General features: G+C 59.5%; 28 protein-coding genes and 1 tRNA gene (2 of these 29 running past the window's edge). 13 read left to right on the plus strand and 16 right to left on the minus strand.

What is annotated here, in order from left to right; genetic code table 11:
• The 5 genes from J3R75_RS07220 to trpB form a co-directional block, all read left to right on the plus strand.
• Positions 1 to 81 carry the final stretch of a beta-ketoacyl synthase chain length factor gene (locus J3R75_RS07220; RefSeq protein WP_307260810.1) on the plus strand. Its footprint begins 654 nt before the window's first position, so the window shows 81 of its 735 coding nt (coding positions 655–735); its start codon lies off the left edge, out of view; the stop codon is at positions 79 to 81.
• Positions 82 to 682: 601 nt separating this feature from the next.
• Positions 683 to 1,273 carry a hypothetical protein gene (locus tag J3R75_RS07225; protein ID WP_307260811.1) on the plus strand — a complete coding sequence of 197 codons (591 nt, stop codon included), beginning with the start codon at positions 683 to 685 and terminating at the stop codon, positions 1,271 to 1,273.
• A gap of 36 nt (positions 1,274 to 1,309) precedes the next feature.
• Positions 1,310 to 2,053: a 3-oxoacyl-ACP reductase FabG gene (fabG, locus tag J3R75_RS07230; RefSeq protein ID WP_307260812.1), complete on the plus strand. Its 744-nt coding sequence runs from the start codon at positions 1,310 to 1,312 to the stop codon at positions 2,051 to 2,053.
• 17 nt (positions 2,054 to 2,070) lie between these two features.
• Positions 2,071 to 3,573, plus strand: a complete 1,503-nt coding sequence (locus tag J3R75_RS07235; protein WP_307260813.1) for a phytoene desaturase family protein — start codon at positions 2,071 to 2,073, stop codon at positions 3,571 to 3,573.
• A 171-nt stretch (positions 3,574 to 3,744) separates the two neighbouring features.
• Positions 3,745 to 4,956: a tryptophan synthase subunit beta gene (gene trpB, locus J3R75_RS07240; RefSeq protein WP_307260814.1), complete on the plus strand. Its 1,212-nt coding sequence runs from the start codon at positions 3,745 to 3,747 to the stop codon at positions 4,954 to 4,956.
• Between the two features lie 580 nt (positions 4,957 to 5,536).
• Here the strand turns inward: trpB and J3R75_RS07245 are convergent.
• Entirely contained in the window at positions 5,537 to 6,565 is a 1,029-nt protein-coding gene (locus tag J3R75_RS07245) for an IS110 family RNA-guided transposase (RefSeq protein WP_307260815.1), read from the minus strand.
• A gap of 784 nt (positions 6,566 to 7,349) precedes the next feature.
• Here J3R75_RS07245 and J3R75_RS07250 point away from each other — a divergent pair.
• Positions 7,350 to 7,499, plus strand: a complete 150-nt coding sequence (locus J3R75_RS07250; RefSeq protein WP_307260816.1) for a hypothetical protein — start codon at positions 7,350 to 7,352, stop codon at positions 7,497 to 7,499.
• Between the two features lie 2 nt (positions 7,500 to 7,501).
• Entirely contained in the window at positions 7,502 to 8,779 is a 1,278-nt protein-coding gene (gene ltrA, locus J3R75_RS07255; RefSeq protein WP_307260817.1) for a group II intron reverse transcriptase/maturase, read from the plus strand.
• Between the two features lie 171 nt (positions 8,780 to 8,950).
• On the opposite strand, the gene J3R75_RS07260 is transcribed toward ltrA, so the two are convergent.
• Positions 8,951 to 9,226 carry a hypothetical protein gene (locus tag J3R75_RS07260; protein ID WP_307260818.1) on the minus strand — a complete coding sequence of 92 codons (276 nt, stop codon included), beginning with the start codon at positions 9,224 to 9,226 and terminating at the stop codon, positions 8,951 to 8,953.
• Positions 9,227 to 9,631: 405 nt separating this feature from the next.
• Here J3R75_RS07260 and J3R75_RS07265 point away from each other — a divergent pair, with 405 nt between their 5' ends.
• Positions 9,632 to 13,456, plus strand: coding sequence for a LamG-like jellyroll fold domain-containing protein (locus J3R75_RS07265; protein WP_307260819.1), 3,825 nt, complete (start codon positions 9,632 to 9,634; stop codon positions 13,454 to 13,456).
• Positions 13,457 to 13,540: 84 nt separating this feature from the next.
• On the opposite strand, the gene J3R75_RS07270 is transcribed toward J3R75_RS07265, so the two are convergent.
• From J3R75_RS07270 to J3R75_RS07290, 5 genes are all read right to left on the minus strand, one after another.
• Positions 13,541 to 13,786 carry a hypothetical protein gene (locus J3R75_RS07270; protein ID WP_307260820.1) on the minus strand — a complete coding sequence of 82 codons (246 nt, stop codon included), beginning with the start codon at positions 13,784 to 13,786 and terminating at the stop codon, positions 13,541 to 13,543.
• A 121-nt stretch (positions 13,787 to 13,907) separates the two neighbouring features.
• Positions 13,908 to 14,627: a class I SAM-dependent methyltransferase gene (locus J3R75_RS07275; protein WP_307260821.1), complete on the minus strand. Its 720-nt coding sequence runs from the start codon at positions 14,625 to 14,627 to the stop codon at positions 13,908 to 13,910.
• Between the two features lie 217 nt (positions 14,628 to 14,844).
• Positions 14,845 to 15,612: a TSUP family transporter gene (locus J3R75_RS07280; RefSeq protein ID WP_307260822.1), complete on the minus strand. Its 768-nt coding sequence runs from the start codon at positions 15,610 to 15,612 to the stop codon at positions 14,845 to 14,847.
• 182 nt (positions 15,613 to 15,794) lie between these two features.
• Positions 15,795 to 16,196 (minus strand): secondary thiamine-phosphate synthase enzyme YjbQ, encoded by a 402-nt coding sequence (locus J3R75_RS07285; protein WP_307260823.1) that lies wholly within the window; start codon positions 16,194 to 16,196, stop codon positions 15,795 to 15,797.
• A 57-nt stretch (positions 16,197 to 16,253) separates the two neighbouring features.
• Positions 16,254 to 16,670: a nuclear transport factor 2 family protein gene (locus J3R75_RS07290; protein ID WP_307260824.1), complete on the minus strand. Its 417-nt coding sequence runs from the start codon at positions 16,668 to 16,670 to the stop codon at positions 16,254 to 16,256.
• 765 nt (positions 16,671 to 17,435) lie between these two features.
• Here J3R75_RS07290 and J3R75_RS07295 point away from each other — a divergent pair.
• From J3R75_RS07295 to J3R75_RS07315, 5 genes are all read left to right on the plus strand, one after another.
• Positions 17,436 to 17,527 (plus strand) — tRNA-Ser (locus J3R75_RS07295).
• 124 nt (positions 17,528 to 17,651) lie between these two features.
• Positions 17,652 to 18,719 carry a cellulase family glycosylhydrolase gene (locus J3R75_RS07300; RefSeq protein WP_307260825.1) on the plus strand — a complete coding sequence of 356 codons (1,068 nt, stop codon included), beginning with the start codon at positions 17,652 to 17,654 and terminating at the stop codon, positions 18,717 to 18,719.
• 640 nt (positions 18,720 to 19,359) lie between these two features.
• Positions 19,360 to 20,724 (plus strand): trypsin-like peptidase domain-containing protein, encoded by a 1,365-nt coding sequence (locus J3R75_RS07305; RefSeq protein WP_307260826.1) that lies wholly within the window; start codon positions 19,360 to 19,362, stop codon positions 20,722 to 20,724.
• Between the two features lie 122 nt (positions 20,725 to 20,846).
• Positions 20,847 to 21,119, plus strand: a complete 273-nt coding sequence (locus J3R75_RS07310; RefSeq protein WP_307260827.1) for an FtsB family cell division protein — start codon at positions 20,847 to 20,849, stop codon at positions 21,117 to 21,119.
• A 4-nt stretch (positions 21,120 to 21,123) separates the two neighbouring features.
• Positions 21,124 to 21,714: a FumA C-terminus/TtdB family hydratase beta subunit gene (locus J3R75_RS07315; RefSeq protein ID WP_307260828.1), complete on the plus strand. Its 591-nt coding sequence runs from the start codon at positions 21,124 to 21,126 to the stop codon at positions 21,712 to 21,714.
• A 46-nt stretch (positions 21,715 to 21,760) separates the two neighbouring features.
• Here J3R75_RS07315 and rfbD read toward each other — a convergent pair whose 3' ends face one another.
• The 9 genes from rfbD to J3R75_RS07360 all read right to left on the minus strand — a co-directional run.
• Positions 21,761 to 22,588, minus strand: a complete 828-nt coding sequence (gene rfbD / locus J3R75_RS07320; RefSeq protein WP_307260829.1) for a dTDP-4-dehydrorhamnose reductase — start codon at positions 22,586 to 22,588, stop codon at positions 21,761 to 21,763.
• Positions 22,579 to 23,127 (minus strand): dTDP-4-dehydrorhamnose 3,5-epimerase, encoded by a 549-nt coding sequence (rfbC, locus tag J3R75_RS07325; RefSeq protein ID WP_307260830.1) that lies wholly within the window; start codon positions 23,125 to 23,127, stop codon positions 22,579 to 22,581. Before rfbC ends, rfbD begins: the two co-directional genes overlap by 10 nt.
• Before the next feature lie 1,482 nt (positions 23,128 to 24,609).
• A complete protein-coding gene (locus tag J3R75_RS07330) occupies positions 24,610 to 27,636 on the minus strand; it encodes a hypothetical protein (RefSeq protein WP_307260831.1) in 3,027 nt (1,008 codons plus the stop codon).
• Positions 27,637 to 27,638: 2 nt separating this feature from the next.
• Positions 27,639 to 42,650, minus strand: a complete 15,012-nt coding sequence (locus tag J3R75_RS07335) for an isopeptide-forming domain-containing fimbrial protein (RefSeq protein WP_307260832.1) — start codon at positions 42,648 to 42,650, stop codon at positions 27,639 to 27,641.
• Positions 42,647 to 43,807 (minus strand): DUF1573 domain-containing protein, encoded by a 1,161-nt coding sequence (locus J3R75_RS07340; RefSeq protein WP_307260833.1) that lies wholly within the window; start codon positions 43,805 to 43,807, stop codon positions 42,647 to 42,649. Before J3R75_RS07340 ends, J3R75_RS07335 begins: the two co-directional genes overlap by 4 nt.
• 29 nt (positions 43,808 to 43,836) lie before the next feature.
• Positions 43,837 to 50,121: an SdrD B-like domain-containing protein gene (locus J3R75_RS07345; protein ID WP_307260834.1), complete on the minus strand. Its 6,285-nt coding sequence runs from the start codon at positions 50,119 to 50,121 to the stop codon at positions 43,837 to 43,839.
• A gap of 316 nt (positions 50,122 to 50,437) precedes the next feature.
• Positions 50,438 to 53,596: a hypothetical protein gene (locus J3R75_RS07350; RefSeq protein WP_307260835.1), complete on the minus strand. Its 3,159-nt coding sequence runs from the start codon at positions 53,594 to 53,596 to the stop codon at positions 50,438 to 50,440.
• A gap of 329 nt (positions 53,597 to 53,925) precedes the next feature.
• Positions 53,926 to 54,453 (minus strand): hypothetical protein, encoded by a 528-nt coding sequence (locus J3R75_RS07355; protein WP_307260836.1) that lies wholly within the window; start codon positions 54,451 to 54,453, stop codon positions 53,926 to 53,928.
• A 1,133-nt stretch (positions 54,454 to 55,586) separates the two neighbouring features.
• Positions 55,587 to 57,671, minus strand: partial view of a heparinase II/III domain-containing protein gene (locus tag J3R75_RS07360; protein ID WP_307260838.1) — the 3' portion only. The gene runs 162 nt beyond the window's last position; 2,085 of the gene's 2,247 nt are visible here — the last part of the coding sequence; its start codon lies off the right edge, out of view; the stop codon is at positions 55,587 to 55,589.

The following is a 57,671-nucleotide window of genomic DNA, read 5'->3' on the forward strand; positions in this document are numbered from 1 at the left end:
GCGGCATGCACCCTCGGCCTGAGCGAGGCGGCCATTCGCCAGCTAGCCGAAAGCGACAACACGGCGGACCTGCGACTGTAATCGGTCAGTGTACACCCCGGCGCTTCGCTGGGACAATTTGCAGGTTACATGCTCCTTGGGTAGGCGGCGGCGTGTGTAGTTCAGGCTTTAGCCTGCTCCCCATTCCCCGGTTATCCGGTCATGTAACATAGGAGCATGGTTAAGCGACTACGGCGCAGAAACATAGAAATTGTATGATGTTGATTATCGGCCCGGAGCAGACAATGCTCGTCGACTGATCGGCCAGGTTCGGCCCTTTGGGCCGAATGCCGCCGGGACGGCGGCGCTCCCAGGAGTCCCCGGCGTCCGCCAAGCAGTCCCCCGGCGTCCAAAGCGTCATTCCCCACGGTCCCGAAAGTCCCCACAGTCCAATCCATGGGATCATGCCTTATGAGTCGTGAGTCCTCGCCCCAGCGCCGCCGCCAAGCAGTCCCCACGGTTCCCGGCGTTTCCTGGGGCCGGCCAGTAACAATGACGGGCCGAATGCCGCCGGGACGGCGGCGCTCCCAGGAGTCTCCGGCGTCCGCCGCTGACTTGTAAAATGCCGATCCGGATGTCTAATAATGACCGTGTTTTTCTTCTTGTTCGCCCATATTCACCACCAGCAACGGGAGGCCCGACCATGAAACACCACATTTTCACCATGCGCTCGCTAATTTGTGCCTGTGTTATGCTTGCTGGTGTCGCGCTCAGCGCGGCAGACGATGCGGCCCCGGCGGCTGGAAATGCCGCCAGCATGACGCCACCCCAGCCCAACAAAGTCAAGGTCGCCAAAGTCAGTTCACAATGGATCAAAGCGGCCGAGGCAAAAGAATACGTGCTTGACCTCGAAAAGGTGCCGCCGCCCTACCGCAACGAGATCAAATTCTACACCGTGAACGCCCTGCATTCAGTAGGCTTGAAAGAGGTTGCCAGCAGTGATCTCGTCATCAAGGTCGAGCTCATCGACAGCCATTTCAATGTCGTCCCGGTCAATCCGCGCAAAGAACGCAAATCGGTCCAGTACGTCATAACGGCCAGCGAAAAGGGCAGCATGATCTGGACGGCGTCCAGCTCCTGCAGCAGCCGGGCAACGGAAATCAGCAACTACTGGTTCCCCGGCCTGGTGGCGTCCATTCTGCCCAACTTCGGCAAAAGCCATGGCGGGCCGCTGTCCATCGGCAAATATCCCATCTACTTGAATGCGGTCAACACCCCGCCTGCCGGCAACTAAGCACCCCGCGGCCGCGCAGCGCAGACCAGGAAAGACATGCCACAGGAATCCGCATCTACCCCGACAGCACTCATCATCGGCGGCTGCAAAGGCATCGGCCGGGCCATCGCCGCCAGGCTGGCCCGGGATGGCTTTGACATCCTTGCCAGCAGTCGCCAGGACAGTCAGGACGTAGTCGCGACTGCGGAGCTCGTCCACCAAGCCGGCCGGCAGTTCACGCTGCTGACTTTCGATGTCGGCAACCGCGAACAATGCCGGGCGGCGCTTGCGCCCCTGCTGGCCGACGCAGCGCTGCCGGAGGTCGTGGTGTATAACGCCGGCATGGCCAGGGACAACCTCTTCGCCTTCATGGACCCGAGCGAGTGGCAGGACGTGATCAGGACCAATCTTGACGGCTTTTACAACACCGTGCAGCCCTTTGTCTTTGGCATGATTGCCCGCCGCCGGGGCCGCATTATCGCTATCAGCTCGGCATCAGGCCAGGCCGGCCAGGCCGGCCAAGTCAACTATTCGGCCGCCAAGGCCGCCCTCATCGGCGCCGTCAAGGCGCTTGCCCGGGAAATAGGACGCAAGGGCATTCTCGTCAATGTCGTTGCCCCCGGCGTGATCAGCACAGCGATGACCGCTGAACTCCCGCTGGAGCGAATTCTGCCGCTGATTCCCCTCAATCGCGTCGGCGCGGTTGATGAGGTCGCCGGCGCGGTAAGTTTCCTCGCGGGGCCCGACAGCAGTTACGTCCACGGCCAGGTCCTTGCGGTCAACGGCGGCCTGGTCATCTAGGAAACAGATTCAGCGTCATGTCACATTCATCATCTGCCGCCCACGAGGCCCTTGTTGTCGGTTCCGGTGCCTCCGGGCTGACCATTGCTCTCCTGCTGGCCAAAACGGGCCGGAAAGTCACCTTGATTGAGCAGCAGGCGAGCATCGGCGGCTATCTGCGCCGATTCACCCGCAAAGGCCTGCGCTTCGACACCGGCTTCCACTTCACCGCTGGCTTTGATGACGTGATGCCCCAAATACTCCAGGTCCTCGACCTCGAACGTGATGTCATCCCGTCGCCCATGCACTCGGCCTTGTACCTTCATGAGAGCGGCCGGCGCCTGGAACCACCGGCCACCGGCCTGAGCGAGCTGGCCGAATACCTCGCAGATATCTTTCCCGACGACGCCCCGGCCATCCGGCGCTACTACCAGCTTGAGCAGCAAATCGTTGCCGAGACCCCGCTCTTCAATCTGCATAACACCGAGCAGATGCTGGCGCCGCAGCTGTCCTCCTATGACGCCATCACCCTGCAAGAATACTTCGCAGAGCAGCACTTCCACTCGTCGGAGCTGCCCGCCGTCCTTGGCATCATGGCGTTCTGCCACGGCACGCCGCCTCAGGAAATACCGCTGGGTCAGCATTGCCGGATCAGCTGCGGCCTTAACCGACACCTATCGCGGGTGGAACACGGCGGCGACGCCTTTCTCAATGGCTTTCACCGGGAACTGAAACGCCATGGCGTCACCATCCGTACCAATACCACCATCGACAAAATGTTGAGCTTCACCGCCGACCAGCGTTGCCGCGAGGTACTCCTCAGCACTGGCGAAACTCTCGCCACGGACACCATCTTCTTCGCCGTCCACCCCGAATGCTATCTGCCGCTCTTCCCCGAGGCCCTGCTCACGCCAAGCACCCGCCGCCGTTTCGGCAAATACCAGGACACCTGCAGCTTCTTCGCCATCTACGGCCGCCTTGATCATGAACAACCACCCAAGCAGGAGCTCCTTCAGTACATCAGCAGCAACGACCTCAACGCGGTCCTTGGCCCCGGCGCCAACGCCTACGGCACCGGCATGGTGACCAGTAGCGAACGCGACGCCCAGGGAAAAAAACACACGACCCTTACTGCCTTCCGCAATATGCACCTGGATGAATTCAAGGCCCGCTGCGGCATCACCAGCCTCCAACAACGCCATTCCCAAAAATACCTCGATACCAAACAGCAAATCACCGCCGAAATTGTCGCCGACATCCTCCGCGTCTACCCACAGTACGCCCAGGCCCTCACCGTCCTCGACAGCGCCACGCCACTGACTTTCCTGCGCTATTCCCCGCCGCGCGGCAGCGCCTACGGCGTCAGAATCAAAATGTCCGAATCGCGCCTGGCCGGCCGGCTCCCCGTGAACAATTGCTTCGCCTTGGGCCATCACGCCATCATGCCGGGCATTCTCGGCTCCATACTCGGAGCCTTCCTGACCTTCCGCCTGGCCGCCGGCGAAGAACAATACAACGCCGTCGTCGCCAACGCCCGCTAGGACGAGAAGAACACCCGACCATCACCCGCTCATCCGCCAGAACCACAGTGACGACGGCACGGACTTTTGCCGCCAACGCGGGTTGTCTTTCCCCCTCCTTGTGCTACTGTACCGAAACATTGACTTGGTTTATTCCTATTGTTTTTGACCTATTACGCGGAGGATCTTGCGATGACGACGTTCAAGAAGGGCAATGTTTTGCCGGATGCGGGTGGTTATTATGGCGAGTACGGCGGTGTTTACGTGCCGGAGTGCTTGATTGGTCCTTTGCAGGAGGTAACGGATGCGTATCAGCGGATCAGTCGGTCGGCTGATTTCATTGCCGAGTTGCGTTATATCCGGAAGCATTTTCAGGGCCGGCCGACGCCGGTGAGTTATTGCAAGCGGCTGTCCGACCAGCTTGGTGGCGCGCGGATTTATTTGAAGCGTGAGGATTTGAATCACAGCGGTGCGCACAAACTCAATCACTGCATGGGCGAGGGCCTGCTGGCGAAGTACATGGGCAAGAAGCGGGTGATTGCCGAGACGGGCGCGGGCCAGCATGGCGTGGCCTTGGCGACGGCGGCGGCGTATTTTGGCCTGGAGTGCGAGATCCACATGGGTGAAGTGGACATCGCCAAGCAGGCGCCCAATGTCGCCCGCATGAAACTGCTGGGCGCCAAGGTAGTCCCCGTGACCTTCGGCCTGCGGACCTTGAAAGAGGCGGTCGACTCCGCCTTTGCCGAGTATCTGAAGGACCCGGTCAACACGATTTACTGCATTGGGTCGGTGGTAGGGCCGCATCCCTTCCCCATGCTGGTGCGGGACTTCCAGGAAGTAGTCGGCATTGAAGCCCGCGAGCAGTTCCTGGACATGACCGGCGGCCTGCCCGAGGCCGTGACGGCCTGCGTCGGCGGCGGCAGCAACGCCATGGGCATTTTCCGCGGCTTCCTGGACGACCCGACCGCGCTGTACGGCGTCGAGCCCCTGGGCAAAGGCCCGAAGACCGGCGACCATGCCGCGAGCATGACCTACGGCACGCCCGGCATCATCCACGGCTTCAAATGCTACTTGCTGCAGGACAAAGACGGCGAGCCCCTGCCAGTCTATTCCTGCGCCAGCGGCCTGGACTATCCCGGCGTCGGCCCCGAACACTGCTACCTGAAAGACCAGGGCAGGGTGCAGTATGTCACCGCACTGGATACCGAGGCGATTGACGCATTCTTCAAACTCTCTCGCCTGGAAGGCATCATCCCAGCACTCGAAAGCGCCCACGCCGTCGCCTACGCCATGAAACTGGCGCAGGAAATGAAGCAAGGCGCCATCCTCGTCAATCTCTCCGGACGCGGTGACAAGGACCTCGACTACGTCATCGAAAACTACGGCTTCGGCACCCCGGAATAACCCGACGCCGGGGCGGCGGCGCGCCCTGAGTAGCAGCGGCTTCCAGCCGCTGCTCGCAAACACCTGGCAGAACGAATAACAACAAGACAGACATCGCAAGACCGGTGCGGCTGCGCGACCAGGATGGGAATCGGTCAGCCATTGATACTGTATGCCAGTAATGCCTCTTTCTGGCGCGGTGGGACGCGACGTGCCTGGCCAATGTGGCGCCCTCCGGGCGCATTCCTATATTATTGTCATACCCCGGGGTGCGGCGCCCTCCGGGCGCCTCTCCCGGGGTTATGCATGGTACGGCCCTGCGGGCCGAACTTGGCCGATCAGGCATTGTATTGCCGCGAAGCGGCAGAAGCGCTGAAAGCGCGAAATATGATAGCCCAGGGCAAGCACGCTGAAAGCGTGCGCCGCCCTGGGTACAACGCCAACTATGGCCGTGTTCCTCGGCCGCTTTGGTCCCAGTCGGCGCAGCTGACTGGGACCAAAGCGGCAATGGAACTCATTGACTGCTGCAGTATTGCGCGCTGCGCCCCATCGTCGATGGTCTTTTAGGTCGCCCCTACAGATACTGTGTTTGCTACAGGCGTCAAGCCGCCGGCGTTTTTATCTTCATCTCGTATTGCGGATCATACTTCGCGCCATTCAACACCATCCTGCGAAGAATGAGAACCATTGACCGCATACAGGCGCACCTGGCTGTGAGTGGCTTCTTGCCTCTTTGAACCAGCCTTTCGTACTTGTTAGTCAACGTAGGAACCTTTTTCACTGAATGTATTGCGCACAAATACAACACCTTGCGAAGCAATGGCGAGCCATGTTTACTCAGCCGCGATTTGTTCACGCTGGTCCCAGATTCCTTCCTGCACGGCGCCAGGCCCGTATAAGCAGACAGTTCATTTCGAGACTTATCCTCCCTAATAGGGCCAATTTCACTGAGAATTATGCAGGCTGACAAGAATGCAATACCTGGAAAACTGCTCATGATGCCCACGTTCGTCTTGAGTTCCTCGTGCTGGGCAACAAGCTTCTTCATGCCCTTCTCAAGCTTGTCGATTTCCTGCGTATAAACGGCGATAACCCGCTCTTCGGCTTTATATACGACACTACCTCGAGTCATGGTTTGCAGCCTCGTTTTGGCGGCAGCCCTGCTACAAACCAGAGCTTCACGGGTTCTAACCAACTCCCTGAGCTGCTGATATTCGTCGGGAAGAACTTGAGTAGGCTTAGGCTTACGTTCGGTGCCCATCCGCGCCAAGCACCTTGCCTCCATTGCATCAGTCCGATTGCCAAGACCATGACTGTCAATGAACGCCTTGGTGATTCGCGGATTGAGAATCGCTGGGGAACTTCCGGGAAAGGCTTCGATAATCCAAGGAAGCATCTCGCAGGAAAATTTGCCTGTAGACTCCATGACAAATCCAAGCGAGTTTCCATCCTGCAGCGCTTCCGGAACCTTACTGGCAATCCACTGGGCCATTTCGGCAATACCTTCCTGCGTGCGCTGGAACTTGCGGCTTGGAAGGATGCGGAAGTCCTCCTGGTGGTTGTCAATTGCCGCCACAAAGGTGGCCTTAGCAACGTCAAGTCCACACCACATTGTTGATGTTGTAACCATGATTGAATCCTCCTTGTTGGCCACGTAGGGTAAGGAAGTGCCCACAAAATCTGACTTATGAATGCGAACTCATGGGTTCTTGATACTGTACGAATTTTGTGGAGCACGGAAACGGGATGCCGCACTTTCTGTAGGACGCCTTTGTCAAAGCAAGGGCTCAACGTGCTGGCATCCCGTGTTTTTTCCCGGTTGGCCACTCGGGAAAAAAGCCGAAATAAAATATTACCCAAAGAGCATGATGCACATTCCTTGCACTCGCTTCGCTCGTGTTCCGAACCTTGCGGTTCGGCTGAAACAACGCGCAATAAAAAAAGCGGCGCGGATCATATAAGGGCTCATTGCGGGTGTGGCCCTTCCCCAGGGCGACGCGCCCTGCGGGCGCTTGCCGTGTGCCCGGCATGGGCGAGAACGATCCCCCACTCCCATAAAATCTGCGGATTAGAGGAGGCTTGGGGACTCATTGAGTGACAACAAGAGTAGCGAAAGGCAAGTAGGCGCCCGCGAGGGCGTCAGGCGAAAGAAGCCCTGGCAACGGCACGACCGCAGGGATACGAACGGACAGTGAGGCATAGCGTGGGCGATGAGCGTGCGGCTAAACGCGAAATCCAACAGTCACCGAAAGACACGCAGTGTAGAGTCCGGCGGCACGGGCCAATTACGTTCTCGCACCTTACCCGGGGAGATCTCCAGCGTGAGAGCGCTGGAGAAGTCAGCAGAGGCCATAGTAGCGTAGAAGCTGTTGAAAGGCAGTGGAGCGAAGGGCCGAAGAACAGGAAACGCAACGATGGACAAACTCGCCAAGGAAGCGAATAAGGAAGACGCAACCACTGAAACGGCTGGGACGACTGGCTGGGACGGCGGGCCGGTGACGGTGAAGCAATGGATGTGTGAAGCCAACACGGGTATCAACCGTAGTTTTCGAGGCGGAGAATGAACATGTCAGACGTGCGTAACGAACCAAACCAAGCAACAGTACCAGGCCCGAGCCTGGAGGAGGTGTTGAACAACGAGAACGTATGGGCGGCGTGGAAGGCGGTCAAAGCCAACGACGGCGCGCCCGGAGTCGATGGGATGGATGTGCAGAAGACTGCCGAACACCTGCGGAAACATGGTCAGGAGATATGGGAAAAGGTCCGACAAGGGACATACATTCCGGGAGCCATCCTGGCTGTGGAAATACCAAAGGCGAACGGCGGTACGCGCAAACTAGGCATTCCCAACGTACAGGATCGACTGATCCAACAGGCACTTCACCAAGTGCTGAGCTTACGGTGGGAACCTCTTTTCAGCAACAGCAGCTACGGCTTCCGGCCCAATCGGAGCGCGCATGACGCGATTCGCCGGGCACAGGAGATCGTCATGTCAGGACGGATTTGGGTGGTGGACATCGACTTGAAGAGCTTCTTCGACGAAGTCAACCACGACATCCTGATGCGAGAGCTGCGCAAAGAGGTTACCGACAAACGAATACTGAAGCTGATCGGCCGATACCTGACTGCCCCGATGGTTGAAAAAGACGGCACTCGAACCAAGCGAACGAAAGGCGTGCCGCAAGGCGGCCCTCTGTCGCCACTGCTGGCGAACATCTATCTGACCCCGTTGGACCAAGAACTGGAGAAGCGGCAGCTGCCGTTTACCCGATACGCGGACGACGTGGCCATCTATGCCGGAAGCCGCCGCGCGGCCGAACGCATTCTGTCAGATATTGTCGAATGGATCGAGACGAAGTTGAAGATCCCTGTCAATCGGGACAAGAGCAAAAGCGGGAAAAGTGATGACACGGCCTACCTAGGAGTTACCATACATTCCGATGGCAAGATGGAAGTGGAGACCAAACGGCTTGAGCGCATGAAGGCCGAGGTCCGCAGGCTGTGGGACGCCAGGCAGAACCTGACGAGCGAACAGCTGCGAGGCCAATGGCGGAAATACGCCACGGGCTGGTGGAACTATTTCCAAATCGCCACGCAAAGACGCAACGTCGCCGATACGGCGGGCTGGATAAGGAGGCACATCAGAAAGTGCTTCTGGATACGCTGGCACTCAGACGCCGGTCGAAGAAAGGCGTTGATTGCACTCGGAATAACGGGAAAGATGCTACAATGGGCAAAAACATCACGAGGAGCCTGGTGCATGGCGAAATCACAGCTGATGCATACGGCGCTGAGCAACAAAACCATGGACAAATACGGTCTCATTGTGCCTTGGAGCGTTTAACCGGTCATAAAAGAACCGGTGCTGTTCAACCGCCGGATGCGGAAAACCGCATGTCCGGTGGTGTGGAAGGGCGCGGGGCGCAATCCCCGTTGCCCCATCCGATCTGGGCTATCTTAGGTCGCACCTTCGGTGCTCAAAACCTCGGCGAATGGTCACGCGAACGGTCACCAATCAACTCCTCGCCAACCATTGCCAGTACACTACGTGAAGAGCACTAATCCTATGAAACCCGCTGCCGCAAAGGACGGCGGAAATCAAGGTCGGATGGTTGGGCGGCGGCGGGCCGTGGGTTTCCTGCAAATTGTCCCCGGTGTTTTCCCCACTGGGGTGATTACTCCTATGAAACACGCTGCCGCAAAGGTCGGCGGAAATCAAGGTCGGATGGCTGGGCGGCGACTGGCCGTGGGTTTCCTGCAAATTGTCCCAGCGAAGCGCCGGGGTGTACACTGACCGATTACGTCTCGCGGTCGTGGAGTGGGCGTCTCGCCCACTCCGACAAGACGGCTTATTAAACCGTCCTCGTCATCCACGCCGACCGTACCCGGCCCGTCTCCCCCGCCGCACGAGCCGTGCGCACAGCGGCTGGAAGCCGCTGCTACTCCGGGCCCGCCATGACTCCGCTGCCGCAAAGGACGGCGGAAATCAAGGTCGGATGGTTGGGCGGCGACTGGCCGTGGGTTTCCTGCAAATTGTCCCCGGTGAATTCCCTGCCGGGGTGGTTACTGACCGATTACGCGCGATCAATGCCGTCCCAGCGCGGGGTGGTAGCACGCCATTGATGTCGGTGTTATGTTGAGGTTCTTCCCCTGTCTTCCTCCCGCCCAACGAAACCGAACACCAATGGAGTGCGCCATGCCCACGAGTTCGCGACGCCTGCTTGCCCTGTCCGCCATGCTATCCGTAGTCGGCTGCCTGCAAGCCCAGCCATTACTGCAATGGCCATTGACGGAGGGTGACGGCAATGTCGCCAACGATCATTCCGGCAACGGCCTCAATGGCGTCATCACCGCCAAATGGCACCCGAGCGCCGAGGGCCCGGTCCTGAATTTTGACGGCACGGCCGCGACCCAGGTGACGATCGATCTGCCGGAAGACAAGCGCCTGGGCACGGGCTCGTGGACGCTGTCGGCGTGGGTCCGGCCCGACAAGCTGGGGATGCCCGAAAGCCGCGAGGGCCAGAACACACGCCGGATGTTCTCCTACGGCCAGTGGCCGCAGGCGATCATTACCTTGAACATCAATGGCAATGGCAGCTTTGGTTGCTATATGGCCTACAATGACGTGCAGGGCAAGCGCGTTTCCGGCGATGCGAGTTCGGCGCCGGGGGCGGTGGCGCTAGGCGTCTGGACGCATGTGGTGATGGTCTGCGATCGCGAGGCGGGCCAGCTGCGGCCCTATGTGAACGGCATCCGCCAGGGGGCAAAGGCGTTGCCGACGACTTTCGCCGGCGACTTCGACGTCTTCGGCAATCTGAGCTTCGGTAACGGCTGGCAGAATTACAGCGGCGACATGGGCGCCATCGGCGTGTATCGCCAGGCGCTCGCGGACAGCGCGGTCATCGGCCTATTCCGGGAACAATCTCCGCGCTTTGGCATGGCCGAGGACACGCTCAACGAACAAGAAAAGGCCGCACTCGCCGCCGCCGCCGAAGCCGCCGCCCGCGCCGAGGCTATGAACGCCTACCAGGAGAAAAGCGATGCCGCCAGCGCAGCCATTGCCGCCGGCGACTATCGTGCCGCTCAGGCGCCCCTGCGTGAGCTGCTCGCTCAGACGCAGACGCCGGCGCATTTCCGCAGCTACGCGCATCTGCGACTGGCGCAGGCAATGGTCCTCGCCGGCGACCGCGATGGCGCCCAGCGCGAATACGCCGCTCTCGCCGAAACGACCGACTATCCCGCCGTGCATCGGCAGGAAGCGCGGGAACTGATTGACGAGCTGGACCGGCAGGCGCGCGGCCTGCCACCGCGTGACCCGGCGGCTAACCGCACGGCGATTCCAAGCATATCGGATTTCGCGGCGGAGGTCGTCGTCGCACCGGATGGCGACGACAGCGGCGACGGCACGCCAACCTCGCCGCTCAAAACGCTCAATCGCGCCAGGGACCTCGTGCGGGCGCTGCGCGGCCGCGGCGAAAAGGGCGCCATTCGGGTGCTCGTGCGCAGCGGCGTCTATCCCGTGACTGAGACTTTCACCCTGACGGCGGAGGATTCCGGCACTGCTGAGGGCCCGGTGGTCTATCAGGCAGAGGAATTGGGCAAGGCCGTGTTCTACGGCGGCGCCAAAGTCAGGGACTTCGAGCCCGTTACCGCGCCGGACATCCTGGCGCGGCTGCCCGAAGAGGCGCGAGGCAAAGTCTGGCAGGCTGATTTGCGGGCGCAGGGCATTAGCAACTACGGTGCGCTGCGTGTCCGCGGCGGCATTGGCCAGCCGCCGGCGCCGCCGACTCTGGAACTCTTTGTCAATGGCCAGCCCATGACTCTCGCCCGCTGGCCCAACGAGGGCTTCGTGCCCATCCGTGAGCTCATCGAGCCCGGTTCGGCCAAAGAGAAAAAGCCGTCGGTCTTTGGCTATAACGACGATCGTCACGCGCGCTGGACCAAGGCCAACGATCCCTGGCTCTTCGGCTACTGGCTGTTCCTCTGGGCGGACGCCACCATCAAGATCGGCAAAATCGACACCGAAGCCAAGACCATCACCACCGCCGAGCCCTACCACTACGGCGGCCGCGGCATGAACAACACCCAGGGCATTATCTACTACGCCTTCAATCTGCTGGAAGAAATCGACCAGCCCGGCGAATGGTACCTCGACCGCGAAGCCGGCATGCTCTATCTCTATCCCGAAGGCGACCCGAACCGCGCCATCGTCGAGATCGGCATGCACGCCGGCCCCATGGCATCGCTCACCGAAGTCAGTCATGTGCGTTTGGAAGGTCTCGCCTTCGACCTCGGCCGCTACCGCGGCATCGTCGCCGAAAACTGCTCGGACTGCCTGGTCGCCGGCTGCACGCTCACCCGCCTGGCCGACACCGGCATCATCGCCACCGGCGGCAAGCGCTTCGGCATCTTCGGCTGCGATCTCAGCGCCTTGGGGCGCCTGGGCGTGATCCTCCAGGGCGGCGACCGCAAAACCCTCACCCCCGCCGGACACTTCCTCGAAAACTGCCGCATCCACTCCTTTGGGCGGGTTGACCGCACCTACACGCAGGCCGTGTCCCTCGGCGGTGTCGGCAATCGGGTGTCGCACTGTCTGATGTACGACTGCCCCACCAGCGTCATCAGCATGGGCGGCAACGACCACGTCTTCGAATACAACGACGTGCACAGCGCCGTCAAGGAATCCGACGACCAGGGCGGCGTGGACATGTGGGGCAACCCGACCTTCCGCGGGAACATCTTCCGCTTCAATCGCTTCCGCAGCGTCGGCAAGCCCGCCGTCGGCCACGCCGTGCACGGCCAGGCCGCCATACGCTTCGATGACGCCATCAGCGGCCAGCTCGTCTACGGCAATATCCTCTACCAGGGCTCGAACGGCAATTTCGGCGCCATACAAATGAATAGCGGCCGGGACAATATCTTCGACAACAATCTCTTCATTGACAACAAACACGCCATCAGCGGCGGCTGGAACCCCGGCAATGCCCACTGGAAAGACACCCAGACGGGCAAAAAAGCCGAAGCCTACACCAGCGACCTGTACCTGGAACGCTACCCCGCCATCGCCACGATGTTCGACGGCAACGGCCGGAATTTCTTCTGGCGAAATGTCTTCTGGCGCTGTGGCACCATCGGCCAGCGCGGCCGCAATCTCGAGCTCGGCGAAAATGCCATGCTGGCGGAAACGGACGAGCCGGGCTTCGTCGATCTGGCGGCAGGCGATTTCCGGCTGCAGGACGACTCGGTCGTCTTCAAGCGCCTGGCATTCCGGCAGCTACCGGTCGCGGAAATTGGCGTCTATGAGCACCCGCTGCGGGCGTCATGGCCAGTAGTGACCACGCCGATGCGCATGCCGGAATGGCACAGCGAACAGGCGGCGGCGGTATCCGGCATCATGCCCCACGCGCGAGCGATTCACCCGGTACGCGCAGCGAAAGTCGCCAGCGCCCCGCAGCTTGATGGCGACATCAACGCCGCCGAATGGCCGGTGGCGCCCCTGCTGATCAAAGAAACGCCCGACCGCAAGGCGCTGCGCGGCAAGCCCGCCGAAGCATGGCTGATGCACGATGGCGACATGCTTTTCGTGGCCCTGCGCGTGCCTGTCACCAGCGAAGCCGCCCTCCTGGCGCATAGAACCGGCCACTGGGGCCAGATCGACGGCATGGAAATCTGCCTGCGCGAACGCCGCACGGCGGCGGCAGACGCCCCGGCCCCCATCCTGGTTCTCCAGGGTTTCCCCAATGGCGCCAAGGCGGGCTTGCCCCATCCCGAGGAATTGGTGAACCCACAGGTCATTGCGCTGAATAGGCTGGCGGCATACCGCGCAGTCTGCCGTGACGGCTTCTGGTCCTGCGAATGGTCCCTGCCCATCGCTGCGCTGGGACAGGCCTATGCGCCCGGCATGGCCATGCAATTCAACATTGGCATCCGCCGCCTGGACGCCGATGGCTGGCTCGCCCTGGCCGGGGCCCTCGGACCCAATTACCAGCTCGACAGCGCCGCCGTCATCACCCTCGAATAATCACTCGGGACGCAGGCGCCACAGCAAGCGGCACCTGCGCCCAAAACCCGTGCGGGTGCTTTTCAACGCCATACCCACAGTGCGTCAGTACTGCACGAAAACGGGCACCTTGCTGTGCTTGAGGGTCGCGCCGCAGCGCGGGCAGACCTTGGGCAGCGTTTCGACTTGCCGGGGTTCAGCTGCTTGAGCGTCTTTCGTTTGTATTTCCAGAACCACGATGTCATCCACCAGCCGTACCATTTCTTTGTAGTCGCATTTGCGGCAGGAAAGATCGTACAGCTTGGGGGCAGGGGGCTTACGCCAACGCAACTTGAATAGATCGTTCATCATGTCGGTTTATCTCCTCCCTTGTTCTTTGCCCGGGCGGCGTAGGCATTGACCCACTGCCGCCACGCTGAATGCACAAATACGGTAACGCCACACCGACCGATTGCTCCAGTGCCAACAGGAATTATTTCTGGCAGCGGACAATCAGTGGCTGTGACGTGGCAATGGCGAAGGGCCCGCCGGCAAAATCACCGAAGCAGACCACGTCACGGAAACCCGCGTCCTGCAGGCATTGGCGCAATTCATCGGCGCGAACGGCGTAAAGCCGGTTGACCGTCCGCTCCTCAATGCCATCGACTTTGAGCACGGCCGTAAAGAGCACGTTCTTGCCGCTGATTTCGTAATAGCGCTCGAAGCGCAGCTTGCGGGCGGAATTTTCAATGGTCGGCAGGCCCGTGAGTTGCTGTTGCAGCACACGGTCGTAATTGATCACCTGAATGACCAAGCGGCCGTCGTGGTCAAGGAGGCTGTAGAAGTCCCGGCAGATCGCCGCCAACTCGTCATGGCCGCCGGCATGCACCAGCGAATTGCCAATGCAAAACAGCCCGTCAAAACTGCCCGGGGCGTAGTATTTCGGCAGTTCCGTCATGCTGCCGACCGTCAAGGCCGGCGTCAAAGCCGCCGCGTGCGCCTTGGCGGCCGCACGCTCAATCATCTGCGCATCAAGGTCGAGCCCGCTAACGGCATAGCCCGCGCGCGCCAGGCCCAGCACGTACTCGCCGCTGCCGCAGCCGACATCCAAGACCCGTCCGCCGGCGCAAAAACTCGCCTGCAAAAAGGCCAGAGTGGCGGGCTTCAGCGGGAAAATGTCGTCGTAGTACTCAACGATGCGGTCGTATGGCATGGCGTCACTCCGGAATCAAGGTGAACTGCTGCTGAAGGCAAAGGGGCAAAAAATCGCGGCGCGGGCTGCTGACGTTAAATGTAGTCCTTGTTCTCCGCTCTGCCGGCGGCGGGGGCCTTGCGATTGTCCTGGCGCTTTGCCGGGAACATCTCCTGCGCGCGACGCATTGGCCAGCTGTTGTCGCCACGGGCAACGAGCGCGGGTCCAGCGCGACTGCTTATTTGCCGCTGCCGAGCAATGCCGGCACAATGGCGCTGATGCCGATGGCGGCGAGGAGTGCGTAGGCGAGCCAGCGCAGGCGCTCCCGCTGCAAGCGATTGCCGATAGGCATGCCGACAAGCGAGCCGAGGTACACCAGCGGCAACAAGGCACAGCCGAGAGCAGCGTGCCACAGGATGGCGGGACCGAAGGAAAGACTCAGAAATAACAGCTGGGCGGGGCTGGCGGCGGCAAAGGCCCCGAAAAGGAATCCGCGCATCTTTTTTGACGGCCAGTCGTGAGCCATGGCCCACAGCACCAGCGGCGGGCCGCCCATGCCGCAAATGCCGGCAAGCAAGCCGCTGCCGACATTGGCAATGGCCCCCCAGTACCAGGCAAGACTGACCGCCGGCCGGGGACGGCACAGCAGCTGCAGTGCCACCAACAGGCAAAGAATCACGCCAATAACTAGGCGGACCTGTGCAATGTGCAAGCCGGCAAGGCGCTTGAGGACAAAGAGACCGATAGCCATGAAAAGCACGCGGATTATGGTCGTGGTGCGCACATGCTGCCATGGCACCGAAGCGCGTAGCTTGAAAGCACCGATCGATGCCTGCAGCATCGAACAGGTCGCGACCATGGTGACGACATTCTGCAGGGGCAGCCCCAACCACAGCAGCAACGGCGTCGCAAACAACGCATAGCCAAAACCGACGGCGCTCTGCGCTACGCCGGCAAAAAAGATGATTAGGCCAACCAAGGCGTAGCGGATGTATTCAATGGGCATGGGCGGGCGCCTCGGGAGATACCAGGAGGATGATAGGACGGATAGGACAAATAGGACAAATAGGACGGATAGGACGGATAGGACGGATAAGACCCATACGTCCCATACGTCCTATACGTCCCATTGGTCCCATTCGTCTACAAAAGAAGGCAGAAAATCAGGCAAGGTCGGCCGTTCCGTCGTCAATAGTCCGCGTCCTGCCAGCAGACCTGCACGTGGCGAGTGCGCGGGCCGTCGAATTCGCAAAAATAGACCCCCTGCCAGGTGCCGAGGGCGAGGCGGCCTTCGCGCACGGGCAGGGTCAGCGACATTCCTACCAAGGTCGCCTTAAGATGCGCGTCGCTGTTGCCTTCGTTGTGTCGGTAGTAGCTTTCCTCGTGGGGGATCATGGCAGCCAGCTTGGCCATGATGTCGATTTTGACATTGGGATCGGCATTTTCATTGACGGTGAGGCCGGCAGTGGTATGGGGGCAAAATACATGGCAAACGCCGCTGCGGACCGTGGCCGGTATGTGCGCATTGACTTGCCGAGTGATGTCAACAACAGCGTTTCGATCATAGGTTTCGATAGTGAATTCGGCCATGCAGTCCTCCTTTGCTAATGGGGGGCTTTGACGTCCTGCAGAGGGAAAAAGTGGTTATCAGGGAAAAGCGTAGGTCTGGGCAGGGCGGGGCACACAGGCAACGGCGGCGCAGATCTTCCACTGCTTCTCTTCACAGGCAAGCGTGAACGCGTAGCGGAATTGCACGGTGACATCCTTGTCCGCATGGCGGTAGGTCAGTGGCAGGGCAATAATGACCGACGCCAAATCGGCGCTGGTCGCCACCCACTGCTGCTGATAGAGACCCCAGCGCAGACCAGACATACACTTAAAATCGGCCTCGAAGAGTTTTTTCGCGGCTTCGTGAGTGCAGATCACCTCGTCTTCGTTGGTGCCCATCAGCATCAGCGGCCGTTGCGTGCTCAGCGCGGCCATGCAGGTGACGATATCCGCCTGAGTGTAGGCGACCAAAAAGGCCCCAACGGCAGTCATTACGGCCTGTTCGTTGCTGTTCATGTCGCGTACTCCTGTCCCAAGTCATCACAGCAGTGTAGCGCTCGCATAGCCGACCGGGCGCGGATGACGAACAAGTGTCGGCATAAAAAGAAAATAAACCCCGCTCGACCATTGTCCATAGCCAAAGCTGGCGATGACGGTCGGCGCTGGGCTTTTATCCTCGGCAAAAAGGTCATCGGTAAGCCATTGATAATTGAGCGGTAGAGCAACAGGCGGCCCTATGCGCGCCCGTTTCCCAGCCGTGGTGCGGGCTTTCAGCCCGCGCCGTCGCCAGAGACCAGCAAGCGTCCACTCGCGCGCCCGGCATCCCAGGCCGCGAAGCGGCAGAAGCGCTTTCAGCGCTCCAATGCCGCCTTGGACGCCGGGAACTGATTGGACTCCTGGGAGCGCCGCCGTCCCGGCGGCACTTGGCGGTGGCTGCGCGCTGGGGCGAGGACTCGCTGACTCATGAGGCATGGTCCCATGGATTGGACCGCGGGGACTTTCTGGACCGTGGGGAATGACGCCGGGGACGCCGGGGACTGATTGTGGACGCCTTGGACGCCGGGGACTGATTGGCGGTGTCCATAGTGTCCATGGTGTCCATAAAAACGCCCAGTGTCCCGCCAGTCAAGAGGCGGCGCTGGGAGCTGGCCCTTCTCAATCACTGACCGCTTACTAAAAAGCGCAAAATGGCGGTAGTGCTGCTTGACTATCGGCGGTCGGGAGGTACAGTAAAGCGTTCTTTTTATCCCGGCTAGCCAGCCAGGGTTTGGGAATGACCACGGAGAGGTGGCTGAGTGGTCGAAAGTAGCGGTTTGCTAAACCGTCGTAGGAGTAACATCCTACCGGGGGTTCGAATCCCCCCCTCTCCGCCAGTATTGTCATTGAAAGGCCCAAAGCAGTACCACAAAGTACCGTTTTGGGTTTTTTTGCGCATTGTTCGGGCGACGGCGAGGGTGGCCTGAACGCCTTCAGCACTGGGCAACAAGGAGGACGACGATGGCGCAATGGAGCAAGGAACAAGCGTGGGCCTGGTACGATGCGCAGCCGTGGCTGCGGGGCTGCAACTACCTGCCGGCAGACTGCTGCAACCGCATCGCCCTCTGGCAGGAGCTGGACTTCGAACAACACCTGGCCACGGCGGATCGCGAGCTGGCCCTGGCGGCGGCCATTGGCTTCAATTCCATCCGGGTTATCGTGGAATTCATGGTCTGGGACGAGGAGCACGACGGCTTCATGGCCCGGTTGGAGCGCTTCATCGCCACGGCCGCCAAACACGGCATATCCCTGATGGTCTGCTTTGCCAATGACTGCACGGTGCCTCGGGACGAGAACTATCGCCCGCAGCAGCTCGGCCCGCAAGCGTACGACTGGGGATATCACGGCGGCCGCAAGAATTCGCCTCACCGCCAATTGAACGCGATGGGCTACTATCCGGCGCTCGACGAGCCCGCCACAGCCAAGCGCTTTTACGCGATGGTGGCCGAAATTGTCAGCACCTACGCGAATGATCCGCGCGTCGTGATCTGGGATATTTACAACGAGCCCGGCGCGGCCAATCGCGGCGACGCGTCGGTGCCGCACGTGGAAGGCCTGTTTGGGGTTGCGCGCGACTGTTCGCCCAGCCAGCCATTGACCACCGCCGTCTGGCGCGGCCTGGGGCGTTTCTCGGCGGCGGAGCAGCGGGCGCTGGCCTTGTCCGACCTGGTGTCGTTTCACAACTACAGCAGCCTTGAGAGCAACGTGGTGCTGATCCGCGAGCTGCGCAAGCTGGGGCGGCCGCTTTTGAACTCGGAATGGCTGCACCGCCAGCAGCGTAACACCGTACAGGAACTCTTCCCGCTGTTCTTTCTGGAGAAAATCGGCTGCTGGAACTGGGGGTTTGTGGCGGGACTGTCGCAGACCTACGAGCCATGGGAAGGCATGTGGGAACGCTATCAGGCAGGCGATCAGAACATCGACTTCACCAAGTGGCAGCACGATCTCTTCCGACCGAGTCTGCGCCCCTACGACCCACGCGAAATCGACCTCATCAAACGACTCTGCAAACTCAGCGACCAGGGGTGATCCGTGCCAGGCAGCACACCGCGCACGGAGCAACACCGGGTGCGTAATCGGTCAGTGATTGATAATGTCGGCACGATTGTCTCACACGGGCGCGGTGGGATGCGCCGTACCGGGCGAATGTGGCGCCCTTCGGGCGCAATTCCAAGTTGCTGTTAGTCCCCGGGTTGCGGCGCCCTCCGGGCGCCTCACCCGGGGTTATGAATGGTACGGCCCTCCGGGCCGAACTTGGCCGACCTGATATTTTTTTGCCGCGTAGCGGCAGAAGCGCTGAAAGCGCGAAACATACCAGCCCAGGGCAAGCACGCTGAAAGCGTGCGCCGCCCTGGGTACGACGGCGACTCTGTTCGTGTTCCTCGGCGCCTTTGGTCCCAGTCGGCTTTGCCGACTGGGACCAAAGGCGCAATGGAACTCACTTACTTACTTGGGATTGACATCGTCGGCATGCCTGGCATCCATTATCAATGGCTGACCGATTACCCGGGTGCCGCAGGCCGGCGGCGGCGAGAATTGAAAAAGGTGCCGCCGCCAATATGTTTACCAGTTGCATGTCGTACATAGTGGCCAGGCGAGTTCTACCTTACTGGCGGCCGCTTGCCGCCACCCCGTCACCGCACGCTCACAGAATAACGGGAACCTGCTTATGCGCAGCACACTTCGATGTCTCATCGCAATACTCTTCTTTGGCGCGGCCTGGCACTGCCCGGCTGAAGAAACGCGCCTGGGCAATCGCTTGACGCCGGCGGTCCTGGCTGTTCGCAAAGCCCTGCCGTGGGTGGTCAACATTGGCACTGAACAGGTCATACGTGTCGATGATGGCTATGATGTCTTTTATAACGATTTTTTCAAATGGTATTCCCCACGCTCGAAAGAGGTCATTGAGTACTTCCCCTTGGGTAGTGGTGTGATAGTCGACCCGCGTGGGCTGGTAGTGACCAACTACCACGTCATCCAGCGGGCGCAACGCATTGAGATCCGGCTGTGGGACGGCACCACTCATCAGGCCGAACTCGTGGGTTTCGACGCCTCCAACGACCTGTGCCTGCTGCGCCTCGTCGGCGATTTCAAGGACAAGCCCTTGGCCACGGCGGCTTTTGCCCTGCCGGACGACGTGCTGCTGGGCGAAACCGTGCTCAGCGTGGGCAATCCCTTCGGCCTGGAACACAGCGTCTCGCAGGGGGTCATCAGCGCCATCAACCGCAAACTCGAAGATGGCGAAACCACCTATGACGACATTTTGCAGACGGACGCCGCCATCAACCCCGGCAACAGCGGTGGCCCACTGATTAATCTCAATGGCGAGCTGATCGGCTTGAATCTGGCCATTCGTCACGACGCCCAAGGCATCGGCTTCGTCATACCGATGAAGCGCATTGAGCAATTCCTCAGCCACTGGCTGCTCCCGGAGCGTTTTTCGTCGGCTTGCCTCGGCATGGTCTTGGACCAGCCTTTTGTGATGGGCAACAAGGGCATCATCCTGCCCGAGGTGATGTCCTGCAGCGACACGCACCGCGCCGGCTTGCAGAAGGGCGACGAAGTCGTCGCCGTCAATGACCAGCCCATCCGCCGCCTGGCTGATTTCGGGCGTGCGGTGTGGGCGCTGCGGACCGGGGACAACGTGCGCATGACGCTCGCGGCTGGCCGTGAGGTCACGACCACCGTCGGCACCATGCGGGCTCCCAAGCTGATCCAAACCCGCCTGGGCCTGCAGGTGCAAAAACTGACTAGGACTCTGAACGAGGCGATGGGCTTCAAGCCGGATTTGGCCGGCCTGACCATCAGCGAAATATACCCCGAGGGCGCTTTTGCCCGCCAACAGCCGACCTGGCGACAAGTCTTGAAGCGTGGCGACGTGATCATACAGGTCGAAGACCGGCTGACGCCGGATGAAAACGCCCTGGCAGAAGTCCTCAGCAAGACTCGCAGCGGCCAAAACCTGCGACTGATTGTCCTTTCACTGCAAGGCCGTCACTACGTGACACTGGCCGTCGACATCACGCTGAATTGACGCGGCCACGCGGTTGCAGTTGCCAGCATTGACAATATGGTAAGAGTCGTGCCCGGGCACGCTGCCAGCACAACCTCTTCACCACGCCATTCACGACTCCCACAGCGAGGATAGCACCATCAATGACATTTCGTGATTTCATGCTGGTCGTCGTTCTGCTTGCACTCGCCGCTGTAGCCGTAGTCGTCCTGGCGCCGCCCCTAGCCGAAGTGCGGCGCCTGCGCCAGGAAATCGCCGACCTGCAGGAGAAGCAGAAGGATCAGGACGAACGCTTCGTCTTGATGCGGCAGGAGATGGACGACCTCCAGCGCGGCGATCCGCGCGCCATCGAACGCGTCGCCCGGGAAAAATTTGGCTACTGTCGTCCCGGTGAAGAAATCATTCACATGGACTAAGCCGATGGCACTTCCCCGCGAGATAATTCTGCCTTTTGCCGACACGACGGTCCGTGGCCTTGAACTCGGCGAGCCGCTGTTGCTGACTGGCGTGATCCACACCGCCCGTGACGCGGCGCACAAGCGCCTGGCCGGCGGCACCGAGCCGGCGGCGGGCCTGGACCTCGGTAATGCGGTGATCTACCACTGCGGGCCAGTGGTTATCCGCGATGCCTCCGGCCGCTGGCAGGTTACGGCAGCGGGGCCGACGACCTCAAGCCGTGAAGAGCCCTACATGGCCGCGCTCATTGCCCGCTTTCACCTGCGCGGAATCATCGGCAAGGGCGGCATGGGGCCGGCGACGGCCCAGGCCTGCCGTGAGTACGGCTGCGTCTATCTCCACGCCGTCGGCGGCGCCGCACAGGTGCTGGCTGACTGTGTCGAGGAAATTCCCGATGTGTATTACCTGGATGAGTTCGGCGCACCGGAGGCCGTATGGGTCATGCGCGTGCGGCGTTTCCCGGTAATCGTCACTATGGATGCCCACGGCAACAGCCTGCATCAGCAGGTGCTGGATGATTCGCGGCGACAACTCCAAGAGCTTGGGCTGGCCTGAAATCCGGGCAGCGGGGAATCGTCGCCAGCAAACCTATTGCCAGCCGTCACGGCGTTTGCCGGCTGCACTCTTGGAGGCCTTCCTGCCAATGCGGGATAGCCACGGCGAAGGCCTTTTTAAACTTCGCCTTGTCCAGCACGCTGAATGACGGCCGTTGCGCGCGAGTCGGGTAGTCGCAGCTGCGGATGGGCTCGATGCGGCAGCGCAGAGAGCACTGCGCCATGATAGCCACCGCAAAATCGTACCAAGAGCAGACACCTTCGTCGCTGTAGTGGTAGATTTCACGCCGACCATCGCGCAGCTGCGGCAGAACAGCGATGATCGCCGAGGCTAGATGCCCCGCGTAGGTCGGCGTGCCGACCTGGTCAAACACCACGCGCAAAGGCCCACCACCGGCCGCCAGGCGGCGCATGGTCTTATAGAAATTCTGCCCGTGGGGCGAGTAGAGCCATGACGAACGGATGACCACGGCGCTAGCCGCTGCGGCCAAGCAGGCATTCTCGCCGGCTAGTTTGCTGCGGCCGTAGACCGACAGTGGGCGCGCTGCATCCGTCTCCACATAGGGCCGGGGCGATTCGCCATTGAAGACGTAGTCGGTGGAGATATGCACGATGCGGCGGCCGTGGCGGGCAAGGAAAAGCGGCCCGAGGTGGTTCACGGCATCAGCGCGGACGGGGTCGTCTTCGGCGCGGTCCACCGCCGTATAAGCCGCGCAGTTGATGACGGCCTCATAATCGCGGCGAGCAAACAGGGCAGCGACGGCGTCTTCGCAACTGATATCGACATCGTCCACATCGACGTACTCGGCGCGGTCCTGCAGCTGTGTCCGCAGCTCCGTGCCCAGCTGGCCATTGGCACCGACGACTAGCAGCATGGCTGGTACTCCTTGAAACTGGGCAGCGCGCGGTCTTTGTCCGACAACACTGCGGCCGCGCTGGGCACGCCCCAGTCGATGTCGAGATCGGGGTCGTCATAGCGGATGCCGCCCTCGGCGGCGCGACAGTAAAAGTGATCGCATTTGTAGCTGATGACCGCGCTCTCGCTGAGGACGGCGAAACCATGTGCGAAGCCGGGCGGGATATACAGTCCACGGAGGTTTTCCGCCGAGAGGTCCACGGTCAGATGCCGGCCATAGCTGGGCGAGCCCGGGCGCAAGTCCACCACGACATCGCGAATACGGCCGCTCAGAACCCGGATGTACTTGGCCTGAGCATGCTCGCCGCGCTGAAAATGCAGACCGCGAATGGTGCCGTACACCGACTGCGATTGGTTGTCCTGAACAAAATCGGTAGCAATGCCATGCGCGGCAAAATCGCGCTGGTTATAGCTTTCGAAAAAATACCCGCGTCCGTCGCAATGCAGCGTCGGTTCAACGATGACGACGCCGCTGATATAAGTGTCGATGAAGATCATGGTGCTCCCCGTAGACATACTGAAGGGACGCTATCAGGCGCCGTGCAAAAATTCGTCGATAAACATCTGAACAGTCCAGTAGCTAATGAAGCTTCGCTGGAGAGCAATTTTCACCAGGCAGGCAAGCTGTCCTTGCGGGGCGCGGCGGCCGGCTTCCTTGCGGGACATAACATAGCGCGCCGAGGCGTTCCTGCTCCGCGTTCGTGGCTGAAAAACCGCCCCGGGGGCAAGCGGTCAGTCATTAATACCAGCCGTTATCGCCAGCGCCTCCCACCTACGCCCGAGTGGGGCATGACTACGGCGGATTGTCGCTCACAGCTGAGAAGAAACGAGCATCAAAGCGTCGAGATCGGTTCGTCGGAACTCACAACGAAAAACACCCAAATGACACGGACAAGGCAGCTGAAGTCATCCTGATCCACAAAATTCTTTTATTCGGTGATTTACATGCTTGTCACGGGGCAATATTATGGCTATTTTTCCTGCGGTTCTTGAAATCAGCCCACCCACCCAAATGGGGGTTCCCCCACCTATATGGTCGCGCGCGAAACTGACTTCGCACGAGCTGGGGACCACACAGTATCAATGACTCCTATGAAACCGCTGCTCTTCATTTAACGGTATCCATGGCACTTGTTGTTTCAACCAAGCAGCCTTTTCTCGTCGTGCATTTCCGCCGCGAAGCGGCAGAAGCGCTGAAAGCGCGGCCTAAGATAGCCCAGGGCAAGGGCCCGCAGGGCGCGTCGCCCTGGGTAAGGGCCCGACCAGAAATGAACCCTGCAGGGGCCACCTAAAAAAACACCGTGCAGGGTGCCTAGGTACAGGAAAGGGAAGACACATCGTTCCATTGCCTCTTTGGCCCCAGTCAGCTTCGCCGACTGGGGCCAAAGAGGCCGAGGAACACGAATATAGTCGCCGTTGTACCCAGGGCGGCGCACGCTTTCAGCGTGCTTGCCCTGGGCTGGTATGTTACGCGCTTTCAGCGCTGCTGCCGCTTCGCGGCCAAGGTATACCGGTGGCGCGCTAGGCTCCGCATGCTGGCCTCCTGCGACGCTGCGGGCTGAAAACTCGCAGCACGGCCGCAATACGGGCGCGTGACGCTACGGGAGACGGGCGCGCTAGGCTCCGCACGCTGGCCTCCTGCGACGCTGCGGGCTGAAAACCCGCAGCACGGCCGCAATACGGGCGCGTGACGCTGCGGGAGACGGGCGCGTGACGCTACGGGAGACGGGCGCGTGACGCTGCGGGAGGCGGGCACGTGACGCTGCGGGAGACGGGCGCGCTTGGCTCAGCATACTGCGGGAAAGGCTAGTATCAATGGGTGACCGATTACCCGGGAGGGTCTCTTCACCGCGCCCTCCGGGACGTTATCCTTGCGAGGGGCCAAAACTATGAATGTCGCTGCCCGATATGAATAGGCCAGTGACTGATGAATGCTCGTGTTCAGTATGCCAAAATTGATGCTTGCGGGGACGCATCTTTTCAGCGAACGACGACGCTGAAAATAAAATCACCTTCAGCGCCGCCGGCCAGTGAACCGATAAAAACGGCGCGGACATTGGTGACGCTGGGGTCATTGCCGGCGCCAACATTATCGGCGGACCAAGATATGCCGCCATTGCGGGAGACTTCGAAGGATACACCGGTCAAGCCGGCCGGCAAGGGCATGGTTACGTTGGCGCTTTGCAGGACGTAGGCAGTATGGGAGGGTATTTGGTCCTGGATAGTCAGCTGCGCGAGCCCTGTAGCGCTCTTGTTGAAGAAGGTCGTCGTATAGATAATCTGCTGACCAGGCAGAACGGAAGCGCCTGGAGCCGGGTCAGAATTTTTCGTCAGTGCGAGGTCTCCAGCGACAACGAAGGTGACGTCGGTTACGATATGCATGGGCGTTGCGGCTAACCGCATGGCTGGTGCGGCGGGGTCATTGGCGCTGACACCGATGGCAGTGACGTCGACCGTGCCTTGCGGGATACTGCCGGGAGCATAGATTCGCAGACGGAAATTGCCGGTACTGCCGGGAGCACCGGCTTTGGCCAGATCAAGATAGTATTTTTCCGTCCCGTCGCTGGGGTCGATAGCTCTTGGCAGGTTGGCACTGCCGTCTGAAGTCTGAATCTGGTGATTCCACGCAGGCGTTCCGGGGGTAAGGGTCAGATAGAAGCGATTGCCTCTTTCGCCAAAATTGGTCACGGCATGTTCATAGACCGTAACGCTGCCTGCCTCAATCGTCCCCTGGCGATTGGGCCGCAGTTCAAAGCGATCCTGCCACATCACCATCGCGCGGTTGTCCTGTTCCGCGAAAACGCTGGAAAGATTAGTCGAAGTCGCGCGGAAGATGAGCGTGTGCACATCCTGAACGGTGTCCGCATTGGCGTCGGCAATTGCGTCAGCGGGGATCATGACTCGGGCAATAAGATAATCACGGCCACCCGGTGGGACAGTGGCCGTCCTCAACACTGGCAGCAATTCATTGGCATCAAGCTGGCCATTTTGATTCAAGTCCCGGAAGTAGCTCACTTTCCAGCCCGCCGGCGCGGCGGTTGTTGACAGTGTATAAGTGTCGGCTTCACCGTTCAGCGGCGCGAGATTCTGCACGATCAACGGGTAGTCAAGGACATCTCCGGGGGCGCCGCTAAACTGGAACGGCGTGGGATCGGGAGTCAGGCTGCCTGGCGGCAGGTGATTACTCAGGGCCATCGTCGGCGCAGACACGGCTACAACGATATTCTCAGTCGTATCGGACTGGGTCGGGTTGAGCACCGAGCTGGCTTGCAGAACAAGCAGGAGCTCAGGGTCATTACCTGATGCAATGGCGTTTTCAGGGATTTCAACCCGGATGACAATATCGGCGTAGTGCAGCGGGTTTGCCAAATCCGTTCCGGATGGCGGCAAAGGGCCGGTGTCGATGACGCCGTCGCTGCCGGTGTCGCGCAGGGGCGTAACGCCATCGCTTTTAAAGAATGAGAAGGTCCAACCGTTTGGATTACTGGTCAGCGGCGCTCCACCGGTCGTGCGCAGTGTGATATTGAAGCTATCCGTGCCAGAGCCCGTGTTGAGGACACGGTTGGTGAAATAGACAAACGTGCCGGCTTGGGCAAGAGCAACGGCCTGTGAGTCATTACTGAGGCTTCCCCCGTCATCAGCCGGCGTCAATGGCGGCGGAGACAATTCGAAATCAGTATCGCGAATGATTACGCCGGTCTGACCGCGGACAAACACAACAACGTCGTTGATGGCCTTGACAGTCTGTATTCCGAGTGCGTTGGTGTCATAACTTGCGTAAGCGACATTGATCAAAGCCTGGTCAGTCGTTCCGGCGGGTACGGTGCCATCAAAAGTGAAACTGATGGCGGCGCCGACCGGCAGATCGTGATTGCCGCCGCTGCCGTCGCTGCTGACGTAAGCGATGACCGTATCGCCATTGACGTAGGCGCTATGCCAATTCCAGGAGGGGTCGCTCACGTCCAGAGCGGTGTTGTTCTGACTGGAATAGATGATGGTGCCGTTGACTCCTGGAGGTTGCGAAGCAATGGCGGCATTGCTTATTGGCAAGGGCAAACCACTACCGCTGACGGTCGGGATGATATCGAAGAGAACCACGCCCTGATGTGAATTGAGGGTTCCGTCAACAGTCAAAACGCGACGCAGTGCGGGAGCGCTGCCGACACTGTTGCCGGTGACCGTGTAGGTTATGACGCCGCCGGGAATGGCCTCGGTAACGTTGGCGGCTTTAGTAACGGTCATGACAGCATCGTCGACAATCAGCACCTGGGAGATATTTTGGCTCACCAAAGGGGATATCGGGTCGGTGGCAGTGGGGTCGCCCACGGAGGCACCCTCGATACCCATGTAACTGCTGGCGCCGGGCGCGGCCCCCGCGGGGACCCTAAAAACCAGGAGGAGATTAACGATATCACCGGGTTGGTATTGGCAGCCCAGGTCACCGATTTGCAGTTCCCCGGCTTCAACCTGGCCGTTGCCATTGGCGTCGCGCCAACTGCCGACCTGGATATCGTCGTTGTCGACCACGCCGTCAGCATTGCCATCTTTGATCACAAGCATACCCGTGTCGCCATCGGCCAGTTTGGGCAGATAGTTGCTTGAGCCATGGATGAAGACCGGGGCAATACGGGCGTTATCAGCGGCATTGCCGGTAAATTTCAGGCTGTAGTTGATAACGACGCGGGTGTTGGGCGTGGTCGACACGGCACGCAGAATTTGGCCGGGTGTACCGGGCGGGGCATCCCCGTCGGGCAGTATTTCGATGTTGTAGACGGGTAGGACTTCAATCAGAACCTCATTGGAGGGTGCGTCATAGAGGCGGCCACTATCATCCATGCGTTGGAACTGAATGACGGCGTGGTTGCGGATAATGGTACCGGCAGGGGTCAGGGCGGCATTGAGAACGCCGCCCAGCAGGGCCAGCAGCAGCATGATGGCCAGCGCGACATGACGCCGGCGCCTTGGCCGCAGCAGAATCTGGCTGTTAACATCTTCAACGCTAGGCATGACTACTTGATCCTTAGCTGGAAGGTGATGACATGTTCATTTCCGGGTGTGAGCGCGGCGCCGCCGTTGTAGTACCAACGCAGGTTGGTTACTGCCGGCACGGTGCCGTTGACGACGCTCTCGCCGTTGTCTGCGGGCTCGCCAGCGAGCCAGGTGACGCCGCCATCCTTGCTGTATTGCAGGCCGAATTCGGCCGTATTGACGGCAGAGTTGGCGATGTAGGCGGTATGTTCGGGAATGAAGTCAAAGATGTACACTTCCTTGATGTCATCGGGGCCGGTATTGACGAAGCGAATGCGTTGGTTGACGGCATTACCCTGGCTGGGCTGGACGTTGAGTCTTGTGGCGTAATCGCCGGTGGTACTGACTTCTTTGAAGACGGCTACGCGTTCGGCCTGGGTGACTGTGACGTCGGTGACGGCAATGACATTATCGACGGCGCCAGTTGCGGTTATAGTCAGCACGTCGGTAGTCAGGCTGGTGATCTCGCTGGGAACGAAAGCCCGCATGATGACTTCGACGAGCCCATTAGCGGGGACATTGACGACGTGGCCAGTGGCGTAAGGCCCATCGACCATGTTGCCGTCGCCATCGCCAATGAAGAGCTGCCAGACCCAACTGCTCTGGGTTGAACTAAAAACAAGAGGCACGTTGATGTCATTTTCCTCAAAATTGCGCAGTATATGCCGGTAGCTGCGGATCGTACCAGGCTGGGCAGTGCCGGTATGACTGGGTTCAAAGAGGATGCCGCGGGCGTCATAGAAATGAGACACCGTACCAGAAATGGTTGCATATCGTGAGCGTTCGAGGAAACTGCTGTCGTCATCGTACCAGAGTAGTGATGCGGCGTTGGTGAATTCGTGGAGACGTGCGATGGGGGCGCCATTATCGAAGCTGTCTTTGATCAAGGTTCGCATGCTTACGGTGACTTGATCGGCACCGCCCTCGGCATCGACCCGTTCAACGGTTACGACCAGTTCACGACCGCTGATGCTGATGGTGACTGCGCCGCTGCCACCGCTGACGACGACCTCACTGCCCGGCACCTGCCCGGGGGCGTCTCCGAGGTCGAGGCTGACGGGGCCAGGGCCGACGCCGGCGATGCTGCCGTCACCGCCAAAGGTCAGACCGTTGGGAATGCTATCGCGAATCTCGATGTCGTAAAGATTGGCGCGAATTACCGGCGTCGGTGCCACGATGGCATATTCCACGACTGCGCCGGCCACGACGCTGTCGCCGGCATTGGCGGAGCTTTTGGTGATGGCGGGCGTTTCGGTGAGCAGCGACGTCCGCTGCGGCCCGTCGGGGCCGTAGAGCTTGTTGTTGGGGTCGTTAATGCCTTCAGGGAAGCTGTAATAGTCATCCAGCAGGGCTTGGTTGACGCGCTGGCCGGCGCCGCTGCCCTGGGCGCCGATGTCGGGGTTGACGCTGACTTGATAGCCAATGACCAGGGCATTGTTGGCGGCAATACGCGAGGCGTAGTCGTTATTGAGTACATCACGGATGGTCCTGACTGTGATAGTACCCTGCATGGTGACTGAGTCGAAAGAATAGTCGTAGGTATAATCGCTGCCAAGGACTAGTGGTCGTAGAACGGCGCCGGTGGCGCCGGTACCAGAATTGATGGAATGCACGGCGGCGGTCAGCAGCGGTTCGGCTGGTGGCGAGGGAGCAATATCCTTGGGTAAGATATCAGTCACCAGCACGTTATAGGCGGTGCCCCGACCGCGATAAGGGCCGGCGCCGGCGTTGTCCCAGTTGCGCAGCGTCAACGTATAACTGATCGTATCGCCAATGCCGGTGCTGACGCCGATGAAGCTGTCAGGTGCGGGATTGGAATTTTTGAAGAGCTGAAGGTTTGGCTGCACCACGGCGGTGGCCACGCCATCGCGCTGCAGGAAGGGATGATCGCCGGTGTTGAGGACGGCTTCTGCCAGGAGGGTGTTTTTCTCGGGAGCATCGATGGTATTCCAGAAGAGGTATGATCGGCCGGCGAGGCTGTAGCTCAAGGTCTGATCCGTGAAGTAAGCAGCACCTGTGTATTCGCTGCTGCGGACTTCGGCTTGGAAGCGGAGCTGCGCGCGTTGTGCCGTGGCGGCGGTATTGGCGATGTCGGTAAAATACCAGGTGGGAATCTGCTGGGTCTCGAGGATAGGATAGGGCATCGGGGGCGATCCGACCTTGAGCAAGGCCGTCAGATCAATGTCGCCGCCGGCCAATTTTTCCGTGCCGGCAAGCAGATGGTAGCCGCGGTTGAGTCGGTGTCGGAATGCCAAGGCGTTGCCTGCTGCTCCCCCGTCGAACAAGGTGGTATAGCGTGGCAGGACAGCTTCCAGTTCGTAGATGAGCACCTCGCCAATGCGAATATTGGTCGCATCCAGCAGGAGCGTGTCGGTCAGGACGCCTTCAATGTCATAGCGACGATAGACCCTGGTGATGAATTCGGGGTACTGCACGCCGATGTCGTCACCATCCGGGCCCTGAGTGGCATAGGCCGGTGTGGACGCGGTGTCGCGTTCGCGGCTGTTGTCATACACGGTGTTACCTGACGGGAGGTTGCCGACCTGGACAGCGAAGGATCCGTCGGGAAGCGTGCCATAATCCAGCAGGTCGGCCACATTTTGGCCGATATAATGGCCGGCGCCGATCCCCTGGAGGACCCGCAAGCGGTAGAGAATGACCACGCTGTCGCCGGGATTTATCATGTCGATGGTGAAGTCCAGCTGGGTGCAATCGACGCCGGCGACATTGACGACGCTACTAGCGACATTGAGCAGACTGCCCGCGCTACCGGTGTCATACGGTCCGGCGCCAACAGCGAAGCTGCCGGTTCCCGAGACGTAGTCGACAGCGGCGACGGGTGGCAGAACATCGCGAATTTTCACATCAAACGCGCGGGCGTTGCCGGAGTTGGTCACGGTGATACGGAATTCGACGTAATCTTCCGGCAGTACGACCTGGACGTCGTCAACCCGTGTGGGATTGCCACCGCCGAGCGGGTAGCGGAAATAGGACGCCTTGCCGCCGGCCGCCGCAGGCACCAGTTCGGCACTGATGGTGCCGGTATGGCCGCGGGTCGTGGTGACATTCGTGTTACCGTCCGAATCAAGCACGCGAATGAGGTCTTTGCTGAAACTGCTGTTCAGAGTTGGTTCCACGATGGTCAGTAACACCACCGCCGCTTCGGCGTTCTGGGTGGAAGCGCTAGCTTCGTCGTTGAGTTGGTTCCATGTGAAGGCAGCGTTGTTGCCGATGATATCGCCGGCGTCGACGATACCATTGGCGCCGCCGACGCCGAATGGGCCATTGTCGCTTGCGCCGATGGCGGAGATAAAGCTCTGGTCCACGGTGGCCGTGATAGTGAAAACAACCTCGTTGTCAAGTGCCGCGACTGCGGCCACGTCTCCGAGAGGCGTGGCGGTGTCAATGATCTGTGTCGTGCCATTGCCCTGAGCGGCAATGGTCAGGGCCACCGGCGCGGCGCCATTGATGCTATAGGTGGCTGAGACGGCTGTCAGGCCATCCGGCAGCAGATCGTTCAATGACAGATCGAACAGTTGCAGGTCGTCTTTGATATCCAGCAGGATTTCGTAGGTCACGAGTTCGCCGATGGTCGCGCGGCTGCTGCCGTCCCTGAGTTTGCCGGCCGGCGCCGTCAGTTCGGTCTGAATGGTCTTCGACGTCACGGGATATTCGCTGCCGACCTTTTCGTACTTGGGGTTGGGGGCGGTGTAGGGCACCAGCGAGGCCGTGTCGCGTTCAAGGGCGGGGAACACGGCCGTGGCGTCAGGCGTAGTACCGAAGTCGACGATTGCGAGTTGATTCTGGAGATACGCGCCGGCGCCGATGCCGGGTTGGATCTGAGTCCGGAAGGTCATAGTACAGGTCTGGCCGGGGTCGAGCCAGTTGATCACGAATGAAATCGGTGTGCCGGAGCCACCGGGCTGACTGGGCGTGCCATTGATGAAGGCAATCCCGACGGTGCTGCCGCCCGAGAGGGTGGGCGCGTTGACCCCGGCGGCAAGAAGGGTGAAGCCGGCGGGGACGGAGTCAATCAGGGTGATATCGTAAGCGCGGGCGTCGCCAGAGTTGGTGAAGGTCGCGGTGAATTCAAGTATTTCCGTCGGGCGGACTTGATACACGTTGGGCACGGGGTCCTGCGCGCCCAAATGCGAAACAGGCCCTGTGGGATTGTAGTTGCGGTAGCTCGCGGTGCCGGGCGACACGGCCGCGCTGACGCCGTCGGCCAGATAATGGCCGCTGCGGGTCTTCGTGAGGATGCCGCTGGCCAAGGCCGGCTCAATGACCATGAAGTCCACGGAGTCGGGCTCGTCGGCCGGAGCAGGGGTGACAACGCTGTTGACGGTTCCGCGCGCACCTGGCGTGCCGGGATTTTCGTCAACCTGGTTCCAGGTCGTGGTCACGTTGTTGGCAAAGACCGTGCCGGCGACATTGGCCGCGACGTCGTCAATGGTGACGGCGATGACCACCCGGATTTCATTGACTACGCCATTTTGAGCACGGACATCGGATTCCAGATAAAGCCCGACCGTGTTGCCGACGATGCCCAGTTGCGGGGCCGCCGGGCCGTAGGTCGTCACCGTGCCGTTGTTGTTGATCACGGCGAAGGTAATATCTGCCGGAACGAGATTTTGGCTTCGTACCGTCAGGTTGGCCGGAATGACGTCCTCAACCAGCAGGTCGTAGAGAATATGATCGTCGGGAATATCCACCAGCAGTTCATAGGTCATGACTTCGCCGATGGTACCGCGGGCGCTGCCGTCGGCCAGTTTGCCTGCGGGCAAAGAGATTTCACTAGCCACGGTTTTGCTTGCCGTGGGGAAGGCCGTGCCGAGGTAGGCCAAGGCCGGACCAAGAGTAGCATAACGCGGCGACGGCTCGGCGGTGTCGCGCGCGGCGTCCGGAAACGCCGCCGTCGCCGCCGGCAGCGAGCGGTAGTCGGTCAGATTAGCCTGATTGAGCAGAAAACGGCCGGCCGCCGCAGGGACATCGACCTGCAACTGGTATTCGATGGTGGCGGTGTTGCCCGCCTCAAGCTGGTTGAGCTCGAAGGTGATGGTTTGGCTGGGCGGCACAGGGGCAAGCGGAACGTTACGGAAAGCGATGACGCTGGGTTGCGGGCCCGCAGCAACGCTGGCGCTGCCGGGCACATAGCTCATGCCAGAGGGAATGGTATCGGTCACATCCACGTCGTAAGCGATGGTGTTGCCGGTGTTGCTGAGAGTGAGAGTGTAGCGCACGATATGACCAGGGACGGCCAGGTCGACATCATTGACCGGACCGCTGTTGTTGGGACTGGGACCGACGGCATTGTAATTGCGATAGCCGTCGCCGGGACCGGCAAATGCGGCCGGCGAGACTGCGGCCTTGGCTTTGGTGAGGTTTACCAGTCTCGGTTCAAGAATAGTGAAGGTCACCGGTGTGGATTCGACGTCCTGACTCAAGGTCGTGGCCGTGTCATTAACCTGATTCCAGGTGAAGGAGGCGTTATTGGCTATAACGTCGCCGGCATCGACAACGCCGTTGGCGCCCCCGATGCCAAAGGGGCCATTATCGGTCGCGCCGGTAGCGGAGACAAAGCTCTGGTCGACCGTCGCGGTGATGACGATGACGATTTCGTCCGTCACGCCCGGCTGGCCGGCGACATCGCCGAATGGATTGCTTGTCGCGGAGACCGTGGTCGTTCCACTTGGAATTGCGGCGGCATCCAGCGCAACGGCGGGACCGCCGTTGATGCTGTAAGTCGCATTGCGCACGGTCAAACCGTCCGGCAGCACGTCGCCGAACGTAAAATCATAAAGTACGGTCGTATCCGGTATATCCACGCGCAGCTCGTAGGTCATGAGTTCGCCGATGGTCGCGCGGCTCGTGCCATCCTTGAGTTTGCCAGCCGGCGCCGTAATTTCGGCGGCGACGGTTTTTGAACTGGTCGGGTATTCGGTCCCGACCTTTTCGAACACCGGACCAAGGGCGGTATACTGGTCGGTTCCGCCGGAGGTGACACTGCGATCAGCTTCCGGCCAGGCCACGACGGGCATCACCGGCGGAACAAAGGGCGCCGCGGGCAGGCTGCTGTACTGTATGATTTCGGCCTGGTTCTGCAGGTAGCGGCCGGCAGCCACCCCGGTATCGACGTCACAACGGTAGGTGACCGTCACATCGTGGCCCGGCAGGACGCGGTTGATGTTAAAGATGACCACCGGCGCCGGCGCCGGCTCGCTGATACTGACGTCGGCGTCGGGCGGATTGGTCTGAATGCTAACGCTGCCGGGGCGCAAGGTCATGCCTAGGGGAATCGTATCGCGCAGCTGAATATCCCACGCGGTGGCGCTGCCGTCGTTGCGGAAAGTCACCGTGTACTCGACGATGTCGCCGGGCCGGACCTGGTAAATATTCGCGACGGGGTCGGTCGCGCTGGCGGGGTTGTCCGGCCCGATCAGGTTGTAGTTGCGATAGGTGCCAGTTCCCGGAGACACCGCCGGGGTGGCATTGTCAGCCTGGAGATGCGCGCTACGAGTCTTGGTCAAGGTGGTCAAATCTGGTTCGAGCACAGTGAAGGCCGGAATGGGATCGGTATTGTCGCTGCCGGTACTCCACGAGAAGGACGCTGGCAGCGAGAAGAGATTGTTAGCGATGACGGGAACGCCCCCCGTATAACTTCGGTCGACGGTGAAAAGAACCTTAACCAGCATTTCCTGGTCACTGCCACTGTTATTGCTGAGGGGCTGCGGGAAGTCGTCGACGCCGACGCCGGCCTGGCCACGGACCTGAGTGACGCCCGTGCCAAGTTCGACATGGCTGAGATTTTTCTCGGCGCCGCTGAAGTCTCCGTCAACTAACACGATTTCCCACTGGGCACTGCGGACGGTAAGGCCATCGGGGACATCAAGGACGAATGCCAGGTCGTGGAGGGTAATGAGCTGTGGCAGACTCAGCCGCAGCCAGTATTCAATCTGTTCGCCGATCGTCGCGCGGGTGCTGCCGTCGTCGCGCAAAGCGGGAGGATTGCCGTCGGCCATGGGGGTGATTTCGGCAATGATAGCACCGGAAGCGATCAGCTCATTCGTGAATTTGTGATAGGTGCGTTTGACGGGCAGGTTGCGATAGATACCACCGTAGCTGGTCCGCTCATCGTCATTTTCCGCGAGGCTGGTACCCCGTGCGGTAATCAAGGTTGCTCCAGCAGCGGGCAGACTGGAATAGCCGGTGACGTCGCCGCTGTTATCCACAAAAGTGCCGGGGGCGAAGGTTTCGACCTTGCCGTGGTAGGCGATGGTGATCGTTTCATTGACGCCGAGAGTGGCGTCGGCCGTCGGCAGCAGATTGACCGTGAGCGTTCCTGGATTGGGGCTGACGCCTGCCACCCAGGAAAGGGCATAATCCGTGTCCTTGATCAAGTTGCGCGCCGGCGGGCCAGCCTCGGGAGTGATCGACACTATCACCCCATAGGGCGACGCCAGCGCGGTGGGGTCCTCGAACTGCCAGGGAAACAGATCGGTGAACTCCAGTTCATAGGCTGGACTGCTGCCAGTATTTATCGCTGTGAAGGTGTAGGCGACCGGATTATCGCCGCCCGGTCGCGGTTCGATATCCAGGGGTGCACCGACATGATTCGCTGGCAGACTCGGCGGATCGGATATCTTGGTCAAAGACGCGTCATTGCGAATGAAGGGTTCAAGAATGGTGACCTCATTGGCAGAAAACAGTGCCAAGTCGGGGGTCGTGTGATCAAAAACCTGGTTGCCGCGGATAACGGTGAGCTGTGCGGTATTCGTCAACACCACCCCATCGGTAACCACAGCCGTGTCATCATCAACCCTCGACCAGATCTCGAGGAAAAAGGCGTCGGCGCCGATGCGACCGCCGACGATGTTGTCGAACTGCCCAATGCTGCTGTGTGAGAAAGTGATGATGTTGTTGCTGCTTGAAGTTGGCACGAGATTGGCTAGCCAATCGCCGGCGCTATCCACCAGATTGGCTTCAAGGAAGACCAGGCCGCTGGGCAGCACATCACGGACGATAATGTCCGTTTCGCCGCCTTCGTAGATCTGAACGCGGATGACATTGCGGAGAATGGTGCCGACGCTTGCGTTGGCGGCAGTAGCTGCGGGGTCATTGGGTCCGGGAGTGGTGCTGACGGCCGGCATCTGCAGGCGCGTACCGTCGAGGGTTTTGACAATGGATGCACCCGAGACAAACTGTTCCGTCTCAGCGAAGGCGTAGGTGCAGCCCAGAGACGCGTCCCTTTCCCGGCAGTAGCCGCGAACGGCAGCTTGGGCCGCTAGGTCGCCGCGGGTCACGGTGTCGATGCTAGCCGTGAATGTCCAGACCAGCGTTTCCGCCGGTGGCAGTGAAAGAATACTGCCGATGGGCCAGTTGAAGGCATTGCCGACCTGCGCCGGTGCCGGCGCGCCACCCGTGTGACTGACGCTGCTGTAGCCGAGGCCGAAGTCCAGCTCGAGGACGATGTCGGCGGCGGCCTTGTCGCCAGTATTCTGGATGCGCAGTTCCCACTGGACATCGGTGCTACCGCTGCCGATGAAGCGCGTACTTGGAACAAGCAGGATATTCAGACTGGGGTTTTCCGGATTGATTGCCACGCTGGCACCCTTGGGTGAATCGAGACTGCCGCCGCAGGAGTCTTCGTAATTGGCGAACGTGACTGACTGGGTGAAGCTGGGGACTGACGGGTTGTTCTCACCGTCGAGGTCACAATTGACACCGCTGCCATCGGCGCGAAGATAGACGACAATGCGTAGTTGTTCCTGGGGGAAGAGCTTGGCGCGGTCGTCAGGGATATTGCCGCCGCGGGAAACGCTGGTCCAGCGCAGGACGTCACCGACAATGACGGGTTCTTCTTCGGCTGGAAGAAGTTGGTCCGCGGCCTGGCGGGCGCCGGTTCCGGCATAGATGAAGTCCGTGCCATCGCCAACCAGAGGCGCGTATGTCCAGCCATTTGGCAAGGTCATGGTGACATCAAGCTGCCGCAGGGATAACTCACGATTGGTTGTGGGACTGGTGAGAATGATCGTGTATGCCCCAAGACAACTGTCGAACTCGGCGATCAGGGCGCCGTCACCTTCGACAACGCTAATACTTGGCGGATCAGCCTTGCTCTTGATGGGCAGCGACGCCTGGTCCTGGCCGCTAGCGGCTTCCAGTCCGGGCGTGCCCAAGCAGCAGCCCCAGCGCAACAGCGCCTCAAAGGTCGGTTTTTCATCAATGCAAGTGTTGAGCTGGGTAGGCACGGCAATGGTGACTTTTTCCGTGGCGGAAAAGTAGTATTCGCGATTGGCGGCGATCATGGCCGGATCGGTGTTGCGAAAAACAAACGTATAGGTCATGCCCGCCGGATTGGCCTGGGGGACGCCGGCCGGATTACTGTCCACAAAAACAATGTTAGCCGGAGAACTGATTACGGGCGGCGCTGTTGCGAAGTCCACCGAAAGAATCGCGGGGACAAATAGCTCCAGAATGGGATCCGGCACGACGCCGGGACCGAGTGCGTCCAGCTGGACAGTCCATTCGACGGCGTCGTTCAGTTCAGCATTGACTTGACCGAAGTCCACGGGCGCGCCTTGAGTAATGTTTTGTCCACTGACACGGACCGAGACATTGGCCTCGCCGGGGTCCAGGAAGGTGCTTTCGCGGGTAGTGTCGTCCAGCGGCAGACGTCCCGGGCCGACGATGGGCTCACCGTTTATACCAACGCGATCATCATGATGGCATGGCAGGTCAAAAAGCAGAGTCGCCTCGGCGCGACGGCTGCTATTTTGATAGGCGAGGGCATTGGCGCAGCCGTCGAGTTCCGCGTCGAACTCTATCCGCAAGCGCGTCGTGGGCTTCATGACCACATGGCGGTTGAACAGCGGGTCTGTCGCAAAGGGGTCGTCAAAAGCCGGGCTCGGCAACAGGCTGTCGGCCTCGTCGCCATCGTTGTCGGGGTCGGTGAAATTCCAGAAGATGGTCTGATATGTCCCAATGCCAGTGACAGTCGAGTTCATCTCAGAATAGCGCAAGCCGGCAGCGCTGATTTCGGGGAAGGGCGTCAGGGCGCCACCATTGATGCTGTAGTGGACGCTGTCCGGAATGATTTGCAGGCCTTCCGGGAAGCGTTCGCGAATGATTGGTTCATAGACGTCGACGCTACCGGCATTGAGCACATCGATGGCAATGCGCATTTTCGAGCCACAGAGATCGACGATGCTGGGAGACGACTGGTGCTCGATGACGAGCAACCGGGCAGTGCCGGAGCGAATCTCCATAGAGGAATTAAGTTCGGGGGCGTCGAGATTTTCCGGGCAGGCGTCTGCGGGGCCAGAGGGGCACCCCCAATGCGCCTGGACTATTTTCAGGCTGAGGTCGGCGCAAAGGACCATGCGCAAGCGCAGGCGGATGGTGACAATGCTGCTGGGCGCCATCCAGTCGACAGCGAAGGTTATCTGTCGGTAACCATGTGCGTATTCAGGTCCGAAGGCCACTGGGATGATGGGATTGACGGTATCGACGGTAGCCGAGGTGGAGCCACTGACGGCGGTGACATGTGCCTCCAGGAAGGTCAGTGAACCGGTGCCATTATGTAACGATCCCAGCTCCACGGGGATCCGCGCATTGTAGAGAGTACCATTGCCCGAATTGACGATATGGAGCAGCGCGGTGGGATATGCGTCGTTGTAAAAGACGCGCTGACTGGCAAAACGCGTTTCCAGGCGGCCTGAGTAGAGCAACGGCTCGTAGGACGTGCTGTCACCGTCATCAAAGTCGACTATGGCAGCAATAGCCGCGTCCTGGCTATTGGCTGCGCCGGGACCATTGGCGTCATCAATCTGATTGCACTGGTTGTTGCCAGATATCGTGGCGCCGACCCACGTCGAAGCCTGGTCGCAACTTTTCTGGACGGTAATGTCAACGTAACGGTTGCCGGCTCCCGACAGCCCCCTGATGTCGCCGAAATTCCACGTCAGGGTATTGCCAGCTTCGATCGGCTCGAAGCTGGTGATGGATAAACCGCCCTCGTCAAGGAGAGCGGCGCCAAAGGACGTCGTCCCGGGCAGGTAGCGATAGTTACCACCGAGGTCGACGACGAGCCGGGCGTCATAGACATCAAAGGGGCGGCTGTCCTCCGCTCCCAGGTTGAAACGCAGCGTGAGCGTCTCGCAGCGGTCGATATGGAGGGGGTTCGGACTGCTGACGTTGCTGATGCTGACCGTCGGAACGGAATTCGCGATGGACACAAATGCCAAGTGGTAGTATTCCGTTTCCGGCTGCCCTAGGCTGCAGGGGTCGCCACCGGGAAGGGGCACGGTAACCAAAGCGAAATCAGTAAAGGTGCCGACAGACTCTGACTGGGCCTGCAACGTATAGCGAATCCATAATATGCCGCCATCGGCCGGCACGGACGGGGCGCCGCCGGGAATGGCATCGAGGCCGCCCAGGTCAATCTCCAGCAAGCCGTCGGCGGCTCCTGTGGGCGCCACATAGCTGACAGCGTTCCAGTCAACGAGACCGGTGCCGTTTGGGCCGTAGTCGGTTCCCGCCGGCACTGCCGGTTCCCAAGGCGCCGCAAAATAGTATATCTGCACGTTCAGGTCTTTCTTGACGCCGTTGGGGGCCCGCAGGCGCTCGTTGAGGGCATCGCGGAAACGGACCGACCGCATGCTGACATCAGGACCGGGGTCGACATCGACTGCCCAGGCGCCGGGACTAGCTGGGGTGAAGCGCAGGATCTGGTCAAAAACCATGGTGCTGCAGGTCTCGCCGGCCCCCTGATAGGCGGAATTGTCCAGGCCATGGATATTGATGTTGTTGTAAGTTACTCGGCGATTATGCTGATCAATATCGTCTTCGACGCGGTTGTTAAGGGTGATTGATGATGCGGACGAGAGGGTTGTCGGCAGGGTGCAGTCGTTGCAGTCGACGGGAGCCGCCGGCGTGTTGATTACCACGTTGGCGCTGTTGGTATAGGTTCGCCCGCCGGCACAGACCGTATCCGGGGCGTCAAAGACGATGGTGAAGGTCTCGCTGAAGTTGCCGTCGCCGTCAAAGACCGTAGTGACACTGCGGGTGATCCTATCGCCATCGTCAGTATAATCAACGCCGGGGGTCAATGACCCGCCACCATCGGCAAAGGACACTATGGTGAACGAACCGAAGAGGTCATTGCTGGCATCGGGATAATTGTCGGTCAGGGTGTATTCGAAGGACGCACCCGGCTGGCCGGTATAGCTGAACGATACGGTCCAGACCAGGCCGTTATCGCCCACCCGGGCAATGGTCGGCCCGGCCTTGGTGAAGGCGACCCCGACCCGATCCGTGCGGCTGTAACTAGATAGTTGGGTGCCGGCAGTATAGGGGATGCCGCAGGAATCCTCGTAGTACGGCTGGTAAACAAGGGTGCCGTCAGTGGCCGCGCTGCAGACGCCGTCCTTGATATTCACCGTGAAATCAATGTTGCAAGTATGGCCGCGGCCGATGTCGTCCTTGCCGCCATCGTTGTCGGCATCATCGCCATCGACGAGCGAAAAAGTCGCCACGTTGCCGGCAATGGAGACGGCAAAAGGCGATCCGGGGTCCATCGCGATATCATAGTGTGCCAAGTTGAGTCCCATCAAGGCTACGCTGACATTTCTGGCGGCGCCAATACCGTCATCGTCCGCATTGCTGACCGGAACACTCACGGTCGCGCCGGTGCAGTAGTTGACCACAAATGGGGTCGGTGCAATGCTCAGAGAGGGATTGCGCAAGACAATGCTAACCGAGCCTTTGCTTTCGCCATCCTGCTGGCAGTTGTCAAGCGGGTCCGCCCCAGCGCATGTCCAGTAGGTACCGATGTCGTAGCTGACATCGACGCAGTCTTGGACGAGGAAGTCCACCAGGTAGGTCCGATCGCTGCCGGCGCCCATGACGCCGGTTGGCCAACGCGCCGGCGCGCCGGCGGGCGTCACTTCCACGCCGGGTTCGCCCAGGGTGATATCTCTGACGCTCTGCATGCTCAAGCCAGAGCCGACGCTGAGCAGTTCCAGCCAGCCGCCTTCCTCACCCGGCGCCTTGCCGTCGGTGTCGAGGTCGCCAAGGCCGTTGTTAACCACGACCACTTTGAAGGTCACTATTTCACCCCGTTCAGCCAGAACGGTAGTTTTGCTGGGATTTGCCGGGTCCTGTACGGCGACCGCCAGGGCAGGTTGCCGCAACGTGATGCCATTGCCCTCTGCGCTCACCGAGGCTAGCAGCGGGCCACTCAGAGGGCATTCTATTTCGTAGACGAAGACACCCGTACTTTTCCGATCCGTGGTGGCCGTGCAGCTCGGACGCATGACCAGCTCTATGCTAATCATGCCATAAGCACCGATTGTGCCTGTCCCGCCACTGATTTCCGCCGCCGTGAAACTAAGGCTTTTTCCGGCCTGGTCGTATGTTCCCACGGCTGTAGCGCCGATACTGGTCGAAACCCAATAGTAGCCCGAGGGGAGATTGACGTCGAGACTGGTAATTTCAAGAGGCACGCCGTTGGGATTACTGACGACAATGTTGCGCACGACATCCTGGCACCCCATGTAGACTGCCGGCGCACCGACGGGAACTTCAAAGGTCAGCGTCGGTGGGCAGAAAACCGATGCGCCACTATCGACATCGACACTGCAGCTCTGCGTGCCAGGCGGGTTGTCCGCGCAGGTCCAGTTCAGCTCAATTTTGGCGCAATTAAAGACGGTGGCGCAGCCGACGCTTAGCGCCTTGACATAGAACATGCGAGTCTGGGCCGGGGCGATGGCACCGGTGCTGCCGGTGAAAATGCCGTTGACGACATCCAGGGCCAAATCTTCCACGGGCGGACCAAGCGGGCCGTTTTGGCGGAAACCAATGAGCGAGAGATTTGCTGCCAAGGTCAGGGTCATGAAGGCGCCATCGCCAGGCAAGGTACCGGTGCCCGTATTGGTGACTTCAATTTGGAATTCCACCACGGAACCAACGTTGGCAATAATAACTTTGGCACCGGTATTGTACTGACTCATTGCCACGTTCAACTCGGGCACGTTGACGTCGAAGCTGGCGATGACGTTGGCGGAATTCACCATCACTGGGGGGACTTGGCTGGGATAGCGGCAGAATGACAGTGCCAATGCCGCGCTGGTGAACTGTCCCGTCGTGACGGAGCAATTTGGGCGTACACGCACGCTCACTGCCGCATCGGCATCAAGGGTGTCCAAGGACCAGCTCACGCTGCGAGTAGCGTCATCAAAGACTCCGCCGGCGCTAGCGGACACAAAAAGAAAGCCCGCTGGTAGGGTGGAGGTCACGACGGCATTGAAAACCGGTGCCTCGTGGCTGTAGCTTACGGTTACCGGCACTTCAATTTCTTCACAGGAATTGACACTGGGAAAGGCGGCCGGAACGGTGATGCTGCCATAGCTGACAACGGGAGCGGGCTGACGATTATTCGTTGCCGCCGGCGTCACATTGGCACCGCGGCGATTGAGCCACTGGCTGGGATCGTCATTGGTCGTCCCGTCAGGCTGAATAAAAGCAATGCTGTCTCCAGATTGCCAATAGGCAAGGCTGATAGGCAAAGGAAAGACGAGTGGGGCTGGGGGGGTTGCCACTACGGTGCCATAAGCGATATAGTCATGCGGCGTGGACGTGTCGTCGCGTAGCAGTATCTCGCCACCATTGTCGCCAAGAACTTCTGACGCCAGACCCAACAGATAAGACGACGGTGGGGGCGCCGCTGGGCTGCCCATGAACACTGCCAGGTACTGCCCGGCAGGGAGGATCAGACTGACATCGAAGGTCTTGAGTGGCAGCCCGTTGACGTCCAGGCTCCAGTTGAGAAGGTCCACGTCACCAGGACCTTCATTGTACAGTTCGATGAATTCGGCATCGGGGTCCTCGCCTGCGCCTGGATCGAACATGACTTCGTTAATGCGCAGCGCGCCGAACAGCGGCAAGGCCATTGTCAGCAACACAAAGGTCCAAATTGAGATGCGGTTATTCATCATGGTTCTGTCACCAACTTGGTCTCAAGCGTGTTGACTCCGGCCGCAGCCGTCCAAGCTGCGATGCCACCGCGGAGGACCAGCACATGCCGACATTTGCTCGCCGCCAGTTGCTCGGCAGCCTTGGCGGCCATGTCGTCATGGTCGGCGATAACGACCAGAAGCGCCGACGCCGGCCATGGCGGCTGCGCCAGTTGCCATCGGGTCGAGGGATAGCACAGGCTGCGTGGGATGTGGCCGCGCATAAAATCATCAGGTTGACGGATATCAAGCAGGAAAAGATCATTGACGACCTGCATGGAGCTGATCAAGTCCTTCAGTGTCGAAGCCTCGATCGGCACCACCGTGGCGCGGGTGGCGGTACCAGCCGTTTTCGCCGGCAAGTCCGGTGGCGATGTTTGCTCATTGGCAACGAGTAGCCAGCCGGTGTCACGGACCTTTTCCGCGTGATCACTGAGAACCGCAAAGGGCAACCGGCCACCGGGAGCACTCAAGTCCTGCCGGCAACGGATGTCAAGCCGGCCCAGACCGCCGGCAACAATGATCATGGGCAGGGACGTGAGCAGTTCGCAGCCGTTGGGCAGCTCAAGCGCCGTAATGCGTAGATCACGGTCTTTGTCAAAAAGTCGTATCTGCAGCCGGGCGGGGGTGCCGTCGCGAACGGGCAGTTGCGGGGGCATCAGTTCCCAGGCCGTGCGGGTATCCGGCACGGTCGCTTCGATGACGAGACGGCTGGGAGTCTTGGATGCATTATTGGGGACGAAAATGGAAAAGCGCTGCGGACCATATCGACCAGTGACATCAACCATCGCTTTCAGTTCGGTGCTCTCCCCCGGCGCGAGGTCATGCTTTGCCAACTGCAGCTTCGTGCAGCCGCAGCCGGCACGAGGCGTGCTGATATGCAAAGGGGCGTCGCCGCCGTTAATCAAGGCGAAACGGGCAGGAAAGATGAGCTGGCCAGCCGATGTATCCAGTTCGCCCAGAGATATGATCGCCGGCTCGACCAGCATACGCGGCCCGGGTGACGGCACCGTATCGTTCGCGGCGATCCTCAATACGCCAACGAGAAGAGAGACGACGACGCAACTTGCGGCCAGGCACTTGCGGCCGCGTCGTGCCGAGTCGTAGCAATGGACTGCGGCGTTGCCATCACGAGGCATAACCAGGGCGCTTTCTCTTCCCGAGCGTGTCACGGTTTGTCCTCCCCTTCCAGACGCCGCAGCACACCGAAAATCGACTCGTCGAACTTCCAATGCAGGGCCACGAAGAATCCCTTGTCCCAACGTTCGCCGCGCGAAAAATCTCGGTCCTCAAAGCCCTCGAAGTTGTATCCAAACGCCAGCCGGAGGTCCTTGACGACATTGAAACCGATGGTGGCGCCGTAACTCAGGGAATGTGCCGAGACGTCGTACTGTGAAAGCACCCGCCCACCAATGGCAACGAAGACCCGGTCGGTGATGTCCACCCTTGCGGCCATGGCCTTCACATCGCTGAAGAGCGCCGAGTCCAAATACTCGGCGGACGTGCTTTTGCACGCATACTTGGCTTCCAAGATCAGCCAGTCGCATGGCTGCCAGTTGCCCTCGACGGAGAGGATGAGGCGGCTAAGGCGTCCCCAGTCGGCGACGTCGGTGTCTTTCTCGTGCTTGAATTCGATGTCGCCGATAACATTGAGGGCGTCCCAAGTGACGGGCCGGTACGCGCACCCGACAAGAAGGTCCAAACTGAGGCTGTCACTGCTATCGTCCTTGGCGGCGATGTAATTGATGATATTGCGTCCGAAGAGCGTATAGTCCACGCCGACTTTGAGTGTACCACCGATTTCTGTCAGATAGGACGTCTCAGTGTCTTCATCACGCATTTCATAGCGGCTGACTGCGGTACCCTCACCAGAAAGGGGGCGGTATTCGGAACTGAGGGTAAGCGCCCAGAAATCATCATCGCTGGCCTGTTTGCTTTTCCGGACCGCGTGGCTGAGTTCGGCGGTGCCGCCCAGCCGCCATTCGCTACTTACCTGGTGACTAATGTCCAACCCGGAACCCGATCGCACCCGCCGGCCGCTAGCGCTGTTTTCAAGTTTGAGGCGGTTGAAGGCGCTGGTGGATTCATTGAGCTTGGCTTCGACCCCGAAGGTGGCATTGTATTCGGCGCCAGCAGTGGGGACTTCCCGACGTTCAGCGCCGAGAACAAGATCGGCATAGCGATTGAGAGTATAACGCACATCGGCATTGCTGCGCGTCGCCTGGTCAGTGCCGGAATCACCGAAAGCCTGCTGATGGAAAAGTTCCATGCGCAGGGATTGGCTCAGATTGAAGCCGGCACCAGCCCGGGCAAAGGGACTGCGGAGACACTCGCCGTTGCTTGCGCTACGCGATATGTCTTCCTCTTCCGTGTAACCCAACCCGAGCGTCAGTTCTCGCGTGTCCCTTTTGTAGATGAAATCGTGAATGGCCACATGACGCCGACGGTCGGAGCTGCGGTCGGTCTCAGTGTAAAATTCTTCCTTTGTGGACCAGCGGTCATTAAGATCGAATTCGCCATCAAAGCCCAGGGTCATTCTGCCGGCGCGGTCGCCGGACATGCTCTGATTATCGAAGTCGTTGCCGATATTTCGGTAGTAGAGACGGTAGCGAGCCGCGTCGTATTTGCCTTCTAGTTCCAGTCGCATGGCGCTACCGTCGCTGCCATCGACCGAGCTGCTCTGGGCGAGTTCGCCGCTGAGGACCAGGCCGGGCTTGAGTTGTATGGACGCGTCGACGCCCTCAAGGACGTGATCGTTGGGCGCGGACTCATCCCGAATCTGGGTGACGCCGACAGCCATGGTGCGAGCGGCGTTGTGCAGCTCGGCGCGGCCACCATAACTGTTGTAGTCTTTCGACTTGCGACTATCTACTTCATAGTCGGCGACGATGAAGATCGGGTTGTTGTCGTTGTCCTGGGAAAGAACCGGCCGTTTGAAGAGAATGCGGCCCGTGTCGTAGTCAATGCTGTAGTCGGTAAAGCGCGTCATGCTGTCACTCTTGAGAACGACGTCGGGATGCCAGCGGTCCCGAGTTTCAATGACAATGCGTTCGCTATTGTAGATAATGTTTTTATCCGGCAGAGTATAGTAGCCGCTGACGCCTCGTCCGCGGATTTCGAGGCCCTTGATTTGGACCTGGTCGTTTCGCGAGAAGAATGCGTCAACGTCAAGATAGGTGCTTTCGGCATGCAACTTGGCGCCGGTCATGGACCGCTGATAGGCGGCGAGCTGGGCTTTGTCCAAGCCGGTTTCAAAATCGCCGTACATGACGTAAGACTGATCTTTTTCGACCTTGACATAGAGCTTGTCGCGTGACTGGGCTTCATACTGCTGTTCGGATTCGTCGCCGTAAACCGGGTAATATTTCAGCGGATCCTGTTCGCTGAAGATTTTGCCGTCGTCGCGAGGTTTTTTGGAGTCATAGGACGTGGTCATGACCATGTTGTATGGCAGCGAGCCTTTGGCAAACCAGGCGACGCGGTTATCCATGTCGAGCTTGTGATCCGAATCACCGCCTTCTCGCCCGCTGTCGCGGCGGTGAGAATCACTGACGGTGGTGGACGCGATACCCGATAGAATCCACGACCGTTGATGCGGCGCAAAAGTCACTTTGACCGTCTGATCCAAGTCACCGGCGATGACTCTGATCGAACGCGTTTCCGGTGTTGCCGCGGAGTTGAGGCGGATCATGGCCATGCCGTCGCGCACCTGTGCCTGATGCCCGGGCTCGGTCAGGCGCAGGTCCGGCGAAAGAATGTCTCCCTTATCCACCGTGACGGTCACCACCGAGCCGTGTCCGGTCGGCAGGCCCTTGTCGTCCAGCAACGTGATACGCAATTGCGGCTCGGTAAGACCGTCGGCCATCAGTGGGTTCGGCGTCACGTCGAGGGCAATCTTGACCGGCGTTGCCGCACGCAACACGCTGACTTCACTGACCCGCGGCGTGTTGTCGCCGGGATTGAGGACCTCGAGTCGCAGCGTGTTCTTGCCAGGATGAAGATTGACGCCGTAGTACAGGCAAGTCATGCGCCTGGCAACGACATCGACGCCGCGTTGGCCGATGCGCTCTTCCGGGACGACGTCGCCATTGACATACAAGGTGGCTTTACCGGCAAGGAAAAAAGCCGTCTTGATGGTGATCTGGTTGCTGGAAATAAAGGTTTCGTCGGGCTCGGGACTGAGTATGAGCGCCTCGAATTCATGAGGGCTTGGTGCCGGCGCGGCCTGCCGAGTCGCCGGCGAGGGATCAAAGTCTGGCGCGCGATCTTGGTCGCCGATGTTGACAATCACCCCTCTGGCCGTCTGCTCATGACGCACGGCCGGATAGCCACTGGTGCGCTTGCGAAGGCGCAACTGCAGCTTGGCGCGGCCATCCTCGTCATCCATGTAACAGCGCAGCGAAGCCACATTGGGGTCGTCAAGCGCCAGGCGGTCTGGCTGCTTGCTGGAGTCTACTCCGGGAAGCATGACATGAACAATTCCCGACGCGGCATCAACTGCGACGTCGGCTAATAAGGCACTTTCACATTCGATTTCAACCCGGGTCGCCGCGCCTTCCGTGCTGACGCGGACGGGCCGAAGAACATTGCCCGGAGCGTCAACAGCACTGACAGCGCCGGTGGCGCTGGTGCTGCTTGGAGCTTCCGCCGTGCTTTCTTTTCTGACTGGTAGCACGCGAAAGTTCGCCTTGTGTGGCGTTCCGTAACGCAGTTCGACCATTCGCGAGAGAGGATTCAAGGCGTTTTGTGAGTCGACAATGGCGGCTGTCATTCCGGGGGGCAGAGTGGTCTGGTCCAAACGCAGAACATGCATTCCCGGTTTTATGCCCGTGAAATGATATTTTCCTTCGCGATCAGTAAGGACGTAGGTGCCGTCCTCCAGGATGAGCCTCACGCCCTGGATGCCCGGCTCGGCATGATTTTGCAGACGGTCGTCATTATGATCCACAAAGACTCGGCCAAAAATGATCGAATCGTTGTGGAACATGCCGGCCTCGACCTCGACATCGACGCCACTGCTGGCCTGTAGGCGCGACCCCATGGGCAAGATCGCTGAAATGGTGACATTGTTGGTATTGCGACCGAGACGGGCATCCGTGGTAACTACGCAGGCATAGGCAATGGTCAGGCTTGAGTTAGGCGCAAGGGTGCCGAGAGTCCATCGGAGGGTTGAGCCATCTGCCGAGATCACGGGTTCGGCCTTCTTGCCATCAAGAGTGGCCGAACCGGAGAGATAACGGAAGCCTCGCGGCAGCAGGTCGGTCAGTTGGGCATTGGTTAGGGTTTCAGACCCCTTGTTGTGCACCTCGACTTCATAGCGCAAGGGATCGCCCAGGTCAACTTTGTCACTGCTGACTTTTTTGTTGATGGTGAGGATATTTTCTCCACCGACGACTGCCAGCACTTGATTGGATAGCCGTACCGTCTGAGTTTGGTCGCTGGTAATGCTGAAGATATTGGGTATTTCGGTGCCATCCTTCGTACCGGCCGCAACGTCGACACTGAAGCCGATGCGGCCCGTAAAGCCGGACGGTATTTCAAAAATGTGCCAGACCACGTCGTGGGTCTGAGCCTCGTAACGGCCCGTAACGGTAATGGACTGGCCACTGCCCGTGCTGTCATAGATGACGCCGTTGGAAATGTTCTGCACATTGGTGAGGTAATCGCTGAGTTCGTCGCGAATAATCGTGTTGAAAACTGGGCCGGGACCATTGTTACCGAAAATGTTCACGTAGGGAATCGTCGTGCCGATGCCGATGGTGTCCGGCGCATCATGGTCTTTGATGAAGGGATCCCAGAAATTTCCCGGCGCCATGACCCGCAGAATGCTGTTGGAGGTGAGATTGCTTTGGCTGGGGTCAAGTGCCGATTGGGCACGCAGGGTGATGCGATAACCTTGGCCGTCGTTATCACCGTTGGGCTGACCGCTCGCGGCGAGAGCGTCGGTGGGTATGATCATCCTAACGGCTATGGTTCGGCTTTCACCCGGAGCCAACGGCCCAGTGTCCGGAATGCCGTCACCATTGCTGTCAAACAGGGTGGAAACATTGCTTGGTGCAAACAGCGGCTTGCCGGTATTCGGATGCAGGAAAGGCGTGACGCCATCGGCCTCCATGCGCGGCACGATCCCACTGACGGCCATGATGCGCACGTTGGATAGCCAAGATGGTGGCAGGTTGGTCAAGGCGTCAATGCTGACGTTGATAGTGTCCGGCGCATTAGCATTATTGCGAACCGTGTTCAGGAAATAAACGGTGTTACCCGTGACCTGAGTGCCATATGGATTGGGATTGATAACCGGCACTCCGGGGTCGACAGTCACATCGCCGTTGTTGTTCAGCTCGCCAAAGATGTCCCCCAAAGCCGCCGGCTCGTCATAGGGGCCGATCAGCACCTGGCTGACCCGGGACTGCACCGTGACGCGAACGGTATTCGTCGCCAAGTCCTCCCGGGCCTCGCCTTGCCGACTGCGGTACTGCACGCGGCTGGTGTTCGGCAACAGACCAGCAGGATGGTCCTCAGCTATCGCCAGCCGAAACGTGACCCGCGCCTGCTGGCTTGGGACAAAAATATCAGCAGCGTTGTCAAAGAGGACGCCGAGTTCGACAATCCGCGCGGCCAGCGCGGCTTCGGTGGCGCCGGCCAGCTCGCGCCAAGTGTCATCGCCAGCAAAACGAGCCAGCCGACGCTGCCCCGCGGGGCTGGCCGCTAACGTCCCTGGAACGTAACGAATCAAGCCGTCAACGGCACTGGTTAGGTAATCCCGGACCAAGACCCCCCGGCGGCTCACGCCATCAACCAGCACCGTCTCAGGTTGGGCAACGAGGCTGCCGACGTTGATCACATCCAAGATGAAATCGACCTGGCTGCCCGGAGCCGCAGATGTCACCGCTGACGCTTTGCTGATCTTGAGCACGGCGTCAAAAACCAACTGAACGCGATTGACATTGTCCCGATCTATGAGGGAGAGATCACCCAGTGACCGCGCTTGAATATCGTGATAAAGTTCAGGGGCCAAATGGGTACCGGCCGGCGCATCTGGCGGGATGTCAATGCGCAGCAGCAGATTGACAAAAGCTCCCGGCGCCAGCAGCTCCACCCGGCTAATCTCGTTTTCACCGCTGTCGAAACGGCCGTTGCCGTTGGTGTCAAGGTAGATGGCGCGGAAGGAAGGCAGAAAGCCGCCCTGGAGGAAAACCACATTGAGGTCGTAGCTGTCAATAGTGTTGCCGGTGTTCGTCAGCACGTAGGGGAAATACACGGTCCTGCCGGGGTCACCGTAGGCCGTCTGCCCCGGATCGGCCACGGTGCCGTCAGGGTCGAGGCGCACGCCATAAACTGGCGCCACAGGATTTCTGACGGCGTTGGATGCCACGCCATAATCCCGACCCGACCAAGTGTAGGTTGCCGTGGCCTGGTTATGGATCATCGTGTTAGCCGGAGTCAAGGCCATAACGCTATCCACGAGAAGCAAAATAAAAAGCAACACCAGGCAAGGAAGCGCGTGTCCCGCCGTAGCCGTTATTGCCGGCTGCTGCGAGCGCATGTACCCCCTTACGTGGTGTTGGGTTTTATTTGTGTGCGGCATAATCACCGTGAATCATGACTTTCAGCACGGCTAACATGCATCGACAGCGTCTTTCCACGTTGGGAAGGCTTGTCGCTATGCGGTGCTGTCAGTATCATGAATGCATCCATTCTCCTCAAGGCCGGCACTGTACCCGCAGGTGGTCCTACGGGTACAGCGACCGGTCAGCTCTGCGTGGTGATTACTTCACAATGACCTGGAATTCGAACCAGCCGTCTTCACCGGCCGGGACGTCACCGCCAGGCGTGGCGGTATCACTGGTATTGCCAATGTCAAAGCGGACATTGGTGATGCCGGAGGCGGTTTCATCCGCCGCGACATAGCCCGGCAGGGTGGTCTGATCAACGGGCCATAACACCCAGCTGATGCCGTTGTTGGTGCTGTACTGGAAGTAGGTGTTATTGGCACCGGTGACGGTAGCGCCGCTGGGGAGCAACGCCCGGATGCTGGCATCGGTCACCACCAGCTTGGTGTTGGCCGGGATGGCATCCGCAATCACCGCCAGCGACAATGTGCCGGGACTGAGGTTTTTGTAGGTGGTGCGATAGGTAATCTTGCCAGCGGGAGGAACTTCCGTGGTCGGGGCGTTGGTCTTCTGCAGCTGCAGGGCACCATCAATGACCGTGATAATGTCCAGCGCGGTGTCGGCAGGGGCGTAGCTGTCCATCTGGCCCGTGACCGTGATCGGCAGGACCGTCCCTGCGGGGGCATTCGCCGGAACGAATACCTTCAGGCAAACCGTGGCGCTATTGTCAACGCCGGGTGCCGGTGCCGGAATTGCTGCTGTGGTGTGCGTATTCGGGTTGTCACCATTGCCATTTACGGCGCCGGTGGCGCAGTTCACCCACACGGCACTGTAGCCGTTGGGCAGGGCGCTGTGACTGAGCGTGACGGTGTCGGCGACATTGCCGGTATTGACCACCACATGCGAGAAGATGTAGGAACCGCCGGCCACGACCGTCGCCGTATTGTCGGGCAGGACCTGGATGCCGGGAGCGAGGTTCACCTTGATCAGCAGGCGCATGGTGTCGGATTTGGCCGGGTTGTTCGTTGAGGTCGCCTTCACATCGACAAAATAGTCACCGGCTGGGGTGCCCAGTGGAACCTGCACACGCACATTAAGGTTGTAGATTTCATTGGGAGCGATGGTATCGACGTCGGCGATGGCTGGCAGCCAGTCCGTGTCGCTGATGGGAACCAACTCGGAATCATCAATGACGCCGTCGCCATCGACGTCCTTCAACAGCTGAACGACAAAGGACGATGCGCCACCAATCTTGGCTGTGGTCAGCTTGTAGGTGTCAGCAACGCTGGTGGTGGTGTCAGAGCCAGGCGCCGCCTCAGGCCGCATATTGCCGATGTCGATCGGGAACACCACAACGGCACCGGGATTGACACCGGCGGCAGTCGTGGCGTCGTCGTCGTTTTCTGATGCATCCGCAGCAGTAGCGTTGTCGTCATTGCCCAATTGGCCGCTGGTGGCAATATCCACGCTAGCAGGACGAACCTCAGTGATGGTCAAGTCAGTCGTATCGACCTTGGTCGGATCGTTGGTTGAAGTGGCCGTGGCTGTGAAAGTGCTGGGGCCGGCGACTTCCGCGTCGGCTTTGATAAAGACCTTGACCACGATGTTGGCCATGTCGGCGGGAGCGATCGCGCCGGTGTCGGGCCGGCCATCGCCATTGGTGTCGGCCAAGGGGGTCACACCGTCGGATTTGTACAGGACCACGTTGAAGCTGCTCGAGTCGGGGTTGCTAACCACGATGTTGTAAGTGTCGGGAGAAGTCGCCGGACCGCCAATGCCGTCTTTGGGGAGGGCGGGCAGTACTTCATTGGGATTCAACACAGTCAACGGGAAGGCGATGATTTCACCAGCATCGCGAATGCCGGCGGCGGTAGTGTCGGATGTCGCGGCAACCGTGAGGCCCTTGGCGTCAATGGCAGGATGATCGGCACTGGTCAGATTGAGTGGGGCGCCGTTGTCTGCCATCGGGTAGCCAAACGGACCAATGGCAACACCAGCCGTGGCAGTCAGAGGATCGGCGCCGACCGTGACCAAAGCTTTGTTTGACTCGGCAGCAATAAGATCGCCAGCGGCGTTCTTGGCATAGCTGACAACAACTTGGTTCTCAATCAGCTTGGCTTGAGCTGTGCTATAGGGGCTTTGCACGTTGGCCTGGAAAGTGAACTTGTAGCCTTGGCCGGGCGTCAGCACGGAACCTCTCAGGCCATTACCGGCGGGGTTGGCTTCCACACTATCGGCGTCAGGAATAAAGAGGGCGATCTTCGGGGTGGTGGTCCACGCCGCGTCTGCCGCGTCAATGTGCCACCGGTTGTTGGCTTCATGCCAGTAGAGGATGCGGGCCTTGGTCGGGCCAAAAACCGTCGGCGCGGCAATGCCGGCATAACCAAAGGGGCCGGCGCCGGGGTAGGCCGCATCAATCACCAGTTTCGCAGGATCAAGCTCGTCGATGATCAGAATACCTTCGCGGGCTTCCGCGTTGCCATCGCCACCCAGATCAATGCTGACGGCGGGCGGGCCGCCAATCGCGTACACCACGGCGAAGACATCGGCACTGCCGGTATTTGAGCCTTCAACCGTATAGGTCAAGGTCTGACCGGGAACGGCCGAACTGACATTGGCCGACTTGCTGGCCGTCAAAATACCCGTGCTGGCCGAAAACAGCGTCTGGCTCCAGTTGGAAATTGCATCCGTTGCAAGAGCACTGCCGTTGGACTCGGCATCGATATCGGTGTTGATCTGTTGCGTGTCAAGGGCACTGGTTGGTGTCTTCACAGCCACGATCAAGGGGATGGTCGCGTCCTGGGCGACGATCGGCGTCGCCGCCTGATTGGCAACGTTGGTTGCCAGCAGGATGTCACCAGCGTCAACCTGGCCGTTGCCATTGGCGTCATAATACACCTCTACGCCATTGGGAGCAATGATCACACCAGCCGCCGCCTGAAAAGCAGTAGTCAGATCATAAGTGTCAGGGGTGTTACCGGTGTTCTTCAGGTAGTAGTGGTAGTACGCCACGTTGCCGGGAGCAGTCGTCTGCGTCAAAGCTGGCGTATCGGTATAGTTGAAGGGCGCGTCGACACCGCCGCTCTTGTCCGGCGTGATTTCTACACCGTACACTTGCTTCACGATGTTGATGACTTCATTTGAAGTCGATATCTGCGACTGCAGATTGGCGTCTTTATAGGTCGCCACGGATTGGTTGCGAATTTCAGTTCCCGCCGGCGTCAGGGCATACGCCTGCACCGCCAGAAACAATGAGACCGTACCGGCAACGGCACAGCCCAGCAAACGCCTGGTCCATCTTTTGCTCGTAATCATTGACTTTCTCCTTTTGCTTACAAATTGCATCATTTGAAAACTCTATAGAAACCCTCTGTGAACTCAATGCTTCTTTTTGTGCTGCGGCCGTTTTTCTCCTTTGGGCTAGGGTTGTTCACTAATCAGTCTCTGAACTCAGATGGGATCGGACACCAAGAAAAACTTCATACAAACCATATCTATCTGTTCATCACCTGTTTATGACCAGTATCTCGTCGTCTGAAATCTCAAAAAGAACATCAAGGCATATGACAGACACAAAAGTTCTCATCGTTTTTCGGGGAAATCTGCTGGTGAATATTTCATCAGGGGAACGTTGCGACTAGTCGTCAGCGCACTTGCACACGATACTTCAGGGTCAACTGCTGTTGTGCGCTCAGCTTCTCCAACGTCCAGCGCACCTGCGTGTACATATCCGGCGTGGCAACTTTCTCAATCTCGCTGCCATCGGCCAGCTTCACTTTGTAAGTCAATGGTTCCGGTTTGTAGGTCACACCGTCGTCAATGCTGAACTGCGGCACACTCGCGCCCATGTTCATCGCGGAGCCCGCCAGGTAGCTCGTGCCCTGAGGCACCGGGCCGACAATGCTCACTTCGGCAAGGTCCGCATCGGAAACATTGCTGTACTGCAACGCATACTCAATGGTCTGCCCGGGCTTCACCTGACTGACTTTAGTCAGCACGTCCGTGCCATCTGCGGCCTTCTCAACCAGGTACGCCGTCATGGTGCTTTGCAGCGGCGAAGCAACTGCAACCGGGGCGTCTTGAGCCCTAGCCACATAGAAAAACATAACTGAACACACAATCGTCAATAACACACTTCTGCCATGGATACATGCCGTTTTCATCGCTTGCATAGCTCAGTCCTTTCTTTCGCTAATACCAGATTACATGATTGAAAAAAATTCATTCCTATTCACAAATGCACAAACCTTAACCGACCTCAAATACTGATGTCGCCGTCAAAACCTGATCATATCAATAGTGAAATGCACTTATATTCACCAAGTTGCTTTTAATGAAACCAACAAAGGGGGCAAATATCAAAAAGGCAATTCAGAAACAAAAAACCTCAATACCGCGACTCCATGAGGCGGTTTTAAGGTAAATCAGTATGCAAAGAAATAAACTCCCGCATGCTGTTGACAGTTGTGGTATAACAAAACAAGTATTCCCCACATGCACAATCGAGTTGTAACGACACCGCATGACTCTGATGTGTGACATGCTCCCTATATATGGCTCTCATTCCATTGTCATCTTCAACAACACTGAGCGCAACTCTCGCATAATATCGCATTCTGAAAGGAGCAACACAAGGGGCTCGCCTTTATTATTTTCATTTTTAGTCACCAAAACAGCAATAAACATGCATATAAATATGGCATATTTTGCATATAAGCAGCGAAATTCATGCGAATAACCAGCCCAGTCGTTTGTTTTTTTGCACATTTCTGTTTTTTTGACCAGGAATGTTGTTAACTCCAACTTTGAATGAATCGTTGGCGGTGTAGTCAAGAGCATATGATATCGATCAGTGATAATAGTCTGGGGTGGGGCGCAAGGACGGCTCACTGGGGCCTCCACTTAGCCTGACTTACCCTGGGATGGGAAAACGCATCTTCCCGGTTTTATGAAAAACAGTGACCATTATGTGCAGGAACTGAGCCGCTGTTTGCTTAGCACCTTTGAAGGCAATTCAGAAATAGTCGGTTTCATGTACTCATAGTCATGAAAGCCGTAGGCCTGTGCTATCAGATGGCGTATTTTATTGTTGAACCACTTTCATGGTGGCATTGCTGACACGGCTGCGGGACCAATAGGCGCAGATGTCCGCAAGGGCATGACTGCATAATCACGACCACTTTTGGGTGTGGGATTCCAACGCAAGCGAGGGCAAGCGAAAGCCGGTGGGTCTCGGCGAAAGACAGTGAATTAGCCGGCCGGCATGCCTTCGCGAGTGCCGGTGCCTGCGAGTGTGGGCACGTGATCAGCGGGCGATGGGTTCGCGGTCAGCGAGCAGCGGCTGATCGAGGATGCTTTGGCCGGCGGCGTCCCAGGCGCGGATGTGACCACCAATGAGGCCATCGCGATTGAAGAACAGCTGGTAGCGGCGCTGGCTTTCTGGGCAGGTCACCTCAATGCCGTCCTGAGTTTCGGTTTGGATAAGCCGCGCCTGCGCCAGTTTTTGGATTGGCGCCAGGCCGACTTGCAGCAGGTGCAGGAAACGCGTCTTCTCGCCGTCTGCGGCGGGCGACACTTCCAGGCGGTAACGGCCGTACTGGTTTTCGGGCTTGGCGAAGCGTTTCTCCTGGTCGAAGATTTCCCAGTTGCGGCCGTTGGTCCAATATTCCTTGCCGGGACCGCCAATGACCTCGTGCTTGGCGGCAATGGGCAGGAGCGTCCTAACGGCCATGGCGCCCTGACCGCTGCTCGCCTGGAAGAGCTCCGGCGCCAGCGCGGTAGGTTCGTTCTGGCTATGCCACAGCCACACTTTCTGTTGATCCGGCGCAACGGAGCTGACCCGATCGTAGACCACGAAGCAGTCCGGCGCCAGATAGACGAACTGGCGGACGGCCTCCCGGCATTTCTTGTCCGAGTAGCACAGCGTGGCGTCGCCGCCGCTGACCACGTGGTAGGGCGACTGGTCGAAGCCGAGGTTGACGGCCTTGCGGCGGGCGTCCTGGCCGCCGTCACTGGTGAGCGGTGCAGTGATTTTCGGCGCATTGGCGGGGTACCAATGCCGGGCGAGGGGTTCGTCGGCCATGCGGATCAGCACGCTGTTATGGGCGACGGTCTGCGGGTAGTACGCCAGGTGGTGTTCGACGTCGTCACGGGTGCCGGTGTCCAATGCCTGAAAGCCATGCTTGTAGATGATAAAGCTGTTTTCGTCATAATGCTGATGGCCGTCGTATTTGGCGCCGGCCTTGAAAGACGCGTAGGTCGCGTCGGCACGGAAACCCGAGCGCACATTGGTCAGGCCGTAGGAGGGGAAGAATTCGCCGAGGCGGCCGTCGTTGATGACGGCGTCGGGGTTGTCAATGACGGCATTGGCGTCAAAACCGGTGAGCAGGAATGGCGTAAAGGGGAAACTCCCCGTATTGATGCGCTGGTCGCCGGGCAGCACGGCCATGATCGCCTGCGTGATCTTCGCCTGCTCGGGAAAGTCCTGGCCATAGAAATGAATGGCCTGCGCCAGGTGGGTGTACATCAGCCCGGTGCCGATGATGTTGCTGCTGTGATTGGCGTCGCCCCAGCCAAATTCGTAAAAACGGCCGTCGGCGCCGAGGATGCTCATCCAGTTGAAGTAGTTGGCGTAGTCGCGCATGTGAATCCAATGCTGCCGACCGTCGATGGCACAGGCTGACTGAAGCGAGTGCAAGAAGTTATAACTGGCCCACGGATAGGCGCCGAGGCTGTAACCGACGGTGATCGAAATGAGCAGGCCCTTGCCGCCAGACACTTCGTCGCGGCGCTTCATGACGGTGACATAGTGCTCGTAGCCGGGGCGGAGCAGCTCTTCGGCGAGGACGTCGTCAACGCCGGCCTTATAGCCGACCAGGCCGCCGTACCAGCGCAACGTCGGCTCGCCATAATAGCCTGCGTCGGCGCCGCCGGAATTGCGCAGATAGCCGGGCTTCTGCATGTGCTTGATGTGCTGCAGCAGCGGCAGCAGAATCTCCCGCCGCTCGTCCGGCGTCAGCGTGTCGTAGAGCCAGTCGTAGGCCGCCAGACCACAGATCCGCGAGTAGTTGTACCAGTTGGGCATAATCCGCGAATGATCGGACAACTGCACAAATTTCACCAGCAGGCGAAGGTACGCGATGGCCTTCACGCGGTACTCTTCCTTGCCAGTGATCAGCCAGGCCAAGGCACATTCATTGGCGGGAAAACCGCCGTCGGTCTTGACGCCGTATTCGCAGGCGTTCTGATTGCCGCGATTGCGGATAAAGACCATCCGACCCTCGTCGTCAATGCGCACATATTCCGGCCGGAATTCCAGTTCGGTGGACGGCTGATAGCCGTCGACTTTGCGCAGCAGCGCCGACAAGTAGCTCTTGGCGGTGCCATTGGC

This window comes from Oligosphaera ethanolica (assembly GCF_030814695.1).
Lineage (GTDB): Bacteria > Verrucomicrobiota > Lentisphaeria > Oligosphaerales > Oligosphaeraceae > Oligosphaera > Oligosphaera ethanolica.

Coding starts and splice junctions, on each gene's coding strand:
- J3R75_RS07225 (WP_307260811.1), top strand. CDS start 683: ATGAAACACCACATTTTCACCATGCGCTCGCTAATTTGTGCCTGTGTT.
- fabG (WP_307260812.1), top strand. CDS start 1,310: ATGCCACAGGAATCCGCATCTACCCCGACAGCACTCATCATCGGCGGC.
- J3R75_RS07235 (WP_307260813.1), top strand. CDS start 2,071: ATGTCACATTCATCATCTGCCGCCCACGAGGCCCTTGTTGTCGGTTCC.
- trpB (WP_307260814.1), top strand. CDS start 3,745: ATGACGACGTTCAAGAAGGGCAATGTTTTGCCGGATGCGGGTGGTTAT.
- J3R75_RS07245 (WP_307260815.1), bottom strand. CDS start 6,565: ATGGTTACAACATCAACAATGTGGTGTGGACTTGACGTTGCTAAGGCC.
- J3R75_RS07250 (WP_307260816.1), top strand. CDS start 7,350: ATGGACAAACTCGCCAAGGAAGCGAATAAGGAAGACGCAACCACTGAA.
- ltrA (WP_307260817.1), top strand. CDS start 7,502: ATGTCAGACGTGCGTAACGAACCAAACCAAGCAACAGTACCAGGCCCG.
- J3R75_RS07265 (WP_307260819.1), top strand. CDS start 9,632: ATGCCCACGAGTTCGCGACGCCTGCTTGCCCTGTCCGCCATGCTATCC.
- J3R75_RS07270 (WP_307260820.1), bottom strand. CDS start 13,786: ATGATGAACGATCTATTCAAGTTGCGTTGGCGTAAGCCCCCTGCCCCC.
- J3R75_RS07275 (WP_307260821.1), bottom strand. CDS start 14,627: ATGCCATACGACCGCATCGTTGAGTACTACGACGACATTTTCCCGCTG.
- J3R75_RS07280 (WP_307260822.1), bottom strand. CDS start 15,612: ATGCCCATTGAATACATCCGCTACGCCTTGGTTGGCCTAATCATCTTT.
- J3R75_RS07285 (WP_307260823.1), bottom strand. CDS start 16,196: ATGGCCGAATTCACTATCGAAACCTATGATCGAAACGCTGTTGTTGAC.
- J3R75_RS07290 (WP_307260824.1), bottom strand. CDS start 16,670: ATGAACAGCAACGAACAGGCCGTAATGACTGCCGTTGGGGCCTTTTTG.
- J3R75_RS07300 (WP_307260825.1), top strand. CDS start 17,652: ATGGCGCAATGGAGCAAGGAACAAGCGTGGGCCTGGTACGATGCGCAG.
- J3R75_RS07305 (WP_307260826.1), top strand. CDS start 19,360: ATGCGCAGCACACTTCGATGTCTCATCGCAATACTCTTCTTTGGCGCG.
- J3R75_RS07310 (WP_307260827.1), top strand. CDS start 20,847: ATGACATTTCGTGATTTCATGCTGGTCGTCGTTCTGCTTGCACTCGCC.
- J3R75_RS07315 (WP_307260828.1), top strand. CDS start 21,124: ATGGCACTTCCCCGCGAGATAATTCTGCCTTTTGCCGACACGACGGTC.
- rfbD (WP_307260829.1), bottom strand. CDS start 22,588: ATGCTGCTAGTCGTCGGTGCCAATGGCCAGCTGGGCACGGAGCTGCGG.
- rfbC (WP_307260830.1), bottom strand. CDS start 23,127: ATGATCTTCATCGACACTTATATCAGCGGCGTCGTCATCGTTGAACCG.
- J3R75_RS07330 (WP_307260831.1), bottom strand. CDS start 27,636: ATGCCTAGCGTTGAAGATGTTAACAGCCAGATTCTGCTGCGGCCAAGG.
- J3R75_RS07335 (WP_307260832.1), bottom strand. CDS start 42,650: ATGATGAATAACCGCATCTCAATTTGGACCTTTGTGTTGCTGACAATG.
- J3R75_RS07340 (WP_307260833.1), bottom strand. CDS start 43,807: ATGCCTCGTGATGGCAACGCCGCAGTCCATTGCTACGACTCGGCACGA.
- J3R75_RS07345 (WP_307260834.1), bottom strand. CDS start 50,121: ATGGCCTTGACTCCGGCTAACACGATGATCCATAACCAGGCCACGGCA.
- J3R75_RS07350 (WP_307260835.1), bottom strand. CDS start 53,596: ATGATTACGAGCAAAAGATGGACCAGGCGTTTGCTGGGCTGTGCCGTT.
- J3R75_RS07355 (WP_307260836.1), bottom strand. CDS start 54,453: ATGCAAGCGATGAAAACGGCATGTATCCATGGCAGAAGTGTGTTATTG.